Raw genomic sequence first — 57,671 nt, forward strand, 5'->3', positions numbered from 1 at the left:
ACTGCACTATTTCTTGAATCTCTCGCTTGTTAAAAGGGAGGTGCTTGTTCGGTCTAACTGAATTAATTCTTTCTTTTTCTAATGCCATACACGTTGTTTTAGTGTATAGTTATTTTAGGACCGGACAGAGGATACATTGATCTATCGGATGTAAAACTATGAGTAGTTGACGATCCTAACTCTATTTTCTTTTTTTCAAGAAAAAATACAGTATTTTGTCCGATATCGAACAATAAAATGTTCGATATCGGACATGTGTTTACAGTTTTAAATTCGTATATTTCTGTTTAATAGAGCTTTATTGTTGTGGCAACTGGATTGCTATAATTTATCTAGACAATTTTGATGTAAAGGAGAAATAGATGTGATTTCTATGGAATTAAGAATGAAATAGTCTTATTCGAAAACACCTACGCTCATCTGTCAATTTGCTAATAATTGAAGTTTATCGAAGTCGGTAAAAATTTTTATTGCCTACATCTAGTAACCGTATTAAGCTATTCTTGTATGAAAAACCTAAACCAAATTTTGCGACATCTATGGCGAAACAAGTTCTTCACCAGTCTCAACATTGTGGGGCTCGCAGTGGGTATATCGGTTTGTTGGGTAATTTTTCGTCTAGTAAACTATGAGTTCAGTTTTGATAAAAACTTGCCCGACAAGGAGCATGTCTACAGGCTGGTAACGAAGTTCACCTCAGAAGAGAAAAGTAGTTATTCAGATGTTTTACCTTTAGCTGTTCCACCTTACATCCAAAACTATGTATCAAATAGTGATTTAACGGTGCCGATTTATGGTAAATATATCAGAGAGATTGTCATTGATAACGAGGGTAAAAGACCATCAATATATTATACGCCCAGTCATGTAATGGCGGTGAATCCAAATTATTTTGAGCTGGTAAGCTACGATTGGCTTGCGGGAGATAAGAATCGGATCTTTACAAATCCCTTTGAGATCGTATTGACTTCCTCACGAGCACAAAAGTATTTTCCAGATTCAGATGTAAGAGCACTGATTGGACAAACTGTGATGTATGATACAATTCAGTATACGATCGCTGGTGTTGTAGAAGATCTTCAAGTAGCTAGTAATTTTTCAGGAAAAGAGTTTATTGAAATCAGTAAGGAGGATTGGTCTGATCTCACTTTTCTTGGTGGTTCTACCGCCAACCAATTGTATATCAAGATCAACTCTGAAAGCAAAAAATCTAATCTCTTGAAGATTATTAATGATAAGACAGATGCCGAAGCATTACGATGGGGATATCCAGCTGGACAAACTAGCTATAGCTTAGTGCCTTTAGCAGATGTGCATTTTGCCTCTTTTATGGATGATTATGTGGATAAGAAAATGCTTTTCGGCATGATGGCTATTGGAGCTTTTTTGCTAGGATTATCTGTTATTAATTTTGTCAATATCAGTACTTCGCAAATTCCAGAGCGAGCTAAAAATATTGGTATACGTAAAACAATGGGCGAAAGCTCCTGGCATTTAGCGCTAAACTTTATATTGGAGACCGCCATCATCTGTTTGTGCTCTTTCGTATTAGCATTTTTTCTAAAAGACTTACTATTCTCTCAAATAAAGGAGTATGTACCAGATAGTTTTTATTTTGTAAACGATACGAATCAGGTCATTGCTTTTCTCCTAGGTTTGATGCTTGTCTTGGAGGTGCTTACTAGCGTATACCCGATATATTTAAGCGGTAAGGTTCAGGTGGTGGACGTGCTGAAGCACAAATCCATTAATCACATTAAGTTTGGTAATTTATCTTTTAAAAGGTTGTTGATTGTGCTGCAATTTGTGGTCGCCCAATTTTTTGTTATTTGCTCAATATTAATTGGCATTCAATTAAGGTATATCATGAATCAAGATTTGGGTTTTGATCATGATGCTATCGTCAATATACAACTTCCAAATACCGTAAGGTCGGGTTTAGATAAAGATCCGAATACCTTGATTAATGCGCTAAGAGCCAATCCTAAGATCCAAGATATTACACTAGGCAGTCTGCCATTGGGCAGGGGATTTAGTAGTGCATCTTTACAACGTGGGGAAAATCCTCGTATTCAAACCTCGGGAAAATATGTAGGCGATAGGTACGGGAGGTTGTTTAATCTGAAGCTGTTAGCGGGTAGGGATCTGGCTTTGAGAGACTCTGCAACTGGTATTGCGATCACCCTAAAAGCGGCAGAGATGCTCGGTTTTGATCATGCTGCGTCGGCTATTGGCGAGCGGATTAAAACAAATGAAATAAACCAAGTATCTAGAGAAATAGTTGGGGTTTACGATGATTTTAATAGTAGGACTTTGCATTCTAGCATGGAGCCGCTATCGTTTACAGCGACAGATTTTAATCTGTCTTTGCGCTACATGAATATCAAGCTCTCTCAAAATACAAAAGATTGGCCGGATGCGTTGCACGCTATAGAACAAGAATGGAAGTTGTTTTACAATGATAGTCCTTTTGATCTTCAATTTTATGATGAAGGTATTGAGAAGCTTTATGACAATGAACGTAAATTGGCGAAAATTATAAATTCATCCGCAATAATCACGGTTTTCTTAGGCTGTCTTGGTTTGATTGGTCTAATTACGATTACAACCGCGCAAATGACCAAAGAGATCGGAATTAGGAAAGTGTTAGGTAGCTCTGTTGCTGGAATAATCAGGTTGCTCTCGATAGATTACGTAATCTTAATTGTGATTTCTATTCTGATTGCGACACCGGTAGCTTGGTGGACTATACACCATTGGTTATCTGATTTTGTTTATAAAGTAGCACTGAGTTGGTGGATGTTTGCTCTTCCAGCATTGATGACTTTATTGATTGCTTTTTTTACCATGTTTTATCATGCCTTGAAAGCTGCAAAAGCTAATCCGGTAAACAGCTTGAGGAATGAATAGGGGGTATGAAAAATGGATTCCTTATTTTGATTGGCCATCCTGTGCTTGTTTCCAGTACGGCAGTATACTTCGCTGATATTTCCTATACTCGGCGGGCATTTCCTTGTATGGTTCCATAGTGAAAGTTACAGTTTTATCTGATGGCCAATTCCAATAATTATCGTTCAAAGTGGCATCTGATGATAGGATATTCCAGTCTGGAAAATCCATCAAATAAAATATTTTCTGTGCGGTATCACTGAAATGTATGCCTGCTTTTGCTAAGACAGCTTCGTCGGTATACCGTCCTTTTATCGTAGCATTCAGCTGTTTCCCATCTGTGCTGACAAGGATTTCGTCAACGGCAAAGCTATCCACAGTCGTTTTGTTTGTACTCTTTTGAAAATCTGTTATCTTTTGCCATTCATCTGCGACAAGGAGACTGTCCTCTACATTTATCATAATGGCAAAGAGATCTTCCTGAACTATTTGAAAACTCTTTTCCGTTGCATTTATTGTTACCGTTGCTTTTTGGCTGATGATTGCTGTGTTTTCTAAGCCGATTAAAGAAGCAAGTGCAAAAAAGTATATACTTATTGGATCCATAAGAATGCAGTAGTTAGTGTTTTTGTTTCGCGTCTAAATTTACCAAAATTTGCAAGTTAATAAAATGGTCTATTCAGTTGTGTGTGCATTTGCTTTGAATGACTTAATAACTACTCTGATGGGAGAGATTTGAGGGAAATGAATCATTTTTCTAATTCTTGCATCTTGGCTAAATCATTTTCTGCAGCAGATGTTTGCCCCATCTTTCGGTAGGCATCACTTCTATGTTTGAAAGCCAACGCGTCTTCAGGATCCAGTTCGATCGCTTTAGTGTAATCCGCAATAGCTAATTCGTATTTTCCTACTTCAAAATGACCTCTTCCGCGATTACGATAGCTTTCTGCGTGCGATGGATCAATTTCAATAGCTTTATTTAAATCTTCGAGTCCTCGGTCATAATCGCCATCACGCACATAGGCAAAGCCTCGAAAACTATGGCTAGTAAGTATTGTGATCGAATCTGTGCTTAGCTCGATCGCTTTTGTAAAGTCTGAAATGGCGGGCTGATAATGATCATTAGCCAAATGAAATGAGCCGCGGGAAGTATAATGATCGGGATCGGACGGATCTAATTCGATCACTTTGCTTAAGTCTGCAAGTATAAGATCTTGCGCATCTTTTACTTCCAAACTAATATAGGAGCCCGCCCGGAGTGAATAGCCTTGTGGGTCTGTCGCATCGAGTTCAATAAGCTTAGTCGCGTCAGGGATGGTTTCAGCGTAATTTCCTAAAAAGAAATGCGACACCGCTCGACCTCGATAAGCGGATGCTTCCGTGGGATTTAGTGAAATCACCTTACTACAATCTGCTATAGCTAGCTCGAATTCACCTACGTTTTTGTAGGTATCTTGTCGATACAGATATAAGGAGGTTTCATTTGGCGAAAGGGCTATTCCCTTCGTGAAATCAGCTATAGCTAGATCAAACTTTTCAAGTCGACGATACAAAATTCCACGCATGCTATAGGTTCGAGCCGAAGCTGGATTCAGCTCCAAAGATGTATCTAACGCCTTTTGTGCTTTCGCATAATCTTCGAGAAGGAGATGGGCATAGCCTAAGGCGCTGTAGACCGAGTCAACAGGATGTAATTCTACAGCCATCTCTAATTTCTGGATAGCCGTGTCGTAATTTCCATCGTTAAAATCTACGGTTCCCTGTCGAATTAAGGAATCAGCTTTTAGCACATTACTCTGCGAGATATTTTGCGAAAATGTGATCGAGTGTACTAAGATAAAAGTGGTAGTTAGTAAGGGACGTAACGATGATATGATCTTCATGTCTGGGAATGTAATATTGCTATCATGTAATTCTTAGGTGCGGATCAGTAGTTTTCAACTTCTTGATCTTTCGATAAACAAAACCAGTGATGGAATGTTTGTCAGGTAACCTTGCGTATTCTAGCATCGAACCTCGCTCAACAATTCTGTGGAATCCTCAACAACGCAAAAAACATAGCGAGCATTACTATTTCGCATCACCGAATCTAGAGCTTGGTCTTTTGGCAAATCGCTTATTACCTGTTCAACCTATCTTGTTCCAGTAATTGTTCTAAGGATTCTTGAGCAATTTGAGTTTTTCCAGATAATAGAAAGATTTTTGATTTGCTGTTTGAACCACTATATCTGTTAATATGCGAGATGAAATGAATATTAATAAGTCGTATCACGCCATTGGAGTCCGTTATTTTTAAGAAATTACCCATAATCGTCAGTTTTCACTAATTTAAGAAAATGTGGTAAAATTATCTTATTAATAATCGAAAAATAATAATTTGCAATAGCAATATTTTGTTATTTGTGTGTATATTTATGATAGACTTATAATTGGTTGTAAAAGCAAGATAGGATGGTACAATGTATACAACTTACACAAATATTAACGTGTGGTGATTTCGCAAACTGCGAAATAAATCTGAGTCAAATCGCCTATTACGACATCAGTGCTAACAAAGGTGGAACGCGGGTCATGTATAATACTGGAAGGGAAATGACTATTATAACCGTAAAGGAAACGCCAGAGCAGATACGAAAAAAAGTAGAGCCTTCTCAACTTGACGTGTGGGATGCGATCCTTCTTTAATTAGGAAATAGTAAGTCAGCGGAGCGTTTCGCCTTGGCTCAGCCGCTCGAAATCCCGCACGCAAACATGAGCCTTCTAGAATCGAACCCCGGCCAACGCTTCTGTTCGAACCCTCACTACGCAAAAAATCCCTCATCTTATCGATGAAGGATTTTTGTGCGGAGAGTGAGGGATTCGAACCCCCGGACCTGTGACAGTCAACAGTTTTCAAGACTGCCGCATTCGACCACTCTGCCAACTCTCCGCTGCAAAGGTAGAAAATTAGAATAGAGCTCCAAAACATATTTTTTACATCGTTGAAAATGAATAAAATGTGTTTTTCATTGATCGATAATCGAGTAGCTTTATACATGAATTAGTCGATTTTATGGTCGTTCTACTTTCAAAATACTTCATTCTATTGTGCAGCATTTGGTTGTGCAGCCGTTCAAAAAGATGTAATTTCGCAGTCGTATGGTAGCACCACGGATAACCAGAAAACAAGTCGTAGTTTCGACTAAAAAAGAAAGACTGCCGTATCTTCTCTGGAGTATTCTGCTTCCACTTATTTTAATTATATTAATTGGTGCTTGGCACTATCGTGCCGGAATTATTTACTATGCAAAAGTGATTTTTTCAAAGGAAGAATCCGATCTGGCAAACAATAAAAAGTACGATGCTCGAAATATCTTTCTGATGTCGCAGCATCAAGAGTATACTTTTGGAGTAGATATTAGCCATTATCAAGGTCATATACTTTGGGATAGTATTCAAACCATAAATGATAAATTTCCTTTGGATTTTGTCTTCATTCGCGCTACGATGGGAGAGAAAGGTAAAGACCGGGACTTTAAAAAAAACTGGTTAGGGGCTAGTGGCCGGTCCAAGATCAAAGGAGCGTACCATTATTATCGACCAAATGAGAACTCATTAAAACAAGCTAGAAACTTTATTCGGCAAGTAAAGTTACAACCCGGCGACCTGCCTCCAGTTTTAGATATCGAAGAGTTGCCACGAAACCAATCGATGGCAGATTTACAAAAAGGTTTGAAAAGATGGTTAACCGAAGTGGAACAGCATTATAAGATCAAACCAATATTGTATTCAGGCGATAGCTATTATACCGATTTCTTGGAGCGAGAATTTTCGGACTATGTGCTTTGGATTGCCAACTATAATTTTTGGATTGAATCTCCAAAAGATCATTGGGATTTTTGGCAATTTTCGGAGCGAGGTACTGTCAATGGTATTGCTACTCCAGTCGATTTAAATATGTACAAAGGTAGTATTGAGCAGCTTGAACAACTTTGCCTGCCGTTCTAATTTTTTTGGTTAATTTTGGTGTAAATCGAGACTCATGTCGAGGGAAAAAAGGCTAATTTTACTATCATTATTCACTGGTGTCGCTTTGATGCTAGTGAAGTTTATGGCCTATTTCATTACCGAATCCAACGCTATTTTTTCTGATGCTGCAGAGAGTATTGTTAATGTTGTAGCATCATCTTTTGCGTTTTACAGTATCTATTTATCTGCCCAACCCAAAGATGAAAATCATCCTTACGGACATGGAAAGGTAGAGTTTTTCTCGATCTTCGTCGAGGGTGGACTAATATTTATTGCCGGTTCGATTATCCTTGTCAAAGCTTTCTATGCGTTAATTGCGCCGGGACCAATTACCAATATTATGGAGGGCCTTTGGCTCATTCTCTCGACGGCTGTTGTGAATTTTGGTATAGGTGAATATCTCAAAAGGAGAGGAGTTGCACTACGTTCTCTGACGATTGAAGCCGATGGCAAACACTTGCAGATTGATGCCATTAGCTCTATCGGATTGATTGCTGGTCTTTACCTGATGAAAGTTACACAAATGGCTTGGATAGATACGGCTCTTTCTGCTGGTCTGGGAAGTTATATTTTGTGGAGTGGCTACAAAATGCTTCGAAAATCCATTAGTGGATTGATGGATGAATCCGATGTTGCTGTTATGCAAGAGGTTGTGGATGTGTTGGGCAAGACACGTAAGGAGGACTGGATTGATGTGCACAATATGCGTATTCAACGCTATGGTCGCGAATTGCATGTGGATTGTCATTTGACCATTCCGAAATATTACACACTCACGAAGGTACACGATGTGATTTCAGATTTTGAAGAGAATCTTAATAATGGTTTGGGTATGCCCACCGAGCTTTTCGTACATGCCGATCCATGTATGCCTCAATGCTGTCACTATTGTAATGTAAAGGATTGCCCTATTCGTTCGGAAGAATATACTAAGCATATCGAATGGACTTCGGTGAATTTGCCGAAGAATATGAAGCACTTTAGAGAGTGTTAAACAATGCTTTTGTCGAAAAATTTTCTTACTTTTGTATCCTCGTAATTGTTGCGAATCTTACTATTTGGGGTCGACCGGAATTGACAGGATAGCGATGGTTATGTAAGCATGCAGTGCATTGTTAGTCTAGCACTATAATCTGAACTTTCAACTTTACAACTGGCGAAGAAAACTACGCCTTAGCTGCTTAAGTTAGACTTAACATAGCTATTTGTCTCGTTAGACTCCGTTCTACCGTCTAACATCAGAGGCATCGAACTGTAGAACTGGTTCATGTGATGTTGCTAAGCACGAATAAGATCCAGCAAATAAGGAATAAGGTATAGGTAAGCGACTCACCTTCCAGATTCCCGACAATTAAAGAGAAGCTAAGCATGTAGAAAGCGTAGATCATACTATGTTTGGACGAGGGTTCGAATCCCTCCGGCTCCACACATAAAAGCTCAACTGTAAGGTTGGGCTTTTTTGTTTTTGACGGAGGTGATGAGAACCCGATAGGAGGGTTCGAACACTTTTTTTGCGGGTTGCGTGCGGGAATAGCGTGTCGCAAACTATCCCTCCGGCTCCACACATAAAAGCTCAACTGTAAGGTTGGGCTTTTTTGTTTTTGACGGAGGTGATGAGAACCCGATAGGAGGGTTCGAACACTTTTTTTGCGGGTTGCGTGCGGAAATAGCGTGCCGCAAACTATCCCTCCGGTTACAGAGGAAAAAGGCCTTAACGATATTGTTAAGGCCTTTTTGTCCCTTAAGCACGCTTTGAGCCGATTCTAATAATGTTTCGAATAACAGAATAGCACATAAAACAGCTAAATTCGATTCAAAAATTTTTTTGAATGTTTAAAAAAATGGCTACAATAATACCTAAGATCGCCTTCGAAATGAGCTACTTATACTCGGCAATACAGCGGTTATATGTTTCTACAAATACGACCCAGCCTGCATCCCAGACTGCATTTGGTGTCGGTGCTCCACGATGGTAATCTGGATTCGCATAAATCCACTCCCACATAGCCCGTTCAGCGTCGAGCTCACAATTGAAGACATATTCTGGAGGCGGCTCTACTGTTTTAGTTACACTCTTAGCACTTGTCAAACATACTACCGATAGCGATAGTAATGTTAAGTTTAATAGATTTTTCATGACACTTTCTTTTGAATTAAATAATAGTCAAATTTATAATTTAATTCTCAATTAAGTGAAATAAGTAAATTTAAAATGAAAAAAATACACTTGAAATATGTTTATAACGTTTTTCAAATGTAACAAGGGGCCGATCTCCCCTTGTTATCTCCAGTTATGCATCCTTACAATTTACCTATTAGCTTGATTTTCTAGGTTACGAGTCAATGGTTAAAATGCTTTGTCTCGCTATTTAATAGAATTGTAGCGTAAAGAAAGTATAGCCACTATCTTTATTCGATTCGTTAAATATTGATAAAATCCTTAAAACAACCCAAATAATTCTGCTTCAATTTTTTGAATGACCATACCTAGATCCTCGGGATTTTGTGCAAAATCCAAATTATCTTTGTCTAAAATCAGAAGCTTTCCTTCTTTATAATTACCAATCCACTTTTCGTATTTCTCGTTGAGCTTAGAGAGGTAATCTAGTCGAATACCCGATTCATAATCACGGCCGCGTTTCTGTATGTTATTAACCAAAGTGGGCACAGAAGCGCGTAAATAGATCAACAAATCCGGTGGTTTTATATAATGCACGATACTTTGGAAAATATTGCTGTAATTTTCGAAATCGCGTGCTGACATCAATCCCATATCGAATAGATTCTCTGCAAATATATAAGCATCTTCGTAGATCGTACGATCCTGAATCATATCGATGTTTCTATTTTGCAATTCCACGATATGGCGAAAACGACTATTCAAAAAGAAGATTTGCAGATTAAATGCCCAGCGTTTCATGTCGCCATAAAAATCTTCTAAGTACGGATTGTTTTCTACCGCTTCGAACTGTGGCTCATACTTCAGGTGACGTGCCAATAATTCCGTTAAGGTTGTCTTTCCGGCTCCTATATTTCCTACTACAGCTATATGCATTTTTATATCTTCTTCAATCCAATAATTTCACGAACATCCTTGATGGTGCGATCTGCACTCGCGGCCGCTTTTTCCGCCCCTAACTTGATGACTTTACTTAGGTAATCTTCATCGGCGGAGATTTCTTCGATTCGCGAACGAACGGGCTCTGTTGCCAATACCATATCTTCAGCCAATTGCTTCTTGAAGTCTCCGTAACGAATAGCACATGTATTGTACAAATTATCGAAATGCTTATATGTATCTGCAGAAGATACTACTTTCATTAAGTCAAAAAGATTCTGAATAGATTCAGGTTTAGGTTGATTCTCTATCGTTGGCCCAGAGTCAGATACCGCGCGCATTACTTTTTTACGGATTATCTCAGGACTATCTGACAAATACACACAGCTGGCGTCACCGTTGGATTTGCCCATTTTTCCTTGTCCGTCCAATCCCGGTATTTTCACCAGTTTGTCTGAATAGCTAAACGCAAAAGACTCTTTGAAGTAATCTACCTCATACAAACGGTTGAAGCGATTGCCAAAAGTGCGTGTCATTTCCAAGTGCTGCTCTTGATCTTTGCCGACGGGAACTTTAGTAGCGTGATGGATTAAAATATCACAAGCCATCAATACTGGGTAGGTAAGTAGTCCCGCGTTTACGTTATCTGGGTTTGCTCTAACTTTATCTTTAAATGCCGTTGCACGCTCTAGTTCACCTAGATAGGCATTCATGTTCATGTAAAGATACAGTTCGGCAACTTGCGGCACATCAGATTGTACATAGATAGTTGACTTTTCTGGATCGATTCCAGCCGCCAAATATTCTACGACTACTTGGCGCACGGTACGTCTCAAATCTCCCGGCGTAGGATGCGTAGTCAAAGAGTGTAAATCTGCTATGAAGAAGAAACAATTGTATTCTTCTTGCATTTTTACAAAGTTGCTCAGCGCTCCATAATAATTGCCGAGGTGTAATTTCCCGGTACTTCTAATTCCACTAACTACGGTTTCCATAATAGCACGAAATTAAGAAAAAATCAGTGCTTATGAAAGGTTAAAAGTCAAACTTGAACCGCGCGCGTATACCCCAGGTAGGCACATTTGGTTGATCGAGATAAGTCAGTCGTTTTACAGCATCTATACGCAAAATCTTGAAAATATTGGCCACACCGAAACTTGCTTCCATATAAGGAGAACCCGCAAATGTGAATGATGATATATCTCCATCAGAATTGCGTTGCCAAGCGTACACTTGGTCGGATATATCTGGGTTGTTGCTATCGCGCAAACCACCGTAGATTCCTTTGAAGCTGAATACTTCACGAAGTTTCAGTCTTTTCAATAAAGGGACTCTATTGAATAAGAAGCCATTCATGTAATACTGCACTTGCAAAGCCACATGCTTGTCGGATACGAATTCCATGAAATTCATCAAGTTGTACGAACTTAGCTGGTATGCATACGTCTGGTTGGCGCGATGTATCGTGAGCAATGGGTAGGGGATATTGTCTCCTAAAATATAGGTACCATCGATATTGACATCGGCGTAGCCAAACTGTGAAAGATACACCCGTTTGAATGCTGTAGCCATAAAATTATGGTAGTTGTATTCTCCATTCAAAACGCCTTTGAGTCCTGCAGTATAATTCAAAGTGAAAATAGGGTACTCATTAAAGATCGGAGTGCGATAAGTTTTACCTTGATAAAACTGCTCATTTGGCGCCCAACGAAGACCTACACTAAACTCTGTCGTATTGAGCTCGGAGATGCTGCGTATCGATCCGTCTGGTTGTATCTGGTCATATGAAAGTACGCCAGCTGGTAGCTGTTTCCATATATTCAAACCAGACGTAATGGCAAAATTACCTTCGAATTCTGCTTTATAGTCTAGACGATAATTGTAGTTGTATAAATAACTTAAATTCTCACCACGTTTGAAGGAAAGTAATACGTTGTCCTCCTGAATAAATTCTAGATTCTGACCAGGTATCTTGGTGTCATAAGATGCTGAAGCCCGAATATAATGTTGAGGGAATTTGTAAGGAGATCTCTTATTAAGAGAGTACGTACCACTAGCATAGTATTTCCATTTCTGATCTTTGGTGCCATAGGCGCCAAATCCTTCTAAATAAAGACGTTCACTAAATTTCTCTGTGGTCCGACCACCTAACCGTAAACGAAGTCCCTCTACCGGATTGTAAGAATAAAACGTATTCACTGGACCCACTTCTACTGGGCCAAATTGCTTATATCCCGAGAGCACTAAAGAAGCTATATCCATGAATCGATTGAACGACGAAATAGTCTGCAAGCCTTCAATATTGGAATATACGATGGCTTCACTAGCTGAGAGCGGTTCTGGTCGCAATGCGTCCCAATCTGCTGGAGTCTGATCGCTGACAAATTTAGGATCAGGATTCTTAACGGTTCGATACACACTATCTTCACGCACTATTCCACTAGTGTAGTTTTCAATCATCACGACACGGGATCCGCGAATACCTTTACCTTTATCTGTGAGTGAAAATTCAATGTCAAGACTGCTCTTCGTAAGGAAATATTTCTCCTTATTATCTTTGTCGAAGAAAAGTTCAATATTTAAACCGCGAACGAAGTTGAGATTTATCTCTTTGCTCACCGTCATAGTGGCATATCTTACGGCATAATGCCCATCCATCGTGACGTGGAGCTTACCTCTAAACAAGAAACTATTTTTGTTCCGTGGGAAAAAACTAAGCTCAACGAGCTTTTCCGTCCCGTTTGTAATCGTATCTGTAATATAGAAACGATAAAATGTCGGAGCCGTGTTTGCAATAGGACTTAGGAATTGATTCGTTAGAATGGTCACGTTGTTGTCGTAGATCTCTACCTCATCATATAAGCGCTCTAAATAATTACTCAACCCCGCATTATCGACAAATCTTGTATCGAAATCAGCCTGTTTCTGGGCAATTATCTGTTGAGAAGAAGTTTTTGGATCTTTACGGAAATAATTCATCGTATATTTTTCTTCCATAAATGCAGGTAAGATATAAGAGGAATCACTGGTCCCTAGGGAGTCTGCCAGAAACAGGAACTGATAATTCTTAAAGATCTTGCGGTTTTTAAATTTTTCACTGAGATTACTCAATCCTAATACCAACTTTTCATACTGGTTGTATTCCACGTATTCCTGGCCAGTTAATCGGTTTTCATCACGATGAGCTACTACTTGACGAATGAGTTCTACAGCGGGATTGTTTTTATTGGAATACTTAACCTTTGGTGGTTTAACAGATACAGCTTCGATCGCATTTTGCGCATATAGAAAAATGTCTTCGTATTGTTCTTTTTCATTACTCAGCTCGACTTCACGCGAATCAAATCCGACAGAGCTAACTAATAACTTTCGTTGTGGACCGGTAATTTGTAAAGTGAATTCACCACGTTCGTTACTTGATGTGCCGTATGAGGTAAGTCCGACCACGTTGATACTGGCGTAGGGGATTGCTTCCAAAGAATATCCATCTTTGACTTTTCCTTTTATAGTAATGGTTTGGGCAGCACCTAAAAGTGCTGACAGTATAACAGCAGTAAGCGTTAAGACTAATTTAATATATGAGCTATTCATAAATATAACAATACTAACTGACTATTGTGGTATAATATTCAGTATGATAAGTAATGCAAAGGAAAAGCAAATTTGTGAAATTAAGAAGCAAGTTTTACACTTTGACCTATTTATGATAAAGGGTCAGTTATTTTGTGGCACAAATACTACAGCGATATTGTATTGTTTTAAGAGGATAATGATCATACTTATTTTACTAATATGCTCGTGGCTTATCATATGGTGCAAAATCAAAAAATATGTCATAAAACTTTAAATGGATACTATCTTTGGGAAAACAAATAAACTCTGCATATGACATTGCTAATAAAGACTTTTACTACTGCCATTTTAGCACTAATATCTATAAGTGAAATCCAACAAAAGCAGCAATCTGAATTGTTTAAAAAATGGCGCATTGTCGCTGATGAGATGATATATTTGAATTTGGATGGTACTCCGCACCAAGGATACAGAGACAGAATCGATTCCATCAAAGCGAAAGACGCCTTTTTTGAATTTCGCCCGAACGGTGATTTTCGCTCTATAGAAGGAGATGGTACATACATTTTGTCGGGAGATTCTGTTCATCTCAAAATAAGTGGCGAAGCCTCCTTTAAATATGTCCTCCAAGATAGTTCCCTGTATTTATACAGTGATTCTAAAAGGACAGATTACATTCGAAGAGAAGTGCTGCATGCCAAATCATGGTGATTTAGATTATTTTTATTCTAATGTATTGAAAATGATCATTCAGACTACCATTCGTATTCCAATAAGAATTCACATGATTAACTGCCAAGTATAAATATCCATCAGTAGCCCAAAATATGCGGTTAGATTCATTATTTGGCATCCAATTTTTAAAACTAGCTTGCATTATACTATTAATCTTCTTGTTGCTAGATATGGAATAGAGTTCCAAATCGGCTGTCATTTCGTAAGGATTGGCATAAATACAGATTATATGCTTTTTATCTTCCGAAATAAATGGGAAATCACCGAATATGATAGATTCATCACCGCTTGTCTTATCGATGAATCGAAAATCTGTACTTTCCCAGTACGATCCCGTGATAAGGTACTGGTTTAGAAAGTCAACTTCACCTACGTATTTAAACAACTGAATGTCTTCCTCTGCATCAGGCTTATCTATATATATAGCTGTTTTATTTTGTGCTTTTAACTCGATTATACCATTTTTCTTTTTGGTGATAGTCGTATCTTTTAGTAAGTAATTAACGGCATTTTTCCTTTTGCTCTCGTACAGCTTATTGTCGATCATTTCAAGTTTGAGATACTCAATGAGCGGTTTTCCTTTCTCGAAGCTTTCCGATTTCTCGCCAACCGATAGCAAAGTGATAATATTTAAATCGGCTGAGACTAGACCTATTTCCTCCAGTGATCCTGTTTGTTTCTTTAAAACATAGACCTTTTCCCATTGCGTCGTCTCGACATTTGTTCCATTTTGGTTTGTCTCCCTCGTTATCCTCTCTCTCACTCCCAACCAGTCAGCTGTTTCTTCAATCACATCGAGTTTAGTCCCGTATTCATAAGTGCCCAACAATTTGGACTCTGTATTAGTAGACTGGCGCATTGCAGTTCCGTTGCGATCTGTGGTGTACGTCTGGCGAATGATCTTGGTTGATTCAAAATCAATTGAATTCTCAACGGGCAAAGCATTGGTAGCGCCGCTATCGGATGTAGAAGCTTCTTGAACCGCTGTTTTTTTTGGCTCACTGATGTTGCAACTTATAAAAAGTGCTAGTAAAGTAGAGGTTGATATTGCTATTCCAAATTTCATAAGCAAATATACAGATGAATTTGCCCTTTGCGAAACGGAGATGGTTTGCATCCAAAATAGGGGAATGAAACATGTGTAAAGTTTCATTCCCCCGATTTAAGTATTGCTACTTCATGATCAAATTGGTGCTAAAGTATTTTGTACTTTCTTTGATCTAATTAAACTGTGATCTATTAAGAAATATAATCTGATGTATTATAGTAATTTGTGTTTCTTTACCAAGAGCTCTCATCCTTGTTATCTCTATCGTTTTCCTTTTTTAAGGACTTTTCCTTTTCGGTGTCGCGAATATCTTGCGAGTTAGCCGCTATCCAGTGTTCTGTGGCAATTGCGTCTATTTTAATAATAGGTGCGCTGTACTTTGATTTTTTTTTATCTTTTCTTTCTTTCATGGGTAATGTTGCGCTGGATGTATAAAGTGTTATCCAGAGTTAAGGTTTTAATTAAATGTACGGGTATCCCAGTGGTAATGTATGCAAATAGAATACCACTTTCCATGTTATAACCCATAAATCGTAACCTTATAACATGATATTGTCACGGAAAGTTGATCAAATAACATAATGTTGTCAATCCTGTATTTAGGTCAAGATTTAACGGCTTGCTCATCTTATTACTATGTCATATCTAATAATATGGGGCAATCATATCAGTTTTTCAGCTAGTTATTAGGCTCGAACTAAACGATAGATAGGTGTGTGATGGTGAGGTGAAAAATGCTTAAGTTAATAGTTAGATTAGATTTTATCTAAATCAATCAAGCTGACCAAGCGCCAATTGATTACTCCAGCATAGATCTAGAATTTTGTTGTACGCTTTAAAAATGCCTTCCGTACGAACAAAGGGAAATTCGCCCACATGGTAGCATCTGTTTTCATGCCTTTTTTGTTCGTGAGCGCGTTGGTCGTTGTTTAGAAGTCTTTTAATGTAAGCTTGGGTATTTTGAAGGCTATCTTCTAATTGTAAAATACCGTCGACATGTATGCCTATGTGTTTTCGAGCATAGTATTCCGCTTTGGTATTGATAACAAGTATGATCCGAAGATTTTGCTGTAAATCTCTCAGGCTTTTGATGCAGTTTATGACTTCATCTCGTAAAATGTTTGTATTGATGAATAATATCTCGACTTTCTCTGTGGCGAGAATAATGTATGTTTCGTCTAGTGTCTCAGCTTCGAGCACCGCGAGATTAGGAACACACTCTTTTACAACAAGTATTGTACTATATCGGCACAAGTTGCTTGCATCAGCGAATAGAACTTTCATATTTGAAGCTAATAAATACGTGGGAAAATATTGATATTCATAATTATACGTAACATCAATGTTACTAATTTAATTGATATTATAGCTGTTTTTTGTGATTTTTTATGACAAAAAAAATTGTATGTACAAAATTCCTAAATCTACACGCTCTTTATAATATATTTTATCAAGAAATGTTTCTGAAAATTTTAAGTTTTGTTACGTTGACTATAACAAATGTCTTTAGCAGAACTTCTACGATTTACGATAATACAAAGAATAGTAATTAGTATCTTTATCTACTATAGAAATAAACTAACTGCCATCAAACATGTTTGAATATTTTAATGTAAATCGTCTTTATTTTTTCCTGATAGGTGTGGGCTTCATTATTTCCCTGTTATCATGTCAAAATCCTGACGATAAGAGCGAAGCAAAAGATATTGTGAAATCAGGTGTTCCAAAATTTGAGTTAAGTGCGAAGCAAGCGAAGATCATATTTGATATGCCGGTGCATTGCATCACGGTGGAATATCCTAATAAGTTGGGACAATCAATAGGAAGTGACGCAGACCTCAAACCGCCACGCGTGTTGCGACCTATTTTTTACGGTTGTTTTGATTGGCATTCTTCAGTACATGGCTACTGGTCCATCGTGAAGCTGATGAAATCGTTTAAAGATCTGGATCAGAATGATGAAGTGCGCGGCACACTAAATGCGATGATTACCGACAAGAATGCGGAAATCGAGAAATCATTCTTCGAAGACAAAAACAACCTGTCTTTTGAGCGCACGTATGGCTGGGCCTGGTTATTTAAGTTGCAAGAAGAATTGATTACGTGGGAGGATGCAGATGCCAAAAGATGGAGCCAATCCTTACAACCAATGGTCGATCTTTTGCGTGGCAAATTGTTGGATTATTTACCTAAGTTAGTTTATCCCATACGTAGTGGTAAGCATGATAATACGGCTTTCGGATTGTCATTAATGTACGATTATGCCTTGACGGCGAAAGATGAAGCATTGGCCGACGCTATCACAGAGCATGCTATACGCTTGTATCAAAATGATAAAAACTGTGACTTCTCTTACGAACCCAGTGGTTCTGACTTTCTCTCTCCATGTTTGGAAGAAGCTTATTTGATGAGTAAGGTCTTGGATAACAGAGCCTATAAAACTTGGCTGAATGAATTCTTACCTCAAATGTACGCCGAAGATTTTAAATTAGAACCAGCTATTGTCAAAGATCGGACTGATGGTCAATTGGTGCATTTAGATGGTCTGAATTACAGCCGCGCCGCCTGTTTGTACGGTATCGCACACCAAGTGCCAGCTCTAGCACATCTCCGAGAAATTGCAGATGCACATCTAGCTTTCACCTTGCCTAATTTGGGTAAAGAAGATGATTACATGGGCTCGCATTGGTTGGGTACATTTGCGCTGTACGCTATTACACACCAATAATGATCATTAGCAGGCGAGGGGAATTAAGGTATTGTCCTCGCCCAATTCTACTGCTACCAATTGTACCGTAGTAAACCCGTCATCATGCGATATGATGCGCGACAAATTTACGCCTTTGCGCGCAAGGCTATTTAATACTGCGGTTCTAAAGGCGGCCTTTTGCGTGCCCCAAGAAGCATTTCTGACAAGATCGTTGTTTAAATTTACTAATTCTTTGATAGAGTAGTGGTGAAAATTTTGAACCAGATGTTGGTAAAGTTCGTGTGGAGTTTGCATACAATACAATTATTAAAGGTGATACCATCAATCGTATTCTGAACGGCCATTTAATTTGTTTTGGAATAAATCCCGTATTAATAAGACCACCGCGGTTTTGACTAACTCGGTTGGTATTGCACCGTGCAATTCTGAATACTCTACAAAATTAGTAGACTACTCGTTATTCTCCAAATAAACTTTAAAATAATTTGTCACCATTTGGTAATTTCAGATTCAAACCAAAAGTCTTATTGATTAATTTGATAAAGTGATCGGCGAGAAGCGGAGATTCTTCTTCCATATTCTGGTGGATAAAGAAATATAATTTTTGCAAACCAGCCTTTCGCCATTCGCTAATGCGCGCTATCCATTCATCCAGTCGTGTGTAATCCGACGGTGCATTAGCTCCCACATAGCGTACGAATGCGATTGGCGTTGTAAGACGCATATGCAATAAATCGCGACGTCCTGCGGTATCTACAATGACATTGGTTTTATCCGTTTTCTCCAGCAAAGCGTAATAACGCTCGGCAACTTCCTTGTCTGCAAACCAACTTTCGTTACGCAATTCCACCGCCAATGGATATCCAGCAGGGAAGTTTTTTAGAAAAGAATCCAGACGATCAAAATCTTTAGGTTTGTAATTATCGTGCATTTGGAGAAATGCCATACCCAGCTTATCTTCAAATAGTACGGTTGCATCGACAAAGGCTTTTACCTTCTCATCTGTATTCAGCAGGCGGCCATAGTGGCTAATAGACTGTGGGATTTTCGGGAAAAATTTAAAATCCTTACCTGTTTTATCTTTCCAAGTTTCTACTTGATCCTTGGAGGGAGAGTTATAAAATGTGGCATTCAACTCGATTGAATTAAACTTTGTCGCATAGTACGCTAATTCATCTTTGGTACCTCTCGGATAAAATCCTTTTAATTCTTTTTTGTTCCATTTGGCGCAGCCAACATATACTTCAAAAGGCTCATCAGATTGATGTTCTTTTAGTAATTCTAGGGTAGCGGAAGGGGTTTTTGGTAAAGAAAAATCAATGGAAGAAGGGTCTGTAACGCTGCCAAATTTCATGTCTATTTGTTTAGAAAAGTGTAAATGCTAAGGTAAGGATAATTCGCCGTGTAAAAATCATCCTGAATATGTAACTTTGCGCCATGTCAGAAAAAATTATTATCCTCGATTTTGGGTCACAATATACGCAGTTGATCGCGCGTCGTGTGCGCGAACTGAATGTCTATTGTGAAATTCATCCATTCAATAACATTCCTGCCTTCGATGAGACGGTTAAAGGCATCATTTTTTCAGGTAGTCCTTATTCAGTTCGTCAGGAAGATGCGCCTCAAGTAGATTATGCTGCCATGATGCGTGATTATCCTGTCTTAGGTGTTTGTTATGGTGCCCAATATCTAGCACAACATTCTGGCGGCGAAGTATTGCCTTCCGAAATTCGTGAATATGGAAGAGCCAATTTATTATTTGTAGATCAGGAAAATCCGTTGCTGACTGGCATTCCGACACAATCACAGGTGTGGATGTCGCACGGTGATACGATTAAAGAAGTACCTTCTACCTTTCGCGTGATTGCAAGTACCGATAAGGTACGCGTAGCAGCCTATCATATCGAAGGTACACGCACGTATGGAATCCAATTCCACCCAGAAGTAACACATAGTACAGACGGTCAAGTTTTGGTGAAGAATTTTGTGGTTAATATCTGTGGATGTACACAAGATTGGACGGCTGATGCTTTCGTCGAGATGACTATCGAAGATTTAAAAACACAATTAGGCGACGATCATGTCATTATGGCGTTATCTGGTGGTGTGGATTCTACGGTAGCAGCCGTACTATTGCATCATGCCATTGGTGACAAGTTGCACTGTTTCTTTGTAGATCACGGTTTATTGCGTAAAAATGAATTCCAAGAAGTATTGGATTCGTACGAGCACATGGGCTTGAATATTAAAGGTGTTAATGCGAAAGATCAATTTTATAGCAAATTAGCCGGTGTTTCTGACCCAGAACAAAAACGTAAAATCATTGGCGCATCTTTCATTGATGTCTTTGATGAGGCAGCAAAACAGATCCAAGCTGAATTGCCGGATGGCGTAGAAGCAAAGTGGTTAGGTCAAGGCACGATCTACCCAGACGTCATCGAGTCGATCTCGGTTAATGGTCCGTCGGCTACGATCAAATCTCACCACAATGTGGGCGGATTGCCAGATTATATGAAACTGAATGTCATCGAACCATTGAGAACTTTGTTCAAAGATGAAGTAAGACGTGTGGGTAAAACATTGGAAGTAGATCCTAAAATCTTAGGAAGACATCCATTCCCTGGTCCTGGTTTCGGTATTCGTATTTTGGGTGACGTAACAGCAGAAAAGGTACGGATTTTGCAAGAAGCTGATGACATCTATATTCGTAATCTTCGTGAATCGGGTTGGTATGATAAGATCTGGCAAGCAGGTACGATTTTCTTGCCCGTACAATCCGTTGGTGTAATGGGAGATGAGCGTACATACGAACATGTGGTCGCTTTGCGCGCTGTAGGTTCCTTGGATGGAATGACAGCAGATTGGATTCATTTGCCATACGATTTATTGGCTAAGATTTCCAACGAGATCATTAACCATGTAAAAGGAATCAACCGCGTAGTATACGATATCAGTTCAAAACCACCCGCAACGATAGAGTGGGAATAAAATAAAGAAAAATGAAGTGTACTTATCTAATAGGTTTTTTTGCAGCTGCTCTGGCAGTATCATCTTGTTCACCAAAAACGACAACAGGCGTTTTACGTGCTCCTGGCCAAACAACAGGTAAAGTAGATGGCACCAAAGATCAATCAGAGGCTGATCGTGAAGATAAGTCGGGAGATACGGATATAGCATTATCTAACAAAGCAAAAAGGTATCCGGGCGGAACTATTGCTTTGCTTTTGCCATTTCAATTAGATCGTGTAGCGGGTAGCGCTGTTTCAGAGGAAGATGTAAAGCGTTCGGCATTAGCTTTGGATTTCTACCAAGGTTTTCAGATGGGTTTGGATCAGACGGTAAAATCCAACAAACGGGTAGAATTGCAGGTGTTAGACTCTAGAGATAATGCGGGGCATAATGCTAATCTGGCACGATCTCAGGAGATTAAAGATGCTAGCTTGATTATTGGACCTGTTTATCCGGCCGAAATCAAAGCATTTAGTGCTAGCCTGCCTTCTAATAATCGGGTATTGCAAGTAAATCCATTGGCGGCAACCATGCCTACAGAATTTAATTTGCCAAACTTGGTGTCGGTAACTCCGCCAATTAGTATTCACATGCGTGCGATATCGGCGGAATTATCGAAAAACTATAAAGAAGGCGATGTTATATTGATTTATAACACAGCCAATAGCGATCATCAACAATTTATCCAAGGATTTCCGGCTGATATTAAAGAACGTTTACCTTATGCAGAGGTTATTTCGGTATCGTCTCCGTCAGAACTGAATGATAAGTTGAATTCGCGCGTGGTTTATCATATTATTAGCGGTACTACTGATCGAAACCAACTCAAAGCATTACTAAACGTGATGGATGAGCGTTCTATGTCTGATAATCTGGAATTTCGTCTGTATGGTCATCCACTTTGGAATCGTGTAGATTTTAGTTCATATAGCAACTTTACCTTTTATCGGCCAGTCATATCTTCTGAAAGTCATTTAAACCCATTATCAAATGCAACAAGGGATTTCCAATCGTCGTATAAAAATGCATATGGCGTAGAACCATCCGATCACGCTTATAAGGGATTCGACTCTGGGACTTATTTTGGTAATTTGTTGCAAAAATATGGTAGAGATTATGCAGAGCACATCAACAAAGAAACATTCGAAGGGTTGTACAGTAATTACAAATTCAATCGTAATGAGCGCTGGGGATATGTCAATTTTGGTGTAAGCTTAATGGAATATCGGTTCGGAAAATTCCAAGCTCGCTAAGAATCGAAATATGCTGGAAAAACGCGTAATGCATCAAATCCGGAATGCCGTTAAGGCTCTGGAAGGTTATCAGAATGCAGAGCCGCTGTCGCGGTTTCTGACAAAGTTCTACAAATCGAACCGCCAAATGGGTTCGACAGATAGGCGCGTTACATCGCGCCTTTGCTACAATTATTTTCGGCTTGGTCGTGCCTTCACAGATCTTGCTGTAGAGGAGAAGTTGGTCGTTGCAGAGTTTTTGTGTGAGCAGCAAAGTGATATAGTAGCCGTTCACTATCCTGCTTGGAATTCGGAGATTACGCAATCAGTCACAGCTAAAATTGCTCTGGTCGAAGAACGCTATGGCAAATTCATCCATGAGGTTTTTCCGGAGCGCTCGCAATTATCTTCTGAAATAGACACGTCCGAATTCTTACCCAGCTTATTTGTACAACCTAAGTTATTTATCCGGGTAAAACGCGAAAAGCTACCTGAAGTCCTGCGCATATTAGAGCGGGCTGAGGTGGTTCATGAACATTTAGGTGAGCAAACTATTGCCTTCCCCAATGGATTTAATGTCGCTAGCATTCGAAAAATAGATGGAATGTACGAAGTACAGGATCTTTCCTCGCAAAAGACGCAATCCGATCTTCGTCTACAAGCAGGTGAAAAATGGTGGGATTGCTGTGCCGCTTCCGGAGGAAAATCATTGATGCTATTAGATCGTTGTCCAGATATTCAACTATTGGTTTCTGACGTGCGATTTACGATCCTTCGTAATTTGGAAGAGCGCTTTCAGCAAGCCGGTTTCCGCCCCACAGATTACCGCCAAAAGATTTTGGATTTGTCCAAACCTGTCACGTACTTGATGCAAGGTGAGCAATTTGACGGTATTTTGGTAGACGCTCCTTGTAGCGGTTCAGGTACTTGGGGACGTACACCTGAAATGATGGCGCAATTTGATCCGAAATCTTTGACTCGTTTCACGGACTTACAGCGCAACATCACTAAAAATGTCCTCCCGTTTCTGAAGTCAGGAGGACAGCTTATTTATATAACTTGTTCAATTTTTGCGGACGAAAACGAAGCGATTACTGACTATATCCAAGAAGATCTTGGTTTGAAATTGATCAAACAAGAACATTTGCTAGGTTATCATGACCAAGCAGATTCCATGTATATAGCTCACTTTCAAAAAAGTTAGAAAGGGCTTCTAATCCTCTTCCTCATCAGCAGGGATGACCAAGACCGGGCATTTTGATTTTCGAACAACCGACTCTGCTACTGATCCTGATAAGAAATGATCGAATCCAGTACGTCCATTCGTACCCATAATAATCAAATCTGCTTGCCATTCTTCTGCTGTAGTCAATATCTCGTCACGTACGGTGCCTACGGTGTTGAATATCTGCACTTCTTTGGCTCCTGAAAATTGACTACGAAGACTTTCTAATCGTCTCTCGGCCGCACTTTGTTGTACTTCTGAAACTTCGGGCACCACGATTGGTTGTTGTCCCAACAATGGATCTGCACCAAAACTCGCCGGTGCTGTTACGGGTGTTACCGTTAATAGCGCTAAAGTAGATTGCCATCCATTCACCAGTTGTTTGGCGTATGCTGCTGCTTTATCAGAACATGGACTATCGTCCAATGCAATCAGTATTCTTTCAAATTTGTTCTCCATTTCCTAAGTAGCTTTAGTGATCTACTTAATAACACAAGCGACTGGGGTAATTTGTTTGTTATTGACTTGCTAAAATATCGTGGTATAATTGAAAATCATGTGGTGCAGAAATAACAAATTACCAGTAACTTGCCGTAATGAAAAGACAAGCCGTTTGTAGTTTATCCGTGATTCCGCTTCGTTCGGAACCTTCGCATCGGAGTGAGCAAGTTTCCCAATTACTTTTTGGAGAATACTTTAGTGTATTGGAAGAGCGGTCGGAATGGATTTTAGTCAAATGTGCCGATCCGGCCTACGAAGGCTGGATACAACGCGGTCAATATGCCACGATAGCCGAAAGTTCCAACGATTTTAGTATTGTGAATATAGGCGATGCAACGGTACGAATTGGTGATCACAAACCGTTCCCCTTATTACATGGATGTGTTCTGCCAAGTACAGAACAACTGGTCTTGGATGGAAATGTGTGCAAAATTCATGGATCATTACGTAAGCCTTCATTGTTGGACTTCGCGGACGAATTCCCCAAATTAATCGATTATTACGTCGGTGCGCCTTATTTGTGGGGCGGTCGCAGCAGATTTGGCGTAGATTGTTCTGGTCTAGTGCAGTTGATCTACCGTCATTTCGCAATTTCACTTTACAGAGATGCCTCTCAGCAAGCTTCTCAAGGAGATACAGTCGACTTTTTGCAAGAAACAAAAGCTGGCGATTTGGCCTTTTTTGATAACGAGGAAGGTCATATTACGCATGTCGGCATATTGATCGATAAGGAAACCATTTTACATGCTTCGGGTTCTGTACGAATCGATCGCATCGATACGACGGGAATTTACCATAGCGAGCTGAAAACATACACGCATCGCTTACGCATCATTAAACGGATGCTCACAGATGAACTGCTAAAACCAGGAGATCCTGTTAAATAGCTATTCAACAGGATCTTATAGTCTTTTTAGGAAGTTCTACATTATGCTGATGTAGTTGTTCTTCCCGGATAAGCGGCTAATGCTTTTTCCAAACATACTAAGGCTTTCTTCAACTCGTCGGTATGCAATACATAGGCCAGACGAACTTCGTTTTTTCCGGCATCACTCGAGCTGTAAAATCCTGCTGCCGGTGCCATCATCACCGTTTCGTTTTCGTACTCGAATGATTCTAGCATCCATTGGCAAAATTTATCCGAATTATCTATCGGAAAGCGAGCTACCACGTAAAATGCACCTCCAGGATTCGGACAGAATACGCCAGGCAATGCATTCAATCCAGCGACCAACACATCTCTTCTTTCCGTATATTCTTCTAGAACTTCATCAAAGTAACTTTGCGGCGTATCTACCGCGGCTGTCGCCGCAATCTGCGCGACGGCAGGAGGAGATAAGCGCGCTTGTGCAAACTTCAAAGCCACTTGATATAACTCTGCATTTTTGGTGATCAAACAACCTAATCGTGCACCGCAAGCAGAATAACGCTTAGAAACCGTATCGAAGATCACCACATGGTTTTCCAAGCCTTCCAAATGCATTGGCGAGATGAATTCTTTGCCATCATAGCAGAATTCGCGATAGGCTTCATCCGCAAAAAGATATAGATCGTACTTCAGACAAAGCGCTTTTAATGCTTCCAGTTCTTCGCGTGAGTACAAGTAACCGGTTGGATTGTTTGGGTTACAGATCACAATGGCTTTGGTTTTGTCGTTGATGACTTTCTCAAAAGCCGCAATGCTTGGCAATGCAAATCCATCTTCTATGTGCGACATGATTGGGCGGATTACGACATCTGCCGGACAAGCAAAACCATTGTAATTCGCATAGAAAGGTTCTGGAATAATGATTTCGTCCCCCGGATTTAAGCAAGCTTGCATCGCGATGGAAATCGCTTCTGAGCCACCATTCGTTACCAAGATCTGATTCGCCGTAATATTGTAGGCTAATTTATTATAATATTCAACCAACTTGTTGCGATACGTGCTCGTGCCTTCAGAAGGCGTGTAAGCCCACACATCAAAATCGATATCACGAATAGCTTGCAGCATTCCGGCAGGTGTCTTAATGTCTGGTTGACCAATGTTTAGATGATATATTTTCTTCCCATCTTTTTTTGCCTGATCGGCAAAAGGCGTCAGTTTACGGATAGGAGAAGCGGGCATCTGATGTCCGCGCGATGATATAGTTGGCATAGTACTGTTTTATTTTGCGCTAAGTTACTAAATTCAGTGTTTAGGAAGCTGAGAGAGTTAATAAAGTTGGTACACAAAAAAAGCTACTCTTTTGGAGTAGCTTCTTGCTGTATTTTGACTGCGTAGAGTTCCTTATTCAACGTTCCCTTTAATTGTCAAATTTTTCACCGGTGTATTGGTGTTGGATTTCACGATAAATGATTTTGTAAACGGACCTTTCACACTGGCGTCATAAGTCACATTGATGACTCCGGTATCTCCTGGTTTAACAGGTGCTTTGGTAAAATCCGCTACCGAACATCCGCAAGTCGGTCTTACCTCCGAGATAATGATGGGCGAATCACCGCTATTAGTAAAAGTAAATTCGTACGATGCAGGCTTGTTGTGTGGAATCTTACCGAAATCGTGTGTTTCCGTATTGAAATTAAATGTGCCTTGTACCAACGACATCGATGTCAATGCTACGACGGCTACTAATGCTACAATTACACTGCTTATCTTTTTCATCTTAACTAGTTGTTTTACGTTTATTCTCTTCAATTCTTAGACCAAAAGTATATTTTTGAGTTGGTAAATTGTATTTTTTGGTGCTTTACATATAGAAATATTACACTTCGTGGACGCGGCACGGAGCACTTTTATGCTTGATTTGTCTTGTCCTAAGCTCGGAACAGCATAGAAATGTGTGATCATCAGTAGGATAAGCATTTCGGGTTTCGTATTGGTTTTCCATCAAAAAATCAGTAATTTTATTTTACTGTATTTGGGACGTGTAAGCGCGATTTAGTGTAATGCACACATCTATATATTTCATCTAATTCTATGGATATAGAAAAATCACTGTTTGATAACTTGCAAGAATTTTTTGGGTTTGATACGTTCAAAGGTGATCAAGAAGCGATTATTACGAATGTATTAAACAAGAAAGATACCTTTGTCATCATGCCAACGGGTGGTGGCAAATCTATTTGTTACCAACTTCCTGCCTTAATGAGCCAAGGAACTGCTATTGTCATTTCTCCATTAATCGCGCTGATGAAAAATCAAGTAGATCAATTGCGGGCATTTGGTGGGAGTGATAGCATTGCACATTTCTTAAATTCGTCTTTGACTAAAAGTGATATCGCACGTGTAAAAGATGATGTAGTTTCAGGTAAAACCAAATTACTTTACGTAGCTCCAGAATCTTTAGGGAAAGAGGATAATATTCAGTTTTTGCGTAACATTACCGTCTCCTTTGTGGCGGTAGATGAGGCTCATTGTATTTCGGAGTGGGGACATGATTTCCGTCCGGAATACCGCAAAATCAGACAAGTCATCAATGGGATTGGAGCAGGAATTCCCATCATAGCATTGACCGCTACAGCTACACCAAAGGTGCAATCGGATATTCGTAAGAATCTGCAGATGAACGATGCCACGCTGTTCAAGTCATCATTCAACCGCACCAATCTCTACTATGAAGTACGCCCAAAACGCGACGTCGTAAAAGAGATTGTGCGTTTCATTCGCAACAATGCCGGCAAAACAGGTATCGTTTACTGTTTGAGCCGCAAAAAGGTTGAAGAAATTGCAGAAGTGCTTAACATTAATGGTATCAAAGCTTTGCCTTATCATGCAGGATTGGATGCCAAAGTACGTGCGGAAACGCAGGATAAGTTTTTGATGGAAGATGTGGAAGTCATTGTGGCAACGATCGCCTTCGGCATGGGAATCGACAAGCCGGATGTCCGGTTCGTCATTCATCATGATATTCCAAAATCTATGGAAGGCTATTATCAAGAAACTGGTCGCGCTGGGCGAGATGGTGGCGAAGGAGTTTGTGTGGCGTTTTATTCTGAAAAGGATATTGAGAAGCTGACCAAGTTTATGAAAGATAAACCAGTCGCCGAACGCGAGATCGGGACTCAGATTCTCAAAGAAGTCATTGATTATTCAGAATCTGCCGTTTGCCGACGGAAACAGATTTTGCATTACTTTGGCGAATCTTTTGACGAAACCGGTTGTAATAATATGTGCGACAATTGTCGTTCCACGCGCACGTATCTGGATGCAGAAGCGCCCATCTTGCAAGTGTTAGGATTTATCAAAGAACAAGGTGATAAGTTTGATGATCATCATGTTATCAATGTGTTGATGGGTCAAAATAACCAACCAGTTTCTTCTTATAAGCATGATACGCATCCGCTTTTTGGCGCGGGGAAGGAGCAAGGAGTTATTTACTGGAAATCCGTCATTCGGCAGGCCGAATTAGCAGATTTCATCAAGAAAGATATCGATCACTACGGATTATTAATATTGACTGAGTCGGGGAGCAAGTATTTGCTAAATCCGTACCCGATGAAGTTCGTTTTAAACAAACCTTTTGAAGCGGGCGAATCATCTGGTACTGCTATGGGATTAGTGAATCCTAATGATAGTGCTTTAGATACGGCGTTGCTGCAGCTGTTAAAAGATTTGCGCAAGAAGATTGCGAAGCAAAAATCGTTGCCGCCATTTGTGATCTTCCAAGATCCTTCTTTGGATGAAATGTGTACGCATTATCCGATTACGATCGATGAATTGAAACAGATTCATGGTGTAGGTAGTGGGAAGGCCGTTAAGTTTGGTGCGCCTTTCGCAGAGCTAATCCGAAAATATGTAGACGATAATGGTATAGATCGGCCACAAGATTTAGTCATCAAAAGCACGGCCAACCGATCGGCTTTAAAGGTGTCGATCATTCAAAATATAGATCGAAAGATCGGATTGGACGATATTGCTTCATCAAAAGGCATTAGCTACGAAGATATGTTGCGCGAGGTCGAATCGATCGTAAACTCAGGTACGAAGTTAAATATCTCGTATTTTGTGGATGAAATGATCGATCAGGATCGCCAAGATGAGGTGTACGAATATTTTCTATCAGCAGATATTGATACGGTAAAAAGCGCGCTGGATGAACTAGGAGAGGCGGATTATACGTATGAAGAGATTCAATTGATGCGCATCAAATTTATGTCGGAATTAGGCAACTAATCTGATGCGCAAAGACTTTTGGCTTAGCGTACGCGCCAAGCCAAAAGTCTTGATATTTTCTGTCCTTGCTGCATCGGAATGATTTCGACCTGCGGAACTTTATGATATTCTAACACAGAAACCAAAGGTTTCAAATGATCTTTGTCGGCTACCAACGCGGTGCACCATTTCAATTGCTCTTTATATTCCAAGCTATCGTAAATTAATTGGGTCACGAATGCTTTCTCACCGCCTTCTCGCCACAATTCATTCGCCAAGCCACCGAAATTCTGAACAGGTAAGCTTTTTCCTTTATGCAACTTCTCATTTTTATTAACCACTTTGTTCCAATGCTGTTCGCGTGAACTATAAAAAGGTGGGTTACAGATGATAGCATCAAATTGATCATTCGGACGAATAATTCCCTTTAAAATATTTGCGGAATCTGGTTGATGGCGCAGTAAAATTCTTTTTTTCAATTCGGGATTGGCTTCGAGAATTTCATATGCATTATCTAGAGACGGCGCGTGCGTATCTGTCGCTACAAAGCTCCACGCGAATAGCGATGCACCCAATAATGGATATATCAAACTTGAACCCGTGCCGATGTCTAAAATACGCATGGGCTTATCATCTGGAATAAGATCGGCTAAATAATGCAAATAATCAGCACGTCCAGGAATCGGTGGACACAAACTATTGGCCAACAGTTTCCAGCCTTTTACTTGATAATAAGCGGCTAAAAGCGCTTTATTCAACATAAAAACGGATTCCGGATTTTTAAAATCAATGGATTGAGTGCCACGTGGAGTAGTTACTACGTGTTCAATCAATGCAGGCTCTGCTTTGAATAATTTTTTGAAATCGTATCCGTCGAGATGTCGGCTATTGTAATGAAAGGTCTGTGCTGTATTTGCCATGAGAGTATTTTACGGGACAAAGATACCAATTCTGTGGCTTGTTTACCGAGGTGTATCGCATTCCATAGAAAAAGGCGGAGAAATTGAATTTTTCCGCCATAGATATTTTTTTTGTAATTATACTATTCTCGTCTGCCGCCTGGATTTTTATTGGTGATCGGCCCATTATGCTCTCTTGAATTTTGTGCAGATGGTACTTCTGGTGTCGGTGGTACATATCCATCACCTTTTTCAGATTCGTGCTGTGCTTTTTTAGGGTCTTTATCTTCAGCCAATTTGGGGTCTTTGTTTACATGATCTTGTGTGCTCATAATAATCTCCTTTTTTGTTGTTCAATAGAAGAACAGGTAGAAGCAGTAAATTGTTTTTTCTGTATGTTTACGTTTATGATTAGATGGTTTCTATTGATGCTCCTGTTGTCGGTGCAGCATCTTTGTCAAGCGCAACAGGAAGAGTCCATTCAAAAGCTATTTCAGGAATCTGCTGTTCTACAGCAGCACTTACATGGTTTCTCCCTGTACGATATTCAGGAACAGCGTTTTGTGCATAGCGTCAATCAAAACGTACATTTTACGCCAGCGTCTAATACCAAAATCTTTACCCTTTTGCAAAGTTTGCAGCATGTCGGAGATTCTATTCCGGGTTTGGCTTATGTGGTACGAGGTGATTCCTTAATATTTTGGGGTACGGGAGATCCTACTTTTTTGCACCGTAAACTAGATACCCGAAAGGTTTATAATTTCCTGCAAAAAACACCGTATAAATTATTCTACGCACCTGCGCAAGTAGTGGAACCAGCGTATAGAGATGGTTGGGCAGCAGAAGATTATCAACATGATTTTCAACCTGATATTAGTAGCTTTCCTATTTACGGCAATACCGTGCAATTTAAAAATGTACGTGGACAGCTGCGTGCAACTCCGCGCTATTTCGAAGCCAATATCAGCGTAAAGCCAGGTATTGGAGGTTTTGATATCATTCGGCATCCGCATGAAAACTATTTCGATGCCACGAGCTATCGCGTGCGTTCGGGATTTGTTGCGCACAAACCATTCATCTACAGTTCGCATCTGTTTGTGACATTGTTACAAGATACACTGCAGCGCCCAATCACCGTACTTGCTGGCTACAGTATGCCGTCTGATGTGCAATACGTGTATTCCATGTCTACGCGTAAATTGCTTCGCGAGATGATGCTGTACAGTGACAATTTTTTAGCAGAGCAACTTTGCTATACCGCGTCCTTTCTAATGTTTAACCAGTTTAATGCGGCGCGGATGCGCGAATACATGGCTACTACATATTATTCGCTATTCACCGATAAGATTGCACTTTACGATGCCAGTGGTTTATCTTTTTACAACAAGGTAACGCCCAGAAGCATGGTGGAGCTATTATTGATGATTCAGAGAAACGTTGGCTCCGAAGAAGACTTGCTTTGGTTATTTCCAGCGGGAAGATCCAGCGGCACGTTGCGTAATTTGTATTCACTGGCCAATGGCAAACCATTTGTCTGGGCGAAAACCGGCACCGTCAATAGTGTCTATGCGCAAAGTGGATTTTTGCTGGGAGCGAGTGGTAAGCGCTATGTGTTTTCCTTTATGAATAACAATTATTTTGACAACTTAAAAGAGGTAAAACAGGAAATGGTGCGTATTATGACCTACATTTATCAAAATTATTGATCGGATCACTTGCCCAAATTGTGGTATATTCGCTTTCAACTCTATGGATATTCAGACTCTACAAAAGGACAACCCCAAAACCATTCGTTCTTGGGCTATGTTTGACTGGGCAAATTCTGCCTATAATCTAGTCATCACTTCAACGATTTTCCCGGCCTACTACACGGCGATTACCTATACTGAAGAGTTTGGTGATGTGGTGTATTTCTTTGGTTATCCGATTGTTAACACCGCTTTGTCCAACTTTGCATTATCCATTTCCTATCTGATTATGGCTTTTGCGCTGCCTTTTATCTCCGCGTATGCCGATGTGCGAGGACGTAAGAAATACTTTATGAAGTTCTTCACCTATTTAGGTGCATTGGCCTGCATGGGTTTATTCTTTTTTCGTTTAGAGACTCTTGAACTCAGTATCTTTTTATATGCTTTTGCGGCAGCAGGATATATTGGCGGTCTGGCCTTTAATAATTCTTATTTGCCATTGATTGCCAGTGTTGAGCAGCAAGATCGCGTCAGCGCGCAAGGTTTTGCCTACGGATATGTAGGCTGCGTGACACTGCAAATCATCTGTTTTGTATTCGTACTAAAACCAGAGTGGTTTGGCATTACCGACGCATCTTTACCTGCACGGCTTTCTTTCTTTTTGGTCGGATTGTGGTGGTTAGGGTTTTCGCAAATTCCATTTCATCGTTTGCCAGAAAGCCGACCATCGGCTATGCCATCCGGCTGGACAATTGGTCAGAAAGTGCGTCAAGAGTTTGGTAGCGTCTGGCAGCGTATTCAAGAGATTCCCGCGATTAAACGTTTTCTTTTTCCGTATTTCTTCTATTCTATGGGTGTACAAACGGTTATGATCGTCGCGACGGCCTTTGGCATGAAGGAGATTGGCCTAGAAATGTCGGAATTAATTGCTGCCATTCTACTTATACAACTTATCGCCATAGGAGGCGCTTATCTCATGTCCAAATTGGCGAAGCCTTTGGGCAACACCATGGTGCTAATCGGCGTGGTCTGTGTGTGGATTTTTATCTGTGTGGCCGCATTTTACATACAAACAAAAATAGAATTTTATATCCTCGCTATGCTCGTGGGCGCGATGATGGGCGGTATACAATCCTTATCACGATCCACTTATTCTAAGCTGTTACCTAGCAATATAGAAGACACGACCTCATTCTTTAGTTTCTATGATGTGACCGAGAAGGTTGCCATCGTCCTAGGCTTGTTTAGCTTCGCGATCATTGAGCAGGTAAGTCACAATATTCGGTATTCGGCACTGTTTATGTCGGTGTTTTTCATTGTCGGACTAATCCTCTTGATCAGTCTATATAGATTCGAAAGTAAAGCCACAAAAAATACACATGCATAAAGTAGAGTTATCTATTCCTGGAGTTATTGATCAGTTTTATCCGCAGACCGCTTTTAACACGCTGCGTTTGCTAGAGCGTGCAGGCTGCGAAGTGTCTTACAATCCGCAACAAACCACCTGTGGCGTGGACTTGTACGAGGCAGGCTACTGGGAAGAGGCGAAGGACGTTGGTTCCAAATATCTGAATGACTTTGAAGGCATCGATTATATCGTATCGCCATCGCTGACCGAAGTAGGGATGGTGCGCGATGGGTTCAACGATCTATTTACCAATTCTACCGATCATAATAAATGTCGGCAGATGCAGCGCAATATCTTTGAAATCACTGATTTCCTAGTGAATGTGGTTCGAAAAGAGTATTTTGGAGCAGAGTTCGTGTCGTCGGCCGTGTTTCATCCGGCCTGTGCGCGTTGGAATGGCTATCAATTGCAAGGTGAAGCGTTGCGCTTGTTGAATCAAGTAGGTGGATTGGATTTGATCGTATCCGAATCAGATCATACGTGCAAAATAGGAAAGGCCACAAAAGCAGAGTATGTGCCGCTGTCGGTGTCTTGGGGAAATGCTGTCGTACAGCACGCTTTGGACAAGAAAGCCGATTATATTATTTGTCAAGATCACACCTGCCTAATGCACTTGCAGGCTATTATCGAGAAGCAAGGACTACCGATTCAGGCCATTCACTTGGTAGATGTGCTCACGGCCGGATGGCCTAATATATAGTTTAAATATCCATTTAAAACCTAAATATATCTGAATATGCAGTCTAGAAAAACATTTTTACAAAACATGGGTCTGTTGGGAGCAGGCCTAGCATTGGCACCGATCGATAATCTATTTGGTCATACCGTCAACAAGCCTTGGTTTAGTATTTCGCTGGCGCAATGGTCGCTGCACCGTACGCTATTCAAAGGTGATTTAAAGAATATTGATTTTCCGGCTTTCGCTGCTAAAGAATTTGATATTCACGCCGTAGAATATGTGAGTCGCTTCTTTAAAGATGAGGTGCGAAATGCGGCGTATATAAAAGATCTAAATGCGAGAGCAGCGGATCACGATGTGAAAAATGTGTTGATTATGGTCGATGGAGAAGGCGAGTTGGGCAACGCAGATGCAACGAAAAGAAATACAGCTGTTGAAAATCATTATCAATGGATCGATGCTGCACAACAATTGGGCTGCCACGCTATACGCGTGAATGCGGCAGGCAAGGGTACAGCAGAGGAAGTCGCCAAGCGCGTCGTAGAAAGTCTGAGAACGTTAGCGGTATATGGTGAAAATGCAGGTATTAGCGTGGTGGTGGAGAATCATGGTGGTATTTCGTCCGATGGTGCTTGGCTTTCAAATGTGCTTAAAACCGTTGATCACAAATACTGCGGCTCCCTGCCTGATTTTGGTAACTTCTATGAATATGATCGCTATCAAGGCGTGACAGATCTTATGCCATTCGCCAAAGGCGTAAGCGCCAAAACGAACGTTTTTGATGCGCAAGGCAGTGAGGCCAATATTGATTATGCTCGCATGATGAAGATTGTTCGCGATGCTGGCTATACGGGTTTTGTAGGGATTGAATATGAGGGAGATAAGCTTAGCGAAATCGAGGGGATTAAATTAACCAAAAAATTACTACAGCGATTTCAAATGGCCTAATAGGTAAAAGATCTATGACATTGCAGATGATGTGGCGTTATTTTTCTTTTCTTTGTAGACCTCACATCGCCTATAAATATGCTTCGAAAGTCGTAGCATAGCGATGTATGGCTAACAACTAATCAAGAGATTGTATTAAAATTCATATGAACCAACACAACGATGAAGGCCTAGTAAAACACTTGGCGAAGAAGGGTATTGACGACAAGATGGTCTTCGGGCATCCAGCGGGTTTGCTGGTGCTATTTTTTACTGAAATGTGGGAGCGTTTCAGTTATTACGGTATGCGGGCTTTGTTGACCGTATTTTTAGTGTCCGAAATCGCCAAAGGCGGATGGGGCTGGAATAACGAAGAAGCACTCTCTTTGTACAAATGGTACACCACTTTGGTATACTTCACACCGCTTATCGGAGGTATCTTAGCCGACAAATTAACTGGTTATAAAAAAGCGATCTTAATCGGAGCTTTTGTGATGACCTTAGGTCATGCTTCCATGGCTTTAGAAGGTATTTCTGAGAATTTCTTTTACTTAGGTTTAGCATTCATGGTATTGGGTAATGGTATGTTCAAACCTAATATTTCCTCGATGGTAGGTCAATTGTATCCAGATTCAAGCGCCAAAAAAGACGCTGGTTACACGATTTTCTACATGGGTATCAATGCCGGAGCTTTCCTAGGATCGTTACTTTGCGGTTATATCGGAGAGAAAGTAGGTTGGCACTACGGATTTGGCTTAGCCGGTGTATTTATGTTTTTCGGTATGCTGCAGTTCTATTTCGGACAGCGTATTTTTGGTGTGGTGGGCGATAAACCCGGACACCAGATTCCGTTGGAGACAGAAGTAGCCGAAGTGATTGAAGAGGAAGTAACGCCCAATCACGTGGTGCGCGATCGCTTGATCGTAGCAGGTGTATTAATGGTAGCGAGTATCCTTTTCTTCTTCGCATTCGAACAAGCCGGTGGGTCTATGACCATTTTTGCCAAAGATTATACACAACGCATCCTTTCTGGTACTGCGGCCACGAGTTTTAAGTGGATTGATGCGATATTGACGATCATGCCAATCGTCATCGTTACTTACGTATTATTAAGTTTAGCGCGCAAGATTGTACATCAATATCCTATAACCATTTTCTTTACCTTGCTATCTTTTGCATCGATTGCTTTCTTGGGTTTTTGGAAGATCAATAATGAATTTAATTCGGAGGCGACTGAGGTAACGGTTTCTTGGTTTCAGATCCTGAACGCCTTCTTTATCGTGACCTGTGCTTCCTTATTTAGTAAATTGTGGGAGAGAGTATGGAATCCATCTGGACCGATCAAGTTCGCGCTTGGTTTGGTATTGGTCGCGCTTGGTTTCGTTGCGATGGCTTATGGTAGCCGTGATATCCCCCAAGGAGCGTTAACAGCATCTGTCAGTATGTTGTGGCTAGTATTAGCCTATTTCTTCCATACAATGGGTGAGCTATGTATTTCTCCTGTAGGATTATCGTACATCAGTAAGTTGTCTCCAAAAAACTTGGTCGGATTGATTTTTGGCTTTTGGTTCATGGCTACAGCGATCGCGAATTATCTGGCAGGTTGGCTCGGTGGTTACATCGATCAGATTGCCAATGCGTATTCTATCTCTGTATTCTTCCTAATTATTGCAGGCTTGCCAGTGGCAGTCGCGGTGCTATTGGTGCTATTCAATCCAGTGTTAAAGCGGATGATGCATGGCATTAGATAAGTAATCACAATCAACGTATACAGAAGCGCCTTATAAAGGCGCTTTTTTTGTTTTTTAGAAGTAGATCAGTGTCTTCACTTATTTTTTTAACTTTGGGACTTGAAAATACATCCTTTTTATATTTTATGATTCCATCTTCACCTATAAATCCAGCAGGCGCTACAGATAGCGAGCCGGAGAAGTTGCTATTGGGGCACTTTCCAGGATTATTTGTGTTGTTTTTCACAGAAATGTGGGAGCGATTCTCTTTTTACGGTATGCGCGTCTTGCTGATACAATTCCTGACCGCTTCAGTATTAACGGCCAATCCAGGTTGGGGCTGGTCTGCTGAGCAGGCTGGTGCGTTGTACGGTACGTATGCGATGTTATTGTACATCACACCGATCTTTGGTGGTGTGATTGCCGATAAATATATTGGTTCACGTGCTGCTGTGATTATTGGCGCGATCATCATGACGCTAGGTCACGCTTCCATGGCATTTAATTCTCCGATTATGTTCTTTATCGGATTGGCCGGTTTAGTGATCGGTACGGGCTTTTTCAAGCCTAATATGCCTGCTATCCTCGGCGAAATGTACCGTTATCGTCCAGAGAAGAAAGACGGTGCCTATACAATCTTCTATATGGGAGTGAATGCCGGCGCATTTTTCGGCATGATGCTTTGTGGTTATTTAGGCGAAACGATGGGTTGGCATTGGGGATTTGGCCTCGCCGGAATATTTATGCTTTTAGGCACGATCCAATTTTGGTTAGCAAAACCTATTACGGGCGATTTGGGTGTCTTGAAGAAGTCGACTACTCCTGAACAAAAAGAAGTCACGAATCTGGAAGAAGGCGAGACGAGTTACAATCGTTTTACCAAGCTAGATTTCTTCCTGATTGTGATTGTTTCTATCGTAGGGCTAACGTACGCATTTAATGATCCATTATCCAAAAACAATGTGCTAGACATGTTTGCCTTCTTGGATACGGATAACCTTCGCGGACAAACCATCGTGGTATTAGTAGCATTGGTTATTTTCTTAGGTTTAGTAGTCTCTCGTATTTTACGTTATGCGAAAGTAGTAAGGGATCGCATGTTTGGGGTGATTCTATTGGCCGTATTCTTGATCTTTTTCTTCATGAGTTTTGAGCAAGGCGCGACGTCGTTGGTGCTTGTTGCGCGTGATTATGTAGATCGGGAACTGACGGGAAATAGCTTGTACATATTTAATACAATCAACACCTTACTGACCATCGTACCTTTGATTATTATTTCATGGGTTTTAGTTCGTTTATCGATCATTACTTGGTCGAAGACGGCTGCGTCTAATATCATTCTCTTTATCTGTTTTATACTGATTTGGGGCGCGGGAATCTGGATGCTGTACCGTGAATTCACAGCCGAAGTTTCAGCGATCAAAGTTTCTTGGTTCTCCATTCTTAACTCTTTCTTTATTATATCATTAGCATCTACCATCTCTAGGATTTGGGATTCTAAATACAATCCGTCTGCCGCAGTGAAATATGGCTTAGGTTTGTTCTTTGTAGCCATCGGATTCTTAATCTTAGGTATGGGATCACTTCAAGTTGGTTCTGGCGTAAAAATGTCGATGATCTTCTTGGTATTGACCTATTTATTTCACACCATTGGAGAGCTCTTTATTTCTCCGGTAGGTTTGTCTTACGTTTCCAAATTGGTGCCTGCGCGTATGTTGGCTTTCATGTTTGGCATGTGGTATTTAGCGATTGCCATCGCGCAGAAGTTGGCCGCTATTCTGGGTGGACAAGTAGAGGTGATTCAAGAGAATTATTCGTTGAGCCACTTCTTCTTTCTCTTTACCATTATTCCGGCAGCAGGCGGTTTATTGGTCATCTTATTAAATCCATTGATCAAAAAACTGATGCACGGCGTCAAATAGCCTCATCTTAAAAATTACATATGTCTAAAGAATTGACGTTAGAAGATATTCAGAATTTTGACGGGAAATACCCGAAACAACTGTGGTATCTCTTTTTGGTGGAAATGTGGGAGCGCTTCTGTTTTTACGGAATGCGTGGGGTGTTAGCCATCTTCATGGTCGACCAACTCTTGTTGTCCGATCGCGATGCTAATCTAAAATATGGGGCAATACAAGCCTTTGTATATGCCTTTACCTTCGTAGGAGGGATCTTTGCGGATAAGTTTTTAGGCTTCAAACGCTCGTTGATCTTTGGTGCTTCGATGATGTTGCTGGGCAACGGATTAATTGCTTTATCACCGCACGATTATTTCTATTTCGGTATTGCGCTCACGATCATTGGTACCGGTTTTTTCAAACCGAATATATCTTCGATGGTGGGTGACTTGTACAGAGAGGATGATCCACGAAGAGATGCTGGTTTTGGGATGTTCTATTCTGGGATCAATGTCGGTGCATTATTAGGTGGTATTCTATGTGTGTATTTGGGCAAAAACTATTCTTGGAATTATGCCTTTGCGGCAGCAGCGCTGGTGATGTTAATCGGATTGATCATCTTCTTAGCAACCAAAAGACACATCAAACCGATTGGAAATAGTCCGCTACTGCATATGCCTAACGCAACGCGTATTCGCACGGAACTATTTGTTTATTTAGCAGCCTTGGCCAGTATTCCACTTATCTTTATGATGATCAATAATACGCGCTACACCGATTACTTTATGTATATCATTGGTCCGATCGCTTTAGGTTACTTCTTCTTGCAGATGAAAAGAGAAAGCGATTCGAAAGCGCGTCAGCAACTGATGGCTGCCTTGATATTGATTCTATTCTCCATCTTGTTTTTCGCGATTTTCGAACAGGCGGGCGGGTCTTTAGCGTTATTTGCTAACAACAACCTTCATGATAATCTCTTATTCTTTAACATAGATCCCAATGTGGTCAATAATGGTGCAAATTCATTGTTTGTGATTGTGTTCAGTCCGCTTCTTGGGCTGCTTTGGCTGGCCATGGCACGAAAGAAAGCGGAGCCCAATACGGTGATCAAGTTCGCTTTAGGTTTCGTGTTTTTAGGTTTGGCCTACTATCTGTTTTTCGGAACGCGCTTTTTTGCGGATGCCGAAGGCAAAACTTCCTTGGGCGTATTTACCTTAGCTTATTTGGCGGTTACCATCGGAGAATTATGTCTGTCGCCGATCGGTCTATCGATGATTACGAAGCTATCACCAAAACGCTTAGGTGGTATGATGATGGGTTTGTGGTTTTTGGCTAGTGCTTACGGACAATATGTAGCCGGATTGCTAGGCGCAGGAATGTCTTCGCCAGATGAAAATGCTACGGCCTTAGACAAATTGATGGCATACACCGATGGTTACCAACAGTTGGCAATTTATTCTATCGTGGCAGCGATTATCTTGTTTGCCCTTTCTCCATTCATCAAACGATTGATGCACGGCGTTAGATAGCAGATTTTATTTAGTACATTTATCTTTTAGAACCATAATACACCGTGGCAGACAGTCTGATAATCATTCCTACATACAATGAAAAGGAAAACATAGAGCGCATCATTCGTAAAGTGTTTTCGTTGGAAGGTGACTTTCATATTTTGATTGTAGATGATGGTTCTCCGGACGGCACCGGCATGATTGTGAAGGAATTGTGTCAATTTTTTCCGGATCGTTTGCATATCGAAGAGCGACGCGGAAAGTTGGGCTTAGGTACGGCCTATATTCACGGTTTTCGCTGGGCCTTAGCACGGGAATATGCGTATATCTTTGAGATGGATGCCGATTTCAGTCATAACCCAGACGATCTATTGCGCTTGAAAGAAGCGTGCATCACTGGTGCCGATATGGCGGTGGGATCGCGTTATATTCAAGGCGTGAATGTGGTGAATTGGCCAATGAAGCGGGTGCTATTATCTTACTTCGCTTCCATGTATGTGCGCGCGATTATGCGTATTGATATTCAAGATGCGACGGCCGGTTTTGTATGTTTCCGGCGCGAAGTGTTAGAAACGATTCCATTAGATAAGATCCGTTTCGTAGGCTACGCTTTCCAGATCGAAATGAAATTTAAAGCCATCCAAGATGGATTCCGTGTGGTGGAAGTGCCTATTATCTTTACCGATCGTACGCACGGTACTTCGAAGATGAGTACCAAGATTTTTAGAGAAGCATTTTGGGGCGTTATAAGCTTGAAATGGGCGAGTTTGTTTATGAAATCGAATAGAAAGGGGCGTAATTGATGAACGAAAATCTAGATCCAAATGCGGAACGGCTAAGCCATACCGACAAAGACTTGGAACGTGTATTGCGTCCGCAAACCTTTGAAGATTTCACGGGGCAAGCCAAGATCTTAGAAAACCTATCTATTTTCGTAAAAGCCGCAAAATTACGCGGCGAAGCCTTAGATCATGTCTTATTGCATGGCCCTCCAGGCCTTGGAAAGACGACGCTTTCCCATATTATTGCTAACGAAATGGGAGTGGGCATCAAAATCACTTCTGGTCCGGTGTTGGACAAACCAGGAGATCTTGCCGGACTGTTGACTGGATTAGACGAAGGCGATATTCTATTTATAGATGAGATCCATCGTTTGAGCCCTTTGGTCGAAGAATATTTGTATTCGGCGATGGAGGATTTTAAGATTGATATCATGCTCGAAACTGGTCCGAATGCCCGTTCTGTGCAAATCAGTCTGAATCCTTTTACTTTAGTAGGAGCAACGACCCGATCGGGTTTATTGACGGCTCCATTACGAGCTCGGTTTGGTATCAATTCTCGTTTGCAATATTACGATGTGAAGTTGTTGACTACGATTGTCGAGCGTTCTGCGCATATTATCCGAGTGCCGATTACCGAAGAAGGCGCTTACGAAATCGCCCGACGCAGTCGTGGTACGCCACGTATCGCCAATGCTTTGCTGCGCCGTACACGTGATTTTGCACAAATAAAAGGAACAGGCAATATTGATAAAGCCATTGCACAGTTTGCTTTGAATGCACTCAATGTAGATGAGCATGGTTTGGATGAGATGGACAATCGTATATTGTCGACGATTATTGATAAGTTTAAAGGTGGTCCTGTCGGTCTTAAAACCATCGCAACCGCAGTAGGCGAGGATGAAGGAACGATAGAAGATGTATACGAACCCTATTTGATCCAAGAAGGTTATTTGATGCGTACTTCTCGTGGTCGTGAGTGCACGGAATTAGCCTTTAAACATTTGGGTAAGCTTTATCCGCGGGGAGGAAACACGCTCTTTTAGACACATCAGGATTTATGGGGTGACTCCACCTCATTCCAAAGCTCAAGACCACTCCCTAAAGCAGCACATCATGCTGTTTTGAAAAAAAAATCTCCACAATCGGCTTTAGTTAAGTGAATATTTATTAATTTTCACTTAACATTTCTATGTGCCATAGCGATATTTAGTCCAGTCATAAACCCACTTGCATACTAAAATCTTTAAGAATGGAATTTCTAGACGGCATGAATGCCTTAACGTTGGTCTTTGTCGCATTGCTTGTGCTGGCTATTGGCTACCGATTTTATGGCCTTTTCTTGGCTAGCAAAGTGCTTCGATTAAATGCGGAAGTCGTGACTCCAGCCGTTGAATTTGCAGATGGACGTGATTACGTAAAAACAAACAAGAATGTCTTGTTTGGTCACCATTTTGCGGCTATCGCCGCAGCAGGTCCTTTAGTCGGTCCGGTTTTAGCAGCACAATTTGGATATTTGCCCGGTACGTTGTGGATATTAATTGGCTGTGTGCTGGCTGGTGGCGTACATGATATGGTGGTGCTATTTGCCTCTATGCGACACAAAGGGCAGAGCTTGGCTTCTATCGCTTCCAAAGAAATTGGTCCAGTAACCGGCACAATTGCTGGAGTTGCTGTGCTCTTTATTCTAATACTGACTTTAGCTGGTTTGTCGTTGGCTTGCATCAGTGCGATGCATGAAGCATCATGGTCACTTTTCACCGTAATTATTACCATGCCGATTGCGATTATTATGGGCTTGATCATGCGTTATCGGAAAGACAGCGTTACATTTGCCAGTATCCTGGGCGGTATTTTGTTAATTGTTGGTATCGTTGGTGGTCACAATCTCATGCAAATTCCGTTTCTCAATGATCTATTTCATTGGGATGTATCGACCATATCTATTGCTATTGCCATCTACGGTTTTCTAGCCTCCGTATTGCCTATTTGGTTTTTACTGGTGCCCCGTGATTATTTATCCACCTATTTAAAAATTGGTACCATACTGATGTTGGCTGTCGGAATTATATTCGTACATCCGACTTTAGAAATGCCGGCACTGACCGAATTTATTCATGGTGGCGGACCCGTGATCGGAGGTCCAGTGTTGCCATTTATCTTTATTGTGATCGCTTGTGGTGCGATTTCCGGTTTTCACGCCGTTATTGCGACAGGTACGACGCCAAAAATGATTGGTAACGAGAAAGAAATACTTTTTGTCGGCTATGGTGCTATGCTAGTTGAAGGTTTTGTGGCCTTGATGGCGCTTATTGCGGCGTGTACGCTGATGCCGGGGGATTATTTCGCGATCAATACTCCTACAGCTGGTTATGCGCAATTTCTGATTGACAATCCCCATCTTCATACCGTAGATCTGCCGCATTTTATGGAGAAAATTGGGGTCGATTTGCAAGGTCGTACTGGGGGCGCGGTATCTCTGGCAGTCGGCATGGCACATATTTTTAATAGCATTCCCTATATGGACGAAATAATGGCATATTGGTATAATTTTGCCATTATGTTTGAAGCCGTATTCATCCTCACAGCGATTGATGCAGGCACGCGTGTTGGTCGGTTTTTCCTACAAGAAATGTTGGGAAGTGTCATTCCTAGATTTCGTGACAAAGATTGGCTGCCAGGCGTTATTGTTGCGAGCTTTTTATTCACTTTCGCTTGGGGCTATCTCGTCTATACAGGAAATGTGAGCAGCATTTGGCCGTTATTTGGTATTAGTAATCAATTACTGGCGGCTTGTGGTTTAATTGTCTGTACGACTATGCTTTTGCGAATGGATCGAGGGAAGTATGCGTTGTGTGCCGCCGTTCCCGGTGTGATGATGGCACTGATTACTTTTTGGGCAGGTTATCTGCAGGTCGCGAATATTTATATTCCAGCAGGTGATTACTTGTTAGCCAGTTTAGCCATCATTGCGATGGCATTGATGCTGATTGTATTTATATCCGCTTTCAGAAAGTGGTACGAGCTTTCGAAGAAAGTGCCGACCGAAACAGATTTTTACGGCGAGAAGGTAAAGGAGCTGGTCGAACGATAGTTTATTAGGATCGCGGTTTCTGCTTGCGATGTAATTGTTTCAATACTTTTTGTCCTCTGGATCGGATAGCAGGCGTTGTTCCCCGCTCAAGCAATAAACCGATTTCTGATTCGAGCGATTCTTTGATCCACTCATATCGCAGCGACATGGTATATAATAATTCGATGGAATTGGCGACGACAGCGATGGATTTGTCGGCTGTAGTGAGCCAGTCGAATCCGCAGTTGATGAGCTCTTCGTCTTGATCTTCGGTGGTTGTGTAGGAAGAACTTTTTAGAGCTTGTAGATAGATATTGCCTAAAATCCGTTGCGCACCTTCTATAGTAATTCTTAAACGATTTAATACGAGAAAATCGAAGATGGTAGGAAGATCTGCTTTATGTGCAAGGACATATTTTTCTAAAAACCAGATGGCGTGCAGTGCCAAATTATTCTTTGTCTGCTCGACCACACAGAGCGATAACAGTTTTTCGAGGTCAACACCCTTATCGCATAGTGGGCTGCTATCCGCAAGTTCATGTTTTTCTAACCACAACATAAAGCGTGTTTTCTGAATCTGATAAGCTTCGGATGCATTCATTAGCTTGGCGGTTGGAAAAAATTCGGGTGAAAGTTAACGAGGTACAGCTCCTGAGTGGCACGCGTCAAAGCCGTATAAAGCCATCGAAGAAACTCTGTGGTGAGCATTTCGTCATTCAGATAACCTTGATCGATAAATACCGCTGGCCACTGTCCACCTTGCGCTTTGTGGCAAGTGATGGCGTAAGCGAATTTAATTTGTAAGGCATTAAAATATGGATCTTTCTTAATGGCTTCCGCTCTTTTATTGCGATCTAGAATATCCGCATAATCTGCCGAAATAGATTCGTAGAGCTTTTGCAATTGATCTTGCGGCAAACTCGGGCTATCTACATAGAGGCTATCTAACAGAATTCGACACTGAATGGTATCGTGCTCATTGCCATCTAGAAAATCAATCATCACATCGGCGAAGCGGAAATCGTGCATCTCATGCACATTGGATACTTTTCGGATTTGTGCCATATCGCCGTTAGCAATAAATCCGGTATGCGATTCGTCATGTTGTTGTAGCCAATAATAATTATTCTTGACTACCATGATCAGATCACCACCCGTAATTTCTTCGTCTCGAAATAGGATCTGGTTGCGAATATGCTGGTTGTACAAGTTTGCCGCCTTATTGGATCGGCAAATGACCATGGTATTCTCCAATCCAAACTTATCATAACTGTAATGCAATCCATCAATCAGGCGCTCGCCTGTCATTTGAAAGACGTCTCTGTACGGACGGGTGATAAACTGGGGAAATGGATATTCGGCCGTTTCATCTTCCAGTTTTATTTCCTGTCGGATTTTAGTAGCGTTGAATAAGATACCAGAATTTTTATCTTGCCGTACGACATCCGTCAGCTCAAAATGAGAGACGTAAAGATCGTAGCGGCTGGCCATGTAATCCGGCCGCAAGGCCGGACTTTGCAGCATACCAACTGGTGGTAATTGCGCAGTATCGCCCACAAAAAGTAGCACGCAGCGCTCACCGCTTTGAACATACGTGATCAGATCTTTCAGTAAGCTACTTTGAAATACAGTAGCCGGATCATCAGACAGCATAGATGCTTCATCCACAATAAATAAGGTGTCTTCATGTGGATTATCTGCTAAGGTGAAATCCATGGCCACAGAGGCGGCTGATTTCTTGCGATATATCTTTTTGTGTATAGTCAGTGCTGTACGTCCTGAATAGCTACTAATGACTTTGGCAGCTCGACCCGTGGGAGCAAGTAATACCGTTTTTTTCTGTAGTCTTGGCAGTACTTTTACCAATGCGCTGATGATGGTGGTTTTTCCTGTACCGGCATATCCTTTTAGAATAAATAGACTACGAGGATCAAAGCGCCCGAGAAATTCTTCTAGCAACCCAAAGACCGCGCGCTGCTGTTCGGTTGGTTTTTGTTGAAAGTATTGCTCTAAATAATCCCGTATTTGCACGTTCAAAGTTATTTAAAAGGTTGATCAATCCAATTTTAAAAGCTATTTTTGTTTATACTGTTGTTGTGTTATGCTACAAGACATGAACTATATTTCCGAAGATTTTCGTATTCAGCATTTGTCTTATTACAAATTGGTTATCCAAGCCGGTCATCAGGAGGATGTTTTGATGATACTGGATGAAAATAATTCGGTGCAAGCTTATATCCGATGTGATTCGGCAAGCCCTACTATTGATGCGACTCGCTTATTGGCTTTGCCTTTTCGGCATGTCTCTATCATGATTCCACAACACAGCTTCACTTTTGTGCCAGCGGAAGCATATCAAGAAGAAGATGAGGATATCTATGGTGAATACCTCGTGAATAAGAACGATCAGGATATCTATACGCTAGATATGCTACGATTTGGTTCGCACGCGATCTATCAATTGGATTCTTTGTTGTATCAACGCTGGTTCGCCTTGTTCCCAGACGCGACGTACCTACCTGTCTTTCAAGTTTTATTTGACTTGATCCCAGAGCAGCTACCTACACAAGGCGCGCAGTTGTTCTTATACGAGCAATCAAGCTATGTGCATGTGATCTTGCTGAAAGACGGTCAATTTTTGTTCTACAACAATTTTTACGTCACGAATGCGGAGGATTTAGGCTACTATGTACGCCGTATTATGAGTGATTTTTCTATTGATTCATTGGAAAATATAACATTGGCTAATCTGGATAAAGATCATCCACTTTTAGCATTTGTACAACAGTTTTCTAAACACTTGGATAACATTGATTTGCCAATTGGTGCTAATGACAGCTCCAAAGTACATCCAAGTTCACCTTTGTTTGGTGTTTTGTTTCAACGCGAGGTATGCGCATAATTGGTGGTCGTATTGGCGGAATACGGATTAATCCGCCGGCCAACCTTCCTGTACGTCCGACAACGGATATTGCCAAAGAAGCGTTATTTAATATCCTACAACATCGTATTGACTTGGATGGTGCAGTATGTTTGGATTTATTTGCGGGGACTGGAAACATCTCTTTTGAATTGGCATCTCGCGGAGCGAAATCTGTATTATCGGTCGATGCTCATTTCAAGTGCTTAAAATACATTGCCGAAATGGCGAAAGAACATCAACTTGCTGGCATTAGTACGCGCAAAGCAGATGTGTTTAAATTGGTGCAGCAAGAGCAAGGAGAATACGATTTTATATTTGCCGATCCGCCTTACGATATCGATCGTTTGCCGCAACTAGCGCATATGATTTTGGATAATGATTTGTTGAAGCCCGAAGGAATTTTGGTGATCGAACATCCTTCTACACGGCAGATGCTGAGCCATCCTTTATTGCGTGATGTGCGCAAATACGGATACTCTTCTTTTAGTTTCTACAGTCAAGACGAACTTTAATCAACCATGATGAAAAAGATAGCTGTATTTCCCGGTTCTTTTGATCCATTCACCCGTGCGCATGAAGATTTGGTGTTACGAGCTTTGCCCTTGTTTGATGAAATCGTTATTGCCATTGGCGTGAATACTTCGAAGCAGGGCTTACTTCCTTTCGAAGTACGTGAAGAAGCAATTAAAGCTGTCTTTAAAGATGAAGCCAAAGTACAGGTACGACGTATTCAAGGGTTGACAGTAAACTTTTGTCGTGAAGTGGGTGCACAATTTATGTTGAGAGGTTTGCGGAATGGGATTGATCTAGAATTCGAGAATGCCATTGCCCAGAACAATCTCATCTTAGCTCCAGAGGTAGAATCGCTCTTTTTACTTGCTCGAAGTGGGTTGGGCCATATCTCCTCTACGATTGTACGCGATATTTTGCGTAATGGTGGCGATGTATCAGCACTCGTACCTGAAGCGATCTTGCCCTTCCTGAAAACAGCCGAATAAAGCGCTATATTCAGATTAACTGCGTAGTATCCGCACTTTTGTACCTTTAATCTTCCCGTTATTTCCTTTTTGTAGAATGGTGGTCACGCTACTACGCGTAACGGCTACAAAGGCATTTTTCTCTTTGACCTCGATCATACCAACTTCATCTTTAGCAATACCCGCTATTTTGATTAAGTAACCTACAATATCGCCTTTGCTCACTTTGTCTCGCTTGCCGGCCGTGATCATTAAAGTGGTCATCTTGCTGTTAGTAGGTAATGGATATTCATCTTCCAAAATCTCCTCCTGCATGGCATCCGTTAAGTACGGGAAATCATCTTCTGTTTTGAGCATCAAATACACAGTACCTTTAGCTTGCATACGTGCGGTACGACCATTGCGATGTACAAAGGCGTCTTGTTTATAAGGAAGTTGATAGTGAATAATGGCGTCCACTTCGGGAATATCTAATCCGCGAGCCGCTAAATCAGTGGTAAGTAAAATATGCGTACTGCCATTCCGAAACTTGAGTAGAGCCAACTCGCGATCAGCTTGTTCCAGTCCGCCATGAAAAACATCATGAATAATATCGCGATCGGCCAATAGCTCACTAATGTGATCTACCGCTTCGCGGTGATTGCAGAATATCAGTGTTTTCTGTTCGCTACCTAATTTGCAGATGAGTTTTAATAATGCTTTAAGCTTGTTCTGCGGAGCCGCAGTAACGGTGCGGAAAGTTAGATCTGGAGCGTAACCTTTTTCGTGCAGGTAATTGATGGTTTCCAGATTCTTGAGCGTCAGGAATGGAGGGATTTCCTCTAATTCCGTTGCCGAAGTCAACATTTGAAAAGGCGCGCCCGTTTCCGCAACAATTTGTTCCATTTGTTCATGGAAACCTAATTCAAGCGATTTATCAAACTCATCCAATACTAAAGTATTCAAATGACTCAGATCGATATTGTGGCGTTCCAAGTGATAGATAATCCTTCCGGGAGTACCCACTAATATTTGCGGTGCTTCTTTGAGTTTATTTTTTTCGGTTCGAAGATCGTTACCACCATAAAGACAAGTTACTTTTGGATGGTTTGGCATCTTGCGCAGTACCTGCTCAATTTGTAGTGCTAATTCACGCGTAGGGGCGATGATCAAAGACTGAATTTTGCCATTATCATCATCATGCAACCTTTTTTGAATAATCAACGAAAAGGCCAGTGTTTTTCCACTTCCTGTGGGAGATAAGAGTAGCAAATCATTAGCAGCATTGTATGTGCTCGAAACGGTTTGCTGCATTTCGTTCAATGCCGTGATGCCCAAATTGGCTAAATACTGTTGTTCTCCCATATCGGCAAAGGTAGCACAAATTAATGTAATGACGTGCTAGGTGGTTCCTAGCTTTAGGAACGCTCATTTTACATGAGGATCAGCATGACCGAAGAGAAGATCACCAAACTCATGATGACCCAGCGGAAATGTTGTTCTTTGAGTACTTTTACCAGTTTAATGCCAATCAAACCGCCCAGAAGAATAAAAGGAATGGAAGTAATATTAAGTAACAGGCCTGCAATCGTAAGATTCTGCCAGACAAAGGCTTGTAATGGAATTTTGATATAATTGAGAATCATAATAAACCAAGCACCTGTTGCAACGAAAGTGAGTTTAGACATGCGTTTGGTCAGCAAATAAACGGATAGCGCAGGACCAGCCGCATTACCAATCATTGTCGAAAAACCGACGATAAAGCCAAATAGTGGCGAATACCATTTTTTAGCGACAAGCTCTTTTGTGCTTTCTTCTGTTTGTCGAGAAGACCATAGCATGATACCCACACCAACGAGAATGCAGATTCCCATGGCTAATTTAAATATGCGGTCATCAATGCTATTTCCCAATGCTAAACCAGCCAACAAGCCAACTAATGCAGAGGGCAATAACTTCGTGACTTCGGACCAAATCAGTGATTTTCGGTAGTAAATTACTGCGGTGAGATCTGCCATACATAGCATAATAAGTACAATACCCGTGGAATATTTAGCGCCGAATAATAACGCAAAAAATGGCACAGACACGGTGCCAATATTTTGTATTCCGGTCTTCGACATCCCGATCAACACGGCGCATACTAAGTATAAAAACCAAGCTTGTGGAGTAGGGAGCAACTGTAAAGCTGTTTCCCAAGCAGCGTCCAACATGTTATTTCAATAAAGATTTCACCGTCGCGGCATTGATATCTCTATAATCTCTAATGTAGGCAGCGCACGGCGGCAATTCTTCTTTTTTGTGTGAGGTAAGTACACCTGTCACTTTCATTCCGGCGGAATTACCAGCGGTAACTCCTGAAAAAGAGTCTTCGAAAACCATGGCATTTTGTACGGGTACGCCAAGCGCTTCTGCTGACTTTAAATATACTTCAGGGTGCGGTTTGTGCAATTTCACATCCTCGCTAGAAAGGGTGGATTGGAAAAGATTGCGAATACCCAACGCATCCAATACCAAATCCATATTCGCCTGTGGTGCAGAAGTGGCTACGCCAAGCAAAAAATCATGCTTCTTTAAGTCATTTAGGAAGTCTACCAAACCGAATACTGGCGTAGCTACCGTTTTATAAATCTCCCTAAACATCCCTTCTTTTTCTTGTTCTAATTTCGCGATCTCCTGTGGTGAAAGTGGTTTGCCGAAGAAGTGCTGCATAATATAGCTATTGTGCTTGCCATACATGTGTTGCTCAAATGCTTCCTGTGTATAGGCTACTTGGTATTTATCAAAAAAAGATTCGAAAGCTTTAGCGTGGAAAGGATTGGTATCGGCGATAACGCCATCCATATCAAAGATGACGGCATATTTATTAGAAGATGTAGTTTCTGATGACATGCAATTTAGTTTTTAATTCTATCGAATAATCTTGTCTATATCATAACCGCTTGTGTACAAAAATCCGTTCACTGCGGCGTCAAAGAAGTCGAGCAAAGATAGGGCTATTTGCCGCAATATTATAATAGATAGGATGTTGAGCAATAGATTTTGGAAAAGTCTTTTATCTATCTTCTTTTGGCACGTTGCTATTTGTGAAAACAACGATTAAAGCTATTTAGGATTTAGGTAGAATCAATTTCTACGGTTTTTCTCTTTCGAAAATGATATCTTGTAATCTGATAAATAGTAACTACCATGAATCAGAACTCAAATGATGCACCAATGAAATGGTCTAACGCCATCATATTACTGCTTATGGCTCTACTCACAATATTTGCAATCAGCCCTTGCTCGGCTTGGAGCTTAGATCGAAATTCACATGCTTATGGGTGGAATTTATTTAGCTATTTTACCATCCAGAGTAATATTTTAGCTGTTATTACTTATTTGATTGCCGCGCTGTACATCTTCAAACGGCAACCCGCCGCCAACTGGTTTCGCTATTTGCGTGGTGGAGCCGTTTTGTATATGACCATAACTGGTCTGGTCGCGGCAACACTCTTGCAAGGCGCTGAGGTGAATACTACACCAGATACATTTGATTGGAAAAACTTTGTACTCCACGAATTAGGGCCGCTTTTTATTGTATTGTGGTGGTTGATGTGGCCATCTAAATCTGCAACAACTTCTCGCCAAGCACTTATCTGGTTAATATTTCCACTAATGTGGACGTTTTATACATTTATTCGCGCGCAAATGACAGGTTGGTATCCGTATCCCTTTCTTAATCCTGAAAGAGTAGGAGGTTGGAGTGGGGTAGCGATTTATGTACTTGCTATCACCATCGGTTTTGTCGTCATTTCGCAGCTCATTGCATGGATTAGTCGTATGCGTGCTAATAATCATACGTTTTATTAATCACCACTACATGCATGTTCAACTACGCAGCATTGCTTAATACATTTTTAAGCCTATTTTGTGCACCTGAAGATAAGGTAGATAAAAAATTGTATCCCGTTTTGCTTTCCAGTTCACGGATCGTGACACGATAATCTTGCCAATTCGCCTCGACGGTGTTCAGGTTAGGTGTGTCAATCGCGATAATTTCCGCCTGACCATTTTCAATTCTAAGCAGATCGTTTGCTCCAACGGGCAATATTACTGCTATTTTGTATACGTTCGATGGTACTGTAACTCTTCCTTGATCTATAGTTAAAGCTCCTCCATTTGTACCTGTACCGCCGCGGCCATAAGAACCCATGATAATATAAATTTCGTTTCCCTGATTTACTCTTGTACGCAAATAATTCTCAAAATTATTCCATACACCCTGATTATTACGGGGTGCTTGTGGAATCATATTGACCATAAGAAATACAGAAGAATTGGCAGCGATAGAGCTTAACCTATCTGCTGACGGACAATTGTGTCCGCGATCGAATCCAGAGTTGGTGTAACTTGTTGTAAGTACTGTATACCAATTGGCGGGCAAACCAGAATAACCAGCAAAATTATCTTGACGCGATACATTAGTGGCCATAGAGTTGCGGTCTAGGTACCAGCTTACCCAATTTGGTGTTCCTCTATTGGCGTTATAGGAGATCGTATAATATTTCAGATCGATCAAATAGTTGGTGTTGAAGACGACAGAAGATTGCGCGTTGGATGGATTTCCAAGATATAGATTGCTATTTTCCCCACTCGAAGGCTGGGCATCAGGCCCTGCGATAGGTCCGGGTCTAACATTACGCGGTTCAGTGATTATACCCTCTGATGTGCTGAGAATTGTATCTTTACAAGACACAAATAGGGTTAAAACAAGAAAGAGTATTGAGAAATAGTTTATTATATGATTTATCATATTAGGTATGTTTATTTCTGCAAATATTAATATTTTTCTCAAAAAAATATATATATTACTAGTTAATTAACGATATCATAATATAAAGTTTTTGCTACATAATTCTAACTCATGTATCTGTTATAAATTGTCAGAAATTGTTTTCCGGCATATTCTGCTACTTCAGCTGTCTTATAGGTGAGTCTTACTCCGCTTCCTGCGCTCTTCCCACCAAAAACGTAAGAATAACCTTTAGGTGTGCGTACCGAGTAGAAATATGGGAAATAGGTGCGTTCGTCATGAATAGCATATTCTGAGTTTTCACAAGTATTAAGTGCTTTTGATATAATACGCAACTGCATGTACGCATATACGTCATCTGGTAAAGATTTATGTTCGATATGAAACGTATTTTCATTTAGCCCAAGAGCTTCACAGGCATTTTTAAAGGTTTTGATCTCCGTATAATCTTTAAAAGTTTTCTTTTTTGAAGTGACGTTTAAAGGCTGCGAAAGTTTGGCTCCATTAATATATCGATAATAAATGTCAATGAACTGTCTACCGATATAAGCCGCCTTTTCTGATGTTTCAATACAGAGTCGAGACCCCACAAATGCACCAGCACTACCATAACCAAAGTCGCAATAGCTAAATCCCAGAGAAGAATGGATGGATGTAAACCACGGATAATACCAAAATTCACCGAGCTCATTACCTTGTCTTACTGCTTGGCAAATCACTTCAAGTTCTTTGTAAGCTTTTTGTGCATCGTCATCAAAGGCAGTTCGTTGCTCAAAAGATGCAGTAGTTTCGCCAAGATAGGCTAAGGCATCCTCTAATGTTTTTATATCAGTATAGGAAATAGACTGTAACATAGCACGTTGAATTTGCTGTGGAGTCAAATCAATCTCTACATCCTTTCCCTTATAATTAATTTTTTGTTTCATCTGATGGATGGTTAGTGTGTAATGTGTATTATTCAGATAATTGTACATTTATAAGCCACATATTTATAATATTTTGAGTGTGGCATACTAATCTATCCACTCATACAGACAGGGATACATCAGTAAATATTGACAAAACAGCTTCTAATTATTTGAGAAATTAATTATTGTTTTAATTTAATTTATAACGTAATTTACAAATTCTCTTAATCGTGAAGTATCCCCATTTTTTGCTATATTTCAATGGGGTAGATGATGAACTATTATCGCAGGGGAAACCTGACCATGTTGCAGGTGCAATGGTTTTGTGGAATACCAATATATTTAGATATCGGATTTATCGTATTATACGATCACGTATGACTAGTTCGGAAGAGGGGTCTATTGATAGATTTCTTTTTTGCTGCAATAAAGTTTCCCAACTCACTAGACTGATTAAGATCAGTCGATCTTTTAATAATTTTTCGTGACCAATAGATTCGCCCGAAAAAATATCAATCCGCTGATGACAGGTTGGATTTTGACTTCTAACTTCGCCTACTAAATCTACCTCTACGAATTGCGCATCCACGTCCCATAAGATTAGCCGTGCTTCTGGATTACCGCCAATAAGCTTATTGACGTAGTCAAGTAAGAATAAGTCTTCTTTGAAAAAGATGGGCATCACTACCTGATCTATTTTTTCCAGACCTTTATCAATCAATACCCCCACAGGAATGTCTACTTTGGATAGCAAGCGATTGGTACGCTCATAGAATTTACTGCTGTATACACCAATTTTGCTGGCAAACAATTTTTCTGGATGTATGATGTGGGAGGTAAAGCCAATGATTTTTCCTAATAAACTGCCTTCATATATCGATTCACTGGTACCGATTAAGAGCATGTCATACTGACCAGTTTCTACCTCATCCACAATCTCGTGATCAATATCACTCGAAATTCGGAATAAGGTCTTAATCGGCCTTTTCAACACTCTGCTATCGTCGAGTATTTTACGGAAGCATTCTGTTTCCTGTTCCTCCACTTCATAATGATGCAGTTCATTCGCAGGCGATACATGCAATGCAGCGACTTGACACTTTTCTGGAGTGCCAGCTGTCAAGGCATTGGACAAACGTAATAACGCTTGTCCAGATTCCGTTTTACCGAAACTAAATAAGATATTGAATTGGCTTTCGATTTTTTCAACGAAAGTTGGTTTTGCTTTATCGCGGAAGATCCAATTAATAAGATCTAAAGCTGGGCCAGTCATAAATGTTGTCACCAAAGCCATCACGACCATCATCGAAAACAATTCGGCAGATAACACACTCAAATCATATCCGATATTGAGCACTACCAATTCCATTAACCCACGCGTATTCATCAGCGCACCAATGCTCAGACTATCTTTCCAACCTTGCCCCATAAAACGAGCGGCCAAAGCGCTACCGACAAATTTACCGACAACGGCAACTAAAATGATCAAGCCGGTAATCAGCCATAGCGATGGATCATTCAATAAACCAATTTGTGTACGCAAACCGGTAAATACAAAGAACAAAGGCAGTAACAATACTAAGGCTACGTCTTCTATTTTCTCGATAAATAGATTGCGAAATTTATTGTTTTCTGGCATAATAGCACCCGCCATAAATGCACCAAACAAAGCGTGAATACCAATCACTTCGGTCGTGTAAGCCGAAAGAATCAACATCAGAAAAAAGATAGCTACCACAGGTTTGCTCAACGTTTCTTTGGTCGAATTGACTTGACCAATTCGCTGGAAGAAAGGTCGCACAATCTTAATCATGGTCAAAACATAGGCTAATGCCAAGCCAATGGTATATAGTGCTGATACAAAAGAACCTGCCTTTACGATTGCAATCACGACTGCTAAAATACACCAAGCGGTAATATCATCTGCAGCAGCACAGGTAATCACGACAGTGCCCAAGCGCGTTTTCTGCAAACCACGCTCTTGTACGATCCGCGCCAATACCGGAAATGCCGTAATGCTCATGGCAATACCTATAAAAAGACTATAAGACAAGAACTGTACATTTTGTGGTGCATGATTTTCGTACAGGAAATACGCCAAGCCGATACCTAATGTAAAGGGTAACATAATACTCGCATGGCTGATGACCACGGCGTCATGCGCTTTATTACGCAAAACATGAAGATCCAATTCCATCCCTACAATAAACATGAATAGGATCAGGCCGATCTGGCTCAAGAATTGCAAGTTGCCCAATGATTGCGCAGGAAATAGCGCAGAAAAAAAATCTGGAAAGAAAAGACCCAATAAGGAAGGTCCTAAGATAATTCCAGCCAGCATTTCGCCAATCACGACCGGTTGCTTAATTTTTACACAAATCCATCCGAATAATCTGGCGGTCAATATAATAGCAACTATTTGGATGAGTAAGATTGATAGCGGATATTGTAAACTTTCTTTCAGCGATTCGACAAAATCAGCCCAAGCGCCGTTTTCTGAAGTCGGGATGAGTACATCTCTTCCAGATTCTAAGGCACTCCCTTGCTGGATGATCCAGTACATAAAGAAGCTAAAGAAAATAACTATGGCAATATAGAAAACTGTCGAACGTAAGTTTTTCATGAAACTCGCTTATCAATAAATTTTTGGATAATTCCATCCCAAGAATACGAATTAAATGTTAATCAGAGCGTCATTGATTTTCAAATTCACGTAAAATCTATCTGTCATTACGTATAAAAGCAGCACATAGCAGCACAAGTGTTGGTCAAGCAGACAGATGTTTCGTACCTTTGTAATGAAATTTTACATTTGTACATATCATCATGGAATTGAACTTACGCCGTCCGTTGGCATTTTTTGATTTAGAAACTACCGGAGTCAATATCGCTACCGATAGAATCGTAGAAATTGCCATTCTTAAGGTACTGCCTGGTGGCGGTGAAGAAGTGTTGGCCATGCGTGTGAATCCGAAACGTCCGATTCCTGCCGAGTCCACCTTTTTTCACGGAATCCGTGATGAAGATGTAAAAGATCTAAAAGGATTTGATGAGATCGGGCAGGAGGTAGCCGATTTTATTGGTGATGCCGATTTGGCTGGCTACAACTCCAACAAATTTGATGTGCCGATGTTGATGGAAGAATTCTTGCGTGCGAAGATTCCCTTTTCATTAGAAGGTCGTGCTTTTGTAGATGTACAGAATATTTTCCACCAGATGGAGCAGCGTACCTTAAAAGCAGCGTACAAATTCTATTGCCAAGAGGATTTGACGAATGCACATACTGCTGAGGCCGATGTACGCGCAACCTATTCGGTGCTGAAAGCACAATTGGATAAATACGAAGGCGTAGCTTTTGAAAATAAAGAAGGTGAAGTATCTACGCCGGTAGTCAATGATGTAGAAGCGCTACATCAGTTTACCAATCTTAGCAAGCCAGTGGATTTTGCAGGTCGATTGGTCTATGATCAAGATGGCGATCCAACTATCAATTTTGGTAAGCACAAAGGCAAGAAGGTTGTCGATGTATTTGAAGTAGAACCAAGTTACTATGCGTGGATGCAAAACGGCGATTTCCCCCTATACACTAAAAAGGTACTGGAAAATATCTGGAATGAATACCGCAATGCACGCAAGGAACAAAAGGCTGCCGCGCCAAAGAATACAGAGGCAGCACAAACGGCTAATCGCCCTACTGCGGATGCCAAAACCAAAGTAGAGCGTGCAAACGTACCACAATACAAGAAAAAGGAAAAAGCGGCTCCCGTCACTTCCGACATGTTGAAAGCCTTACAAGGCAAATTTGGAAAAGAATAATAGCATACATTACATATGGAAACCAAACAAGAAATAGAACACGTACCTTGCCTGATTATTGGTTCAGGACCTGCGGGATATACCGCTGCAATATACGCTGCACGTGCAGATTTAAAACCGGTAATCTATACCGGAATGGTACCGGGTGGACAGTTGACACAAACAACTGAAGTAGATAATTTTCCGGGATATCCACAAGGAATAACTGGCCCTGTGATGATGGAAGATTTGCGTGCTCAAGCCGAGCGTTTTGGCACACAGGTGCGTTTTGGATACGTCAACAAAGTAGATTTCTCTACTGATGGCGGCGTTCATACTGTTGAAATTGATAATACAAAAACAGTTACCGCAGATACGGTGATTATCTCTACAGGTGCTACTGCCAAATGGTTGGGTCTAGATTCGGAGCAAAAATATAATGGTTTTGGTGTTTCGGCCTGTGCCGTGTGTGACGGGTTTTTCTTCAAAGAACAGGATGTAGCGATCGTTGGCGCTGGGGATACCGCTGCCGAAGAAGCGACTTACTTAGCAAAATTATGTAAGAAAGTACACATGTTGG

50 protein-coding genes, 1 tRNA gene, 1 other RNA gene and 1 riboswitch (1 of these 53 running past the window's edge) are annotated in these 57,671 nt (G+C 40.8%); of the genes, 27 read left to right on the forward strand and 25 right to left on the reverse strand.

What is annotated here, in order from left to right:
* Positions 1-507 precede the first annotated feature (507 nt).
* On the forward strand, positions 508-2,910 hold the full coding sequence (locus DC487_RS08790) for an ABC transporter permease (RefSeq protein ID WP_116775611.1): 2,403 nt from the start codon (positions 508-510) through the stop codon (positions 2,908-2,910).
* Between the two features lie 21 nt (positions 2,911-2,931).
* Here DC487_RS08790 and DC487_RS08795 read toward each other — a convergent pair whose 3' ends face one another.
* The 3 genes from DC487_RS08795 to DC487_RS08810 form a co-directional block, all read right to left on the reverse strand.
* Positions 2,932-3,495, reverse strand: coding sequence for a hypothetical protein (locus DC487_RS08795; RefSeq protein WP_116775612.1), 564 nt, complete (start codon positions 3,493-3,495; stop codon positions 2,932-2,934).
* Between the two features lie 143 nt (positions 3,496-3,638).
* Positions 3,639-4,772: a tetratricopeptide repeat protein gene (locus tag DC487_RS08800; RefSeq protein WP_116775613.1), complete on the reverse strand. Its 1,134-nt coding sequence runs from the start codon at positions 4,770-4,772 to the stop codon at positions 3,639-3,641.
* A gap of 961 nt (positions 4,773-5,733) precedes the next feature.
* Positions 5,734-5,818, reverse strand: a tRNA-Ser gene (locus tag DC487_RS08810).
* A gap of 209 nt (positions 5,819-6,027) precedes the next feature.
* Here DC487_RS08810 and DC487_RS08815 point away from each other — a divergent pair.
* The 3 genes from DC487_RS08815 (at position 6,028) to ssrA (ending at position 8,326) form a co-directional block, all read left to right on the forward strand.
* Positions 6,028-6,876, forward strand: a complete 849-nt coding sequence (locus DC487_RS08815; RefSeq protein ID WP_116775615.1) for a GH25 family lysozyme — start codon at positions 6,028-6,030, stop codon at positions 6,874-6,876.
* A gap of 34 nt (positions 6,877-6,910) precedes the next feature.
* Entirely contained in the window at positions 6,911-7,891 is a 981-nt protein-coding gene (locus tag DC487_RS08820; RefSeq protein WP_116775616.1) for a cation diffusion facilitator family transporter, read from the forward strand.
* Positions 7,892-7,957: 66 nt separating this feature from the next.
* Positions 7,958-8,326, forward strand: a transfer-messenger RNA (tmRNA) gene (gene ssrA / locus DC487_RS08825).
* A 450-nt stretch (positions 8,327-8,776) separates the two neighbouring features.
* On the opposite strand, the gene DC487_RS08830 is transcribed toward ssrA, so the two are convergent.
* The 4 genes from DC487_RS08830 to DC487_RS08845 form a co-directional block, all read right to left on the reverse strand.
* Positions 8,777-9,034: a hypothetical protein gene (locus DC487_RS08830; RefSeq protein ID WP_116775617.1), complete on the reverse strand. Its 258-nt coding sequence runs from the start codon at positions 9,032-9,034 to the stop codon at positions 8,777-8,779.
* A gap of 303 nt (positions 9,035-9,337) precedes the next feature.
* Positions 9,338-9,952, reverse strand: coding sequence for a deoxynucleoside kinase (locus DC487_RS08835; RefSeq protein ID WP_116775618.1), 615 nt, complete (start codon positions 9,950-9,952; stop codon positions 9,338-9,340).
* A gap of 2 nt (positions 9,953-9,954) precedes the next feature.
* Complete coding sequence (trpS, locus tag DC487_RS08840) at positions 9,955-10,950, reverse strand: tryptophan--tRNA ligase (RefSeq protein WP_116775619.1); 996 nt, start codon at positions 10,948-10,950, stop codon at positions 9,955-9,957.
* Positions 10,951-10,990: 40 nt separating this feature from the next.
* Positions 10,991-13,546: a DUF5686 family protein gene (locus tag DC487_RS08845; RefSeq protein WP_116775620.1), complete on the reverse strand. Its 2,556-nt coding sequence runs from the start codon at positions 13,544-13,546 to the stop codon at positions 10,991-10,993.
* A gap of 294 nt (positions 13,547-13,840) precedes the next feature.
* Between DC487_RS08845 and DC487_RS08855 the strand changes: the two genes are divergently transcribed.
* Positions 13,841-14,239 carry a hypothetical protein gene (locus DC487_RS08855; RefSeq protein WP_116775622.1) on the forward strand — a complete coding sequence of 133 codons (399 nt, stop codon included), beginning with the start codon at positions 13,841-13,843 and terminating at the stop codon, positions 14,237-14,239.
* A gap of 1 nt (position 14,240) precedes the next feature.
* On the opposite strand, the gene DC487_RS08860 is transcribed toward DC487_RS08855, so the two are convergent.
* From DC487_RS08860 to DC487_RS08865, 3 genes are all read right to left on the reverse strand, one after another.
* Positions 14,241-15,329, reverse strand: a complete 1,089-nt coding sequence (locus DC487_RS08860) for an SH3 domain-containing protein (RefSeq protein WP_116775623.1) — start codon at positions 15,327-15,329, stop codon at positions 14,241-14,243.
* A 215-nt stretch (positions 15,330-15,544) separates the two neighbouring features.
* Entirely contained in the window at positions 15,545-15,721 is a 177-nt protein-coding gene (locus DC487_RS17225) for a hypothetical protein (protein ID WP_165799051.1), read from the reverse strand.
* A 361-nt stretch (positions 15,722-16,082) separates the two neighbouring features.
* The gene (locus DC487_RS08865; protein WP_116775624.1) at positions 16,083-16,595 is read right to left on the reverse strand and encodes a hypothetical protein; all 513 of its coding nucleotides are present in this window, start codon (positions 16,593-16,595) and stop codon (positions 16,083-16,085) included.
* Between the two features lie 310 nt (positions 16,596-16,905).
* Here DC487_RS08865 and DC487_RS08870 point away from each other — a divergent pair, with 310 nt between their 5' ends.
* Entirely contained in the window at positions 16,906-18,039 is a 1,134-nt protein-coding gene (locus DC487_RS08870) for a DUF2891 domain-containing protein (RefSeq protein ID WP_116775625.1), read from the forward strand.
* 6 nt (positions 18,040-18,045) lie between these two features.
* Here the strand turns inward: DC487_RS08870 and DC487_RS08875 are convergent, their stop codons facing one another.
* Both DC487_RS08875 and DC487_RS08880 read right to left on the reverse strand, forming a co-directional pair.
* Positions 18,046-18,315 (reverse strand): 5-oxoprolinase, encoded by a 270-nt coding sequence (locus tag DC487_RS08875; protein WP_116775626.1) that lies wholly within the window; start codon positions 18,313-18,315, stop codon positions 18,046-18,048.
* Between the two features lie 46 nt (positions 18,316-18,361).
* Positions 18,362-18,459: riboswitch (SAM-I-IV-variant riboswitch) on the reverse strand.
* 37 nt (positions 18,460-18,496) lie between these two features.
* Positions 18,497-19,375, reverse strand: coding sequence for a DUF72 domain-containing protein (locus DC487_RS08880; RefSeq protein WP_116775627.1), 879 nt, complete (start codon positions 19,373-19,375; stop codon positions 18,497-18,499).
* A gap of 83 nt (positions 19,376-19,458) precedes the next feature.
* Between DC487_RS08880 and guaA the strand changes: the two genes are divergently transcribed.
* The 3 genes from guaA to DC487_RS08895 are packed head-to-tail and all read left to right on the forward strand — an operon-like array spanning position 19,459 to position 23,466.
* Entirely contained in the window at positions 19,459-21,009 is a 1,551-nt protein-coding gene (gene guaA / locus DC487_RS08885; RefSeq protein ID WP_116775628.1) for a glutamine-hydrolyzing GMP synthase, read from the forward strand.
* Between the two features lie 11 nt (positions 21,010-21,020).
* Positions 21,021-22,283, forward strand: a complete 1,263-nt coding sequence (locus DC487_RS08890) for an ABC transporter substrate-binding protein (RefSeq protein WP_116775629.1) — start codon at positions 21,021-21,023, stop codon at positions 22,281-22,283.
* A gap of 10 nt (positions 22,284-22,293) precedes the next feature.
* On the forward strand, positions 22,294-23,466 hold the full coding sequence (locus DC487_RS08895; protein ID WP_116775630.1) for an RsmB/NOP family class I SAM-dependent RNA methyltransferase: 1,173 nt from the start codon (positions 22,294-22,296) through the stop codon (positions 23,464-23,466).
* Between the two features lie 9 nt (positions 23,467-23,475).
* Here the strand turns inward: DC487_RS08895 and DC487_RS08900 are convergent, their stop codons facing one another.
* A complete protein-coding gene (locus DC487_RS08900) occupies positions 23,476-23,946 on the reverse strand; it encodes a universal stress protein (RefSeq protein ID WP_116775631.1) in 471 nt (156 codons plus the stop codon).
* A gap of 137 nt (positions 23,947-24,083) precedes the next feature.
* On the opposite strand from DC487_RS08900, the gene DC487_RS08905 reads away from it, so the two are divergent.
* Positions 24,084-24,875: a C40 family peptidase gene (locus DC487_RS08905; protein ID WP_116775632.1), complete on the forward strand. Its 792-nt coding sequence runs from the start codon at positions 24,084-24,086 to the stop codon at positions 24,873-24,875.
* Between the two features lie 41 nt (positions 24,876-24,916).
* Here DC487_RS08905 and DC487_RS08910 read toward each other — a convergent pair whose 3' ends face one another.
* The gene (locus tag DC487_RS08910; RefSeq protein ID WP_116775633.1) at positions 24,917-26,125 is read right to left on the reverse strand and encodes a pyridoxal phosphate-dependent aminotransferase; all 1,209 of its coding nucleotides are present in this window, start codon (positions 26,123-26,125) and stop codon (positions 24,917-24,919) included.
* A 132-nt stretch (positions 26,126-26,257) separates the two neighbouring features.
* Complete coding sequence (locus DC487_RS08915) at positions 26,258-26,632, reverse strand: DUF1573 domain-containing protein (protein WP_116775634.1); 375 nt, start codon at positions 26,630-26,632, stop codon at positions 26,258-26,260.
* Positions 26,633-26,947: 315 nt separating this feature from the next.
* On the opposite strand from DC487_RS08915, the gene recQ reads away from it, so the two are divergent.
* On the forward strand, positions 26,948-29,143 hold the full coding sequence (gene recQ, locus DC487_RS08920) for a DNA helicase RecQ (RefSeq protein ID WP_116775635.1): 2,196 nt from the start codon (positions 26,948-26,950) through the stop codon (positions 29,141-29,143).
* Positions 29,144-29,166: 23 nt separating this feature from the next.
* On the opposite strand, the gene rlmF is transcribed toward recQ, so the two are convergent.
* Together rlmF and DC487_RS08930 are read right to left on the reverse strand one after the other, a co-directional pair.
* Positions 29,167-30,042 (reverse strand): 23S rRNA (adenine(1618)-N(6))-methyltransferase RlmF, encoded by an 876-nt coding sequence (gene rlmF, locus DC487_RS08925; RefSeq protein WP_116775636.1) that lies wholly within the window; start codon positions 30,040-30,042, stop codon positions 29,167-29,169.
* 122 nt (positions 30,043-30,164) lie between these two features.
* Positions 30,165-30,353: a hypothetical protein gene (locus DC487_RS08930; RefSeq protein WP_116775637.1), complete on the reverse strand. Its 189-nt coding sequence runs from the start codon at positions 30,351-30,353 to the stop codon at positions 30,165-30,167.
* Between the two features lie 75 nt (positions 30,354-30,428).
* Between DC487_RS08930 and DC487_RS08935 the strand changes: the two genes are divergently transcribed.
* The 10 genes from DC487_RS08935 (at position 30,429) to DC487_RS08980 (ending at position 43,735) form a co-directional block, all read left to right on the forward strand.
* A complete protein-coding gene (locus DC487_RS08935) occupies positions 30,429-31,727 on the forward strand; it encodes a D-alanyl-D-alanine carboxypeptidase (RefSeq protein ID WP_165799052.1) in 1,299 nt (432 codons plus the stop codon).
* Positions 31,728-31,770: 43 nt separating this feature from the next.
* Positions 31,771-33,096, forward strand: a complete 1,326-nt coding sequence (locus tag DC487_RS08940) for an MFS transporter (RefSeq protein ID WP_207774352.1) — start codon at positions 31,771-31,773, stop codon at positions 33,094-33,096.
* Positions 33,089-33,817: a (Fe-S)-binding protein gene (locus DC487_RS08945; RefSeq protein WP_116775639.1), complete on the forward strand. Its 729-nt coding sequence runs from the start codon at positions 33,089-33,091 to the stop codon at positions 33,815-33,817. The genes DC487_RS08940 and DC487_RS08945 overlap by 8 nt, the downstream gene beginning before the upstream one ends.
* Before the next feature lie 36 nt (positions 33,818-33,853).
* The gene (locus tag DC487_RS08950; RefSeq protein WP_116775640.1) at positions 33,854-34,744 is read left to right on the forward strand and encodes a sugar phosphate isomerase/epimerase family protein; all 891 of its coding nucleotides are present in this window, start codon (positions 33,854-33,856) and stop codon (positions 34,742-34,744) included.
* Positions 34,745-34,890: 146 nt separating this feature from the next.
* Positions 34,891-36,474 (forward strand): peptide MFS transporter, encoded by a 1,584-nt coding sequence (locus tag DC487_RS08955; protein WP_116775641.1) that lies wholly within the window; start codon positions 34,891-34,893, stop codon positions 36,472-36,474.
* Between the two features lie 125 nt (positions 36,475-36,599).
* Positions 36,600-38,375, forward strand: a complete 1,776-nt coding sequence (locus DC487_RS08960) for a peptide MFS transporter (protein ID WP_116775642.1) — start codon at positions 36,600-36,602, stop codon at positions 38,373-38,375.
* 20 nt (positions 38,376-38,395) lie between these two features.
* The gene (locus tag DC487_RS08965; RefSeq protein ID WP_116775643.1) at positions 38,396-39,880 is read left to right on the forward strand and encodes a peptide MFS transporter; all 1,485 of its coding nucleotides are present in this window, start codon (positions 38,396-38,398) and stop codon (positions 39,878-39,880) included.
* Between the two features lie 44 nt (positions 39,881-39,924).
* The gene (locus DC487_RS08970) at positions 39,925-40,665 is read left to right on the forward strand and encodes a polyprenol monophosphomannose synthase (protein WP_116775644.1); all 741 of its coding nucleotides are present in this window, start codon (positions 39,925-39,927) and stop codon (positions 40,663-40,665) included.
* Positions 40,665-41,687 carry a Holliday junction branch migration DNA helicase RuvB gene (ruvB, locus tag DC487_RS08975; protein ID WP_116775645.1) on the forward strand — a complete coding sequence of 341 codons (1,023 nt, stop codon included), beginning with the start codon at positions 40,665-40,667 and terminating at the stop codon, positions 41,685-41,687. Before DC487_RS08970 ends, ruvB begins: the two co-directional genes overlap by 1 nt.
* Positions 41,688-41,893: 206 nt before the next feature.
* Complete coding sequence (locus DC487_RS08980; protein ID WP_207774354.1) at positions 41,894-43,735, forward strand: carbon starvation CstA family protein; 1,842 nt, start codon at positions 41,894-41,896, stop codon at positions 43,733-43,735.
* A 4-nt stretch (positions 43,736-43,739) separates the two neighbouring features.
* Here the strand turns inward: DC487_RS08980 and DC487_RS08985 are convergent, their stop codons facing one another.
* Complete coding sequence (locus DC487_RS08985) at positions 43,740-44,315, reverse strand: hypothetical protein (protein ID WP_116775646.1); 576 nt, start codon at positions 44,313-44,315, stop codon at positions 43,740-43,742.
* Positions 44,315-45,745, reverse strand: coding sequence for an ATP-dependent DNA helicase (locus DC487_RS08990; RefSeq protein WP_116775647.1), 1,431 nt, complete (start codon positions 45,743-45,745; stop codon positions 44,315-44,317). The genes DC487_RS08985 and DC487_RS08990 overlap by 1 nt, the downstream gene beginning before the upstream one ends.
* An 82-nt stretch (positions 45,746-45,827) precedes the next feature.
* Here DC487_RS08990 and DC487_RS08995 point away from each other — a divergent pair, with 82 nt between their 5' ends.
* The 3 genes from DC487_RS08995 to coaD are packed head-to-tail and all read left to right on the forward strand — an operon-like array spanning position 45,828 to position 47,635.
* A complete protein-coding gene (locus DC487_RS08995) occupies positions 45,828-46,616 on the forward strand; it encodes a DUF3822 family protein (RefSeq protein WP_165799053.1) in 789 nt (262 codons plus the stop codon).
* Positions 46,607-47,149, forward strand: a complete 543-nt coding sequence (gene rsmD, locus DC487_RS09000) for a 16S rRNA (guanine(966)-N(2))-methyltransferase RsmD (RefSeq protein ID WP_116775649.1) — start codon at positions 46,607-46,609, stop codon at positions 47,147-47,149. The genes DC487_RS08995 and rsmD overlap by 10 nt, the downstream gene beginning before the upstream one ends.
* Positions 47,150-47,155: 6 nt before the next feature.
* The gene (gene coaD / locus DC487_RS09005) at positions 47,156-47,635 is read left to right on the forward strand and encodes a pantetheine-phosphate adenylyltransferase (RefSeq protein ID WP_116775650.1); all 480 of its coding nucleotides are present in this window, start codon (positions 47,156-47,158) and stop codon (positions 47,633-47,635) included.
* Between the two features lie 15 nt (positions 47,636-47,650).
* On the opposite strand, the gene DC487_RS09010 is transcribed toward coaD, so the two are convergent.
* From DC487_RS09010 to DC487_RS09020, 3 genes are all read right to left on the reverse strand, one after another.
* Positions 47,651-48,958, reverse strand: coding sequence for a DEAD/DEAH box helicase (locus tag DC487_RS09010; protein WP_116775651.1), 1,308 nt, complete (start codon positions 48,956-48,958; stop codon positions 47,651-47,653).
* 68 nt (positions 48,959-49,026) lie between these two features.
* The gene (locus DC487_RS09015; RefSeq protein ID WP_116775652.1) at positions 49,027-49,806 is read right to left on the reverse strand and encodes a sulfite exporter TauE/SafE family protein; all 780 of its coding nucleotides are present in this window, start codon (positions 49,804-49,806) and stop codon (positions 49,027-49,029) included.
* Between the two features lies 1 nt (position 49,807).
* On the reverse strand, positions 49,808-50,485 hold the full coding sequence (locus DC487_RS09020; RefSeq protein WP_116775653.1) for an HAD family hydrolase: 678 nt from the start codon (positions 50,483-50,485) through the stop codon (positions 49,808-49,810).
* Positions 50,486-50,782: 297 nt separating this feature from the next.
* On the opposite strand from DC487_RS09020, the gene DC487_RS09025 reads away from it, so the two are divergent.
* Entirely contained in the window at positions 50,783-51,445 is a 663-nt protein-coding gene (locus tag DC487_RS09025) for a Pr6Pr family membrane protein (RefSeq protein WP_116775654.1), read from the forward strand.
* Positions 51,446-51,467: 22 nt separating this feature from the next.
* Here the strand turns inward: DC487_RS09025 and DC487_RS09030 are convergent, their stop codons facing one another.
* The 3 genes from DC487_RS09030 to DC487_RS09040 all read right to left on the reverse strand — a co-directional run bounded on the left by DC487_RS09030 (position 51,468) and on the right by DC487_RS09040 (position 55,919).
* Positions 51,468-52,331: a DNA/RNA non-specific endonuclease gene (locus DC487_RS09030; protein ID WP_165799054.1), complete on the reverse strand. Its 864-nt coding sequence runs from the start codon at positions 52,329-52,331 to the stop codon at positions 51,468-51,470.
* Between the two features lie 161 nt (positions 52,332-52,492).
* A complete protein-coding gene (locus tag DC487_RS09035) occupies positions 52,493-53,314 on the reverse strand; it encodes a hypothetical protein (protein WP_133228478.1) in 822 nt (273 codons plus the stop codon).
* Positions 53,315-53,651: 337 nt separating this feature from the next.
* On the reverse strand, positions 53,652-55,919 hold the full coding sequence (locus DC487_RS09040; protein ID WP_116775657.1) for a cation:proton antiporter: 2,268 nt from the start codon (positions 55,917-55,919) through the stop codon (positions 53,652-53,654).
* 203 nt (positions 55,920-56,122) lie between these two features.
* Between DC487_RS09040 and DC487_RS09045 the strand changes: the two genes are divergently transcribed.
* Positions 56,123-57,112 (forward strand): 3'-5' exonuclease, encoded by a 990-nt coding sequence (locus DC487_RS09045; RefSeq protein ID WP_116775658.1) that lies wholly within the window; start codon positions 56,123-56,125, stop codon positions 57,110-57,112.
* Positions 57,113-57,127: 15 nt separating this feature from the next.
* Positions 57,128-57,671, forward strand: the 5' portion of a protein-coding gene (gene trxB, locus DC487_RS09050) for a thioredoxin-disulfide reductase (RefSeq protein ID WP_116775659.1). 419 nt of this gene lie beyond the right edge of the window; only the first 544 of its 963 coding nucleotides appear in the window; the start codon lies at positions 57,128-57,130; its stop codon lies beyond the right edge, outside the window.

This window comes from Sphingobacterium corticibacter, from assembly GCF_003076635.1.
Classification (GTDB): domain Bacteria; phylum Bacteroidota; class Bacteroidia; order Sphingobacteriales; family Sphingobacteriaceae; genus Sphingobacterium; species Sphingobacterium corticibacter.

What these genes read in the sequence shown, in the direction of transcription:
- DC487_RS09025 (WP_116775654.1), top strand. Translation starts at nt 50,783, where the DNA reads ATGAATCAGAACTCAAATGATGCACCAATGAAATGGTCTAACGCCATC.
- DC487_RS09035 (WP_133228478.1), bottom strand. Translation starts at nt 53,314, where the DNA reads ATGAAACAAAAAATTAATTATAAGGGAAAGGATGTAGAGATTGATTTG.
- DC487_RS08860 (WP_116775623.1), bottom strand. Translation starts at nt 15,329, where the DNA reads ATGAAATTTGGAATAGCAATATCAACCTCTACTTTACTAGCACTTTTT.
- DC487_RS08915 (WP_116775634.1), bottom strand. Translation starts at nt 26,632, where the DNA reads ATGAAAAAGATAAGCAGTGTAATTGTAGCATTAGTAGCCGTCGTAGCA.
- DC487_RS08890 (WP_116775629.1), top strand. Translation starts at nt 21,021, where the DNA reads ATGAAGTGTACTTATCTAATAGGTTTTTTTGCAGCTGCTCTGGCAGTA.
- DC487_RS08980 (WP_207774354.1), top strand. Translation starts at nt 41,894, where the DNA reads ATGGAATTTCTAGACGGCATGAATGCCTTAACGTTGGTCTTTGTCGCA.
- DC487_RS08865 (WP_116775624.1), bottom strand. Translation starts at nt 16,595, where the DNA reads ATGAAAGTTCTATTCGCTGATGCAAGCAACTTGTGCCGATATAGTACA.
- rlmF (WP_116775636.1), bottom strand. Translation starts at nt 30,042, where the DNA reads ATGGCAAATACAGCACAGACCTTTCATTACAATAGCCGACATCTCGAC.
- DC487_RS08960 (WP_116775642.1), top strand. Translation starts at nt 36,600, where the DNA reads ATGATTCCATCTTCACCTATAAATCCAGCAGGCGCTACAGATAGCGAG.
- DC487_RS17225 (WP_165799051.1), bottom strand. Translation starts at nt 15,721, where the DNA reads ATGAAAGAAAGAAAAGATAAAAAAAAATCAAAGTACAGCGCACCTATT.
- DC487_RS08910 (WP_116775633.1), bottom strand. Translation starts at nt 26,125, where the DNA reads ATGCCAACTATATCATCGCGCGGACATCAGATGCCCGCTTCTCCTATC.
- coaD (WP_116775650.1), top strand. Translation starts at nt 47,156, where the DNA reads ATGATGAAAAAGATAGCTGTATTTCCCGGTTCTTTTGATCCATTCACC.
- DC487_RS08880 (WP_116775627.1), bottom strand. Translation starts at nt 19,375, where the DNA reads ATGAAATTTGGCAGCGTTACAGACCCTTCTTCCATTGATTTTTCTTTA.
- DC487_RS08895 (WP_116775630.1), top strand. Translation starts at nt 22,294, where the DNA reads ATGCTGGAAAAACGCGTAATGCATCAAATCCGGAATGCCGTTAAGGCT.
- DC487_RS09020 (WP_116775653.1), bottom strand. Translation starts at nt 50,485, where the DNA reads ATGTCATCAGAAACTACATCTTCTAATAAATATGCCGTCATCTTTGAT.
- guaA (WP_116775628.1), top strand. Translation starts at nt 19,459, where the DNA reads ATGTCAGAAAAAATTATTATCCTCGATTTTGGGTCACAATATACGCAG.
- DC487_RS08965 (WP_116775643.1), top strand. Translation starts at nt 38,396, where the DNA reads ATGTCTAAAGAATTGACGTTAGAAGATATTCAGAATTTTGACGGGAAA.
- DC487_RS08935 (WP_165799052.1), top strand. Translation starts at nt 30,429, where the DNA reads ATGATTAGATGGTTTCTATTGATGCTCCTGTTGTCGGTGCAGCATCTT.
- ruvB (WP_116775645.1), top strand. Translation starts at nt 40,665, where the DNA reads ATGAACGAAAATCTAGATCCAAATGCGGAACGGCTAAGCCATACCGAC.
- DC487_RS08835 (WP_116775618.1), bottom strand. Translation starts at nt 9,952, where the DNA reads ATGCATATAGCTGTAGTAGGAAATATAGGAGCCGGAAAGACAACCTTA.
- DC487_RS08830 (WP_116775617.1), bottom strand. Translation starts at nt 9,034, where the DNA reads ATGAAAAATCTATTAAACTTAACATTACTATCGCTATCGGTAGTATGT.
- DC487_RS09010 (WP_116775651.1), bottom strand. Translation starts at nt 48,958, where the DNA reads ATGGGAGAACAACAGTATTTAGCCAATTTGGGCATCACGGCATTGAAC.
- DC487_RS09015 (WP_116775652.1), bottom strand. Translation starts at nt 49,806, where the DNA reads ATGTTGGACGCTGCTTGGGAAACAGCTTTACAGTTGCTCCCTACTCCA.
- DC487_RS08790 (WP_116775611.1), top strand. Translation starts at nt 508, where the DNA reads ATGAAAAACCTAAACCAAATTTTGCGACATCTATGGCGAAACAAGTTC.
- DC487_RS08995 (WP_165799053.1), top strand. Translation starts at nt 45,828, where the DNA reads ATGAACTATATTTCCGAAGATTTTCGTATTCAGCATTTGTCTTATTAC.
- DC487_RS08940 (WP_207774352.1), top strand. Translation starts at nt 31,771, where the DNA reads ATGGATATTCAGACTCTACAAAAGGACAACCCCAAAACCATTCGTTCT.
- DC487_RS08855 (WP_116775622.1), top strand. Translation starts at nt 13,841, where the DNA reads ATGACATTGCTAATAAAGACTTTTACTACTGCCATTTTAGCACTAATA.
- DC487_RS08870 (WP_116775625.1), top strand. Translation starts at nt 16,906, where the DNA reads ATGTTTGAATATTTTAATGTAAATCGTCTTTATTTTTTCCTGATAGGT.
- DC487_RS08945 (WP_116775639.1), top strand. Translation starts at nt 33,089, where the DNA reads ATGCATAAAGTAGAGTTATCTATTCCTGGAGTTATTGATCAGTTTTAT.
- DC487_RS08845 (WP_116775620.1), bottom strand. Translation starts at nt 13,546, where the DNA reads ATGAATAGCTCATATATTAAATTAGTCTTAACGCTTACTGCTGTTATA.
- DC487_RS08875 (WP_116775626.1), bottom strand. Translation starts at nt 18,315, where the DNA reads ATGCAAACTCCACACGAACTTTACCAACATCTGGTTCAAAATTTTCAC.
- DC487_RS08795 (WP_116775612.1), bottom strand. Translation starts at nt 3,495, where the DNA reads ATGGATCCAATAAGTATATACTTTTTTGCACTTGCTTCTTTAATCGGC.
- DC487_RS08985 (WP_116775646.1), bottom strand. Translation starts at nt 44,315, where the DNA reads ATGAATGCATCCGAAGCTTATCAGATTCAGAAAACACGCTTTATGTTG.
- DC487_RS08820 (WP_116775616.1), top strand. Translation starts at nt 6,911, where the DNA reads ATGTCGAGGGAAAAAAGGCTAATTTTACTATCATTATTCACTGGTGTC.
- DC487_RS08950 (WP_116775640.1), top strand. Translation starts at nt 33,854, where the DNA reads ATGCAGTCTAGAAAAACATTTTTACAAAACATGGGTCTGTTGGGAGCA.
- DC487_RS08800 (WP_116775613.1), bottom strand. Translation starts at nt 4,772, where the DNA reads ATGAAGATCATATCATCGTTACGTCCCTTACTAACTACCACTTTTATC.
- DC487_RS08905 (WP_116775632.1), top strand. Translation starts at nt 24,084, where the DNA reads ATGAAAAGACAAGCCGTTTGTAGTTTATCCGTGATTCCGCTTCGTTCG.
- DC487_RS09040 (WP_116775657.1), bottom strand. Translation starts at nt 55,919, where the DNA reads ATGAAAAACTTACGTTCGACAGTTTTCTATATTGCCATAGTTATTTTC.
- rsmD (WP_116775649.1), top strand. Translation starts at nt 46,607, where the DNA reads ATGCGCATAATTGGTGGTCGTATTGGCGGAATACGGATTAATCCGCCG.
- DC487_RS08955 (WP_116775641.1), top strand. Translation starts at nt 34,891, where the DNA reads ATGAACCAACACAACGATGAAGGCCTAGTAAAACACTTGGCGAAGAAG.
- DC487_RS09045 (WP_116775658.1), top strand. Translation starts at nt 56,123, where the DNA reads ATGGAATTGAACTTACGCCGTCCGTTGGCATTTTTTGATTTAGAAACT.
- recQ (WP_116775635.1), top strand. Translation starts at nt 26,948, where the DNA reads ATGGATATAGAAAAATCACTGTTTGATAACTTGCAAGAATTTTTTGGG.
- DC487_RS08900 (WP_116775631.1), bottom strand. Translation starts at nt 23,946, where the DNA reads ATGGAGAACAAATTTGAAAGAATACTGATTGCATTGGACGATAGTCCA.
- trpS (WP_116775619.1), bottom strand. Translation starts at nt 10,950, where the DNA reads ATGGAAACCGTAGTTAGTGGAATTAGAAGTACCGGGAAATTACACCTC.
- DC487_RS08930 (WP_116775637.1), bottom strand. Translation starts at nt 30,353, where the DNA reads ATGAGCACACAAGATCATGTAAACAAAGACCCCAAATTGGCTGAAGAT.
- DC487_RS08815 (WP_116775615.1), top strand. Translation starts at nt 6,028, where the DNA reads ATGGTAGCACCACGGATAACCAGAAAACAAGTCGTAGTTTCGACTAAA.